Origin of the sequence: Paraburkholderia graminis, assembly GCF_003330785.1 — a bacterium.
In the GTDB taxonomy this organism is placed as follows: domain Bacteria; phylum Pseudomonadota; class Gammaproteobacteria; order Burkholderiales; family Burkholderiaceae; genus Paraburkholderia; species Paraburkholderia graminis.
This window is the reverse complement of sequence record NZ_CP024934.1, coordinates 3,896,644-3,954,106: the sequence shown is the minus strand read 5'-3', so window position 1 is coordinate 3,954,106 and position 57,463 is coordinate 3,896,644. Positions and strand designations below refer to the sequence as shown.

Here is a 57,463-nt window from a genome sequence, read left to right as displayed (position 1 = left end):
ATTCAGCACATTCTCGACTCGCTTTCCATCGTGCCGCATCTGGCGCTGCGCAATCCGCGCTCCGTGCTCGACGTGGGTTCCGGCGGTGGCTTGCCGGGGATCGTGCTGGCGATTGTCCTACCGGATTGCGGCGTCACCGTGAACGACATCGTTCATAAGAAAACGGCTTTTCAGGCGCAGGCGAAGGCCGAGTTGGGGCTCACCAATCTGTCAGTGGTGACGGGGCGCGTCGAGACCTTGCAACCTGGCGCCGAAGTGCCGGCAAAGTTCGACGTAATCGTCTCGCGAGCATTCGCAGAACTCGCCGATTTCGTTACACTGGCCCGTCATCTCGTCGCGGAGCACGGCGCGATCTTGGCGATGAAGGGCGTGCGCCCGGACGGCGAGATCGAGCGCTTGCCGGCAGGCGCCCACGTGGAGCAAACGGTGCGGCTCCAGGTGCCGTTTCTCGACGCCGAGCGCCATCTGGTCACCGTTCTCGTCGACGAAGCCCGTCAGGCCTCGAAGTGACATTCGCCGCTCATCAGTTTGACCACGTAACTACATCTTCAGGCAGCAAAAGGGACATTCCAACGATGGCAAAAATCTTCTGCGTTGCGAACCAGAAAGGCGGCGTCGGCAAGACGACGACGACAGTCAATCTGGCGGCCAGCCTGGCAGCGCAGGGACAGCGAGTCCTTCTTATCGATCTGGACCCGCAGGGCAATGCCACGATGGGTAGCGGCATCGACAAGGCTGCGTGTGCGAACACCGTCTATGAAGTGCTGGTGGATGGCGTCTCGGTGGCTGATGCGCGCATGCGCCCGGAAGCCGTCGATTACGACGTGCTGCCCGCCAATCGTGAACTAGCCGGCGCCGAAGTCGAGTTGGTCAGCGTGCAGAATCGCGAGCGTCAATTGAAGGCCGCGCTTGCCGCAGTCGAAGGCGAGTACGACTTTATCCTGATCGACTGTCCGCCGGCCTTGTCGCTGCTGACGCTCAACGGCTTGTGCGCCGCTCACGGCGTGGTAATTCCGATGCAGTGCGAGTACTTCGCCCTCGAAGGGCTGTCCGATCTGGTCAACACCATCAAACAGGTGCACGCGAATTTGAACCGGGACCTCAAGGTGATCGGTTTGTTGCGCGTCATGTTCGACCCGCGCATCACATTGCAGCAGCAAGTTTCCGATCAATTGAAAGAGCATTTCGGCGACAAGGTGTTCGACGCGGTGATCCCGCGTAACGTGCGTCTCGCCGAAGCGCCGAGTTATGGATTGCCGGGCGTGGTATTCGACAGGGCGTCGCGTGGCGCGCAAGCGTATGTGCAGTTCGGCGCGGAAATGATTGAACGGGTGCGCGCACTGAATGACGCGCCCCAGGCATCCTAAGCGGATCGAGGAAGCACGATGAACGCAGTAGCAAGAAAGAAGGGATTGGGCCGCGGCCTGGAAGCGTTGCTCGGCGGAAGCGCCGACATCACGGAGGCGGTGGCGATAGAAGGTGCGCCGAATGTGCTGCCTCTGTCGAAAATGCAGGCCGGCAAGTATCAGCCGCGCACGCGCATGGACGAGGGCGCGTTGCAGGAGCTGGCGGCCAGCATCCGCGCGCAGGGAGTGATGCAGCCGATCCTTGTGCGGCCCGTGTCGGCGGACAAGTACGAAATCATCGCGGGCGAGCGGCGTTTTCGCGCGGCGCGCCTCGCGGGCCTGGAAGAAGTGCCCGTGCTGGTGAAGGACGTGCCCGATCAGGCCGCGGCAGCGATGGCGCTGATCGAGAACATTCAGCGTGAAGATCTGAATCCGCTGGAAGAGGCGCAAGGCATTCAGCGCTTGCTCGACGAATTCGATTTCACGCACGAACAGGCGGCGGAATCGGTCGGCCGCTCGCGCAGCGCCGTATCCAACTTGCTGCGTCTGCTGAACCTTGCCACGCCCGTTCAGACGATGCTGCTTGCCGGCGACCTCGACATGGGGCACGCGCGCGCGTTGCTTGCGGTCGATGCCGCGACGCAGATCACGCTGGCGAATCAGGTCGTCAACAAGCGCATGTCGGTGCGCGAAACCGAGAAGCTGGTGGCGGCGACGACCAAGGCGGCGCCGGCGGTGAAGGCACGCGCGAACCCGGACGGCGGCCGGGATACGCGACGACTGGAAGAAGAACTGTCCGACTTGCTCGCCGCCACAGTGAAGATCAAGCTCGGTCGACGCGGCCGCGGCCAGGTTCTGGTCGACTTCGGCGATCTCGATGCGCTGGAAGGCATCCTGGTGCGCTTGCGCGGGAATGCTACGGCTTAGAGCAGAATCGTTTGCTATCAATCGTGGGCGGTGCAGAGAAATTAGCTGCACCGTCCAGATTTTCTTGGATTCCTAACTAATCCGGCATCGGCGACCAAAGATGGCGGCGCAAGACAAGAGCAGAACGCTTATCTCCGCCGCCAAGAAAAACGCATCGTGCCGCGCGGTCAAGTAAACCGCCCATCATCGGTTGTTGCATTTTCGAGACGTCCGCTGCAACGTTTTTCGCGCCTATCTACAGTGAGAAAACTTGCCAGTTTGCGCATGCGTTTTGCCTCTGCCCGACAGCCTTACATTTAACGTGCTGCGCGTAGCCATGAAGGCTTTTCCACATCGCGAAGCGTCGTTTCGCACTGTTTATTGAACGGCCTAAAGTCTTGAATTGCCTGCAACTATCGCTTACAATCGCCCGGATTTAATTGCACGGCAACCCCGTAAGCGCAGCGAAAGCTCGCTGATCGGAACGAGACTTTCGGAACACTGCGATGGCGGTCAAAGCGTCGAATCAAGCGCCAAAAAATGGGCGCGGCAACGGGCGCGATGAACACCGCGAAGAGCGCACCGTGTCGAATGCCTCCACCGCTCAGCAAGTCGCGCGCGAAGAATCGTGGGACGCCGAGCAGGATAACAATATCGTTCCGCTCACGCGGGCCGAAGCAGAAAAGCTGTTTGGCCCGAATGTGAGTCGTCCATCGCGCGTTACGCCTTTCAAGGTCGTGGCAGCGCAAATGGTTTTGTCCCTGGTTGCAACGTTGGTGTGGTGGCTGTTCTATAAGCCGCCGGGCGCTGCTGCGCTGTCCGCGTTCCTGGGGGGAGCGATCTGCTGGGTGCCGGGCGCATTGTTCGCGGCGCGACTGAGAACACTGAGCGGCGCCGAAACAGTGATGAGCTGGGTGCTCGGCGAAGCGCTCAAGATGGGGGCGACGATCGCGATGTTTGTAGCCATCGCCTTCTGGTATCACGACGTGCGCTGGGTTCCGCTGCTCGTGACTTATCTCATCGCGCTCAAGACGTACTGGATTGCCTTGGCGTGGCGCTGAGGAAGCAACAGGCAACTGCAAAGATTTGAAGCCGGCGCATGGCGCCGGCGAGAGCGTGCGGATATGACACCATCCGCACCCGGCGCGTTTCCGCAATAGAGCTTTGCGGCGGGAACGGCCCAAGACGATTTTCGACAATTTGGGTGGCTTTAACGATATGGCAGCTAGCGAAGGCACGCGCGCAATGGATCCGTCCGAGTACATCGCGCACCACTTGCAAAACTTTTCCACCGGGCACCAGACGTCGATTTTCGACATCCACGTGTGGAATCTGGACACCCTGTTCTGGTCGATCGTTTGCGGTCTGGCCACCATCATCATTCTGCATCTCGCTGCCCGCAAGGCAACGTCCGGCGTGCCGGGCCGTTTCCAGTGCGCGATCGAAATGCTGGTCGAAATGGTCGAGGACCAATCGAAGTCGATGATCCACGGCACACGCACGTTCATCGCGCCGCTGGCTCTGACCGTTTTCGTGTGGGTCGCGCTGATGAACTCGCTCGACTTCATCCCCGTCGACCTGCCGGGCCACGTGATCGGCTGGCTCGGTCTGTCGGAAGCCATCCCGCATCACCGCATCGTTCCGACAGCCGACCTGAACGGCACGATCGGCATCGCACTCGGCGTGTTCGCGCTGATGATTTACTACAACTTCAAGATCAAGGGCGCAGGCGGCTTCGTGCACGAACTGCTGTCCGCTCCGTTCGGCGCGCATCCGGTGTTGTGGATCCCGAACCTTGCACTGAACATCATCGAGTTCGTCGCGAAGACGGTCTCGCTCGGCATGCGGCTGTTCGGCAACATGTACGCGGGCGAACTGTTGTTCCTGCTGATTGCCCTGCTCGGCAGCATCTGGAGCTTCGGCGCGGACACGACGGTGCTTGGCTTCATCGGCCACGTGATCGCCGGCAGCGTGTGGGCAATCTTCCACATCCTGATCGTTCTGCTGCAGGCGTTCATTTTCATGATGCTGACGCTGGTGTACATCGGCCAGGCGCACGACACGCACTAACCTGCGCGTCGTTAAAAGAATCGTAGTTTTTCAAATCCCAGTTCCAACCAGTTCTAAAAGACTTTTCACAAAGGAGTGATCATGCAAGCTTTCATCGCCAACATCCAGGGTCTGACCGCCATCGGTATCGGCATCATCATCGGCCTGGGTGCAATCGGCGCCTGTATCGGTATCGGCCTGATGGGCGGCAAGTACATCGAAGCATGTGCTCGTCAGCCGGAACTGATGAACCCGCTGCAAACCAAGATGTTCCTGCTGGCTGGTCTGATCGATGCGGCGTTCCTGATTGGCGTTGGTGTGGCAATGCTGTTTGCGTTCGCGAACCCGCTGCTGGCCAAGCTGGCAGGCTGAGGTTCCTCGGAAGTTTGCGCCTGAGCTATAACTGAAGGCGCAGGGCGGAACGGGCACTTGGGCGCTGATCGAGCACAGAATCGATGAGCGCCTTGCCGTTTCACTTTCCGAACTAGCAACGTTTAAGGAAACACCGTGAATCTCAACGCAACCCTGTTTGCGCAAATGGTCGTGTTCCTGATCCTCGCGTGGTTCACGATGAAGTTCGTGTGGCCGCCGTTGATCAACGCCCTCGACGAGCGCTCGAAGAAGATTGCTGACGGTTTGTCTGCCGCTGAGAAGGGCAAGGCGGAACTCGAAGCCGCTCACAAGCGCGTCGACCAGGAACTCGCCCAGGCACGCAACGACGGTCAGCAGCGCATTGCTGACGCAGAAAAGCGCGCTGTGGCAGTCGCTGACGAAATCAAGGCTCAAGCACAAGCTGAAGCCGCTCGCATCATCGCGCAAGCGAAGGCCGACGCGGAGCAGCAAGTCGTGAAGGCGCGCGAAACGCTGCGCGGCGAAGTCGCCGCACTGGCAGTGAAGGGCGCTGAACAGATCCTGAAGCGCGAAGTCGACCAGGCAGCTCACGCTGACCTGCTGAATCAACTGAAAGCCGAGCTCTGATCATGGCCGAACTTGCAACCATCGCCCGTCCGTACGCAGAAGCGCTGTTTGGCGTGGCCGAAGCTGGTGACATCGCCGCCTGGTCCACGCTCGTGCAGGAGCTGGCACAGGTTGCGCGTCTGCCCGAAGTGCTGTCGATTGCCTCGAGCCCGAAAGTAAGCCGCGCCCAGGTCAGCGAACTGCTGCTGGCTGCGGTCAAGTCGCCGCTCAAGGACAACGCGCAAGCGAAGAATCTGGTGCAAATGCTGGTGGACAACCATCGTCTGCAATTGCTGCCGGAAATTGCTGTGCAGTTCGAAGAGTTGAAGAACGCCCGCGAAGGGGCGGCCGATGTGCTGATCGTCAGCGCATTTCCGCTCGAAGGCGCGCAGTTGAACGACCTCGTCGCAAGTCTCGAACGCAAGTTCAAACGCAAGCTGAAGCCGACGGTCGAGATCGACTCGTCGTTGATCGGCGGCGTTCGCGTGACGGTCGGCGATGAAGTGCTCGATACCTCGGTCCGCGCGCGGCTTGCCAGCATGCAAACGGCTCTGACGGCCTGAAGCGCCCACGGCGCTGAAGCGGCTGGCACGCAACAGAATTGACTATCAGGAGCGAATAATGCAACTCAATCCCTCTGAGATCAGCGAGCTGATCAAGAGCCGGATCCAGGGCCTTGAAGCGAGCGCAGACGTTCGCAACCAGGGCACTGTGATCTCCGTGACCGACGGTATCGTGCGTATTCACGGTCTGTCGGAAGTGATGCAGGGCGAAATGCTCGAATTCCCGGGCAACACCTTCGGTCTTGCGCTGAACCTCGAGCGTGACTCGGTCGGCGCCGTGATTCTGGGTGAGTACGAGCACATCTCCGAAGGCGACATCGTCAAGACGACGGGCCGCATTCTGGAAGTGCCGGTTGGTCCGGAACTGCTCGGCCGCGTGGTCGACGCACTGGGCAACCCGATCGACGGCAAAGGCCCGATCAACGCAAAGAAGACCGACGCAATCGAAAAGATCGCTCCGGGCGTGATCTGGCGTAAGTCGGTTTCGGAACCGGTCCAAACCGGTCTGAAGTCGATCGACGCGATGGTGCCGGTTGGCCGTGGCCAGCGCGAGCTGATCATTGGCGACCGCCAGTGCGGCAAGACCGCAGTCGCAGTCGACGCGATCATCAACCAGAAGGGCAAGAACCTCTTCTGTATCTACGTCGCGATCGGCCAGAAGGCTTCGTCGATCATGAACGTGGTGCGCAAGCTCGAAGAAACCGGCGCGCTGGAATACACGATCGTCGTCGCCGCTTCGGCTTCGGAATCGGCTGCCATGCAGTACCTGGCGCCGTACGCCGGCTGCACGATGGGCGAATACTTCCGCGACCGCGGCCAGGACGCGCTGATCGTTTATGACGACTTGACCAAGCAGGCTTGGGCATACCGTCAGATCTCGCTGCTGCTGCGCCGTCCGCCGGGCCGTGAAGCGTATCCGGGCGACGTGTTCTATCTGCATTCGCGTCTGCTGGAGCGTGCTGCTCGCGTGTCGGAAGACTACGTCGAGAAGTTCACCAACGGGGAAGTCAAGGGCAAGAGCGGTTCGCTGACGGCGCTGCCGGTCATTGAAACGCAAGCTGGCGACGTGACCGCATTCGTTCCGACGAACGTGATCTCGATTACCGACGGCCAGATCTTCCTGGAAACCGACCTCTTCAACGCAGGTATCCGCCCGGCAATTAACGCCGGCGTGTCGGTGTCGCGCGTCGGCGGTGCGGCTCAGACCAAGGTCGTGAAGAAGCTGTCGGGCGGTATCCGTACCGACCTCGCGCAGTATCGTGAGCTGGCAGCATTCGCACAGTTCGCATCGGACCTCGACGAAGCAACCCGCAAGCAGCTCGAGCGTGGTCGCCGTGTGACCGAACTGCTGAAGCAGCCGCAATATCAGCCGCTGCAAGTGTGGGAACTGGCTATCTCGCTGTTCGCCGCGAACAATGGCTACCTGGACGATCTGGAAGTGTCGCAAGTGCTGCCGTTCGAAAAGGGCCTGCGCGAATATCTGAAGTCGAGTCACGCTGACCTGGTCAAGCGCATTGAAGACAACAAGGAACTCTCGAAGGACGACGAAGGCCTGCTGCACACGGCCGTCAAAGACTTCAAGAAGTCCGGCGCTTATTGATCCGCGAGTGATCCGCAAGGCATAAAAGGACTTTGAAGCGGCGCGGGCCGCATGTGTACGCTCCCGCGCTGTTTCGATCGCTTTGCATGGGACCTGGGTCAGCGCTCAGGCGCTAACCCCGGCCGACAAGGAGCAAGCAATGGCTGGAATGAAGGAAATTCGCGGCAAGATCAAGAGCGTGCAAAACACGCGCAAGATCACGAAAGCGATGGAGATGGTGGCCGCATCGAAGATGCGTCGCGCTCAGGAGCGCATGCGCGCTGCTCGCCCGTACGCCGACAAGGTCCGCGATATTGCTGCACACATGAGCCGTGCGAACCCGGAGTATCGTCACCCGTTCATGGTGTCGAACGAAGGCGCGAAGACGGCGGGCATCATCCTCGTCACGACCGACAAAGGTCTGTGCGGCGGCATGAACACCAATGTGCTGCGCGCGGCGCTGCAGAAGTTCAAGGAACTCGAAGGTCAGGGCAAGACGATCGAAGCAACTGCGATCGGCACCAAGGGTCTGGGTTTCCTGAACCGTCTGCGCGCGAAGGTGGTATCGAATGTCGTGCATCTCGGCGACACGCCGCATCTGGAAAAGCTGATCGGCGCGGTGAAGGTGCAGCTCGATCTGTACTCGGAAGGCAAGGTCTCGGCGGTGTATCTCGCGTACACGCGCTTCGTCAATACGATGAAGCAGGAGCCGGTGATCGAGCAACTGCTGCCGCTGTCGGCGGATCAGTTCGAGCGCAAGGAAGAGCAGGGCGCGACGCCGACCACGCAGTGGGACTACATCTACGAGCCGGATGCGCAGGCAGTGGTCGATGAACTGCTGGTGCGTTATGTCGAGGCGCTGGTCTATCAGGCCGTCGCGGAAAACATGGCGTCGGAGCAGTCGGCCCGCATGGTCGCCATGAAGGCCGCTTCGGACAACGCGAAGACGGTCATCAACGAACTGCAGCTTGTGTACAACAAGAGCCGTCAGGCCGCGATCACGAAAGAACTGTCGGAAATCGTCGGTGGCGCGGCGGCGGTCTGACCTTCAGGTCAGGCAATCCGCTTCGTGTGCGCCCGTGTGGCGCACCGTCCGGGCAACGGTCTGGGCGATCCCATCGAAACAGCGCCTTTGCGCGAGTGAAGAATTGAGTATCTAAAGGAAAAGCGATGAGTACTACTGCTTTGGTAGAAGGCAAGATCGTACAGTGCATCGGCGCCGTTATCGACGTGGAATTTCCGCGTACGGACATGCCGAAGATTTACGACGCGCTCATTCTCGAAGGTTCGGAACTGACCCTCGAAGTCCAGCAACAGCTGGGCGACGGCGTTGTCCGTACCATCTGTCTGGGTGCATCCGACGGTCTGCGCCGCGGCACGGTCGTGAAGAACACCGGCCATCCGATCAGCGTGCCGGTCGGCAAGCCGACGCTCGGCCGGATCATGGACGTGCTGGGTCGTCCGATCGACGAAGCCGGTCCGATCAACTCGGACGTGGTTCGCGGTATTCACCAGAAGGCTCCGGCGTTCGACGAACTGTCGCCGTCGACCGAACTGCTCGAAACCGGCATCAAGGTTATCGACCTGATCTGCCCGTTCGCGAAGGGCGGTAAGGTTGGCCTGTTCGGTGGCGCCGGCGTGGGCAAGACCGTGAACATGATGGAACTCATCAACAACATCGCTAAGGAACACGGTGGTTACTCCGTGTTCGCCGGTGTTGGCGAGCGTACCCGCGAAGGGAACGACTTCTATCATGAAATGAAGGACTCGAACGTTCTGGACAAGGTCGCGCTGGTGTACGGCCAGATGAACGAGCCGCCGGGCAACCGTCTGCGCGTCGCGCTGACCGGCCTGACGATGGCTGAGCACTTCCGTGACGAAGGTCTCGACGTGCTGTTCTTCGTCGACAACATCTACCGTTTCACGCTGGCCGGTACTGAAGTGTCGGCACTGCTCGGCCGTATGCCGTCGGCAGTGGGCTATCAGCCGACGCTGGCTGAAGAAATGGGCAAGCTGCAAGAGCGTATTACGTCGACCAAGACCGGCTCAATCACGTCGGTTCAGGCCGTGTACGTCCCTGCGGATGACTTGACCGACCCGTCGCCGGCTACGACTTTCGGCCACCTGGACGCAACGGTCGTGCTGTCGCGTGACATCGCTTCGCTGGGTATCTACCCGGCCGTTGACCCGCTCGATTCGACCTCGCGTCAGATCGACCCGAACGTGATCGGCGAAGAGCACTACTCGATCACGCGCGGCGTGCAGCAAACGCTGCAGCGCTACAAGGAATTGCGCGACATTATCGCGATTCTGGGCATGGACGAACTCGCGCCGGAAGACAAGCTCGCCGTGGCGCGCGCTCGTAAGATCCAGCGTTTCCTGTCGCAGCCGTTCCACGTCGCTGAAGTGTTCACGGGCTCGCCGGGCAAGTACGTTCCGCTGAAGGAAACGATCCGCGGCTTCAAGATGATCGTTGAAGGCGAGTGCGACCACCTGCCGGAACAAGCCTTCTACATGGTCGGCACGATCGACGAAGCCTTCGAAAAGGCCAAGAAGATCCAGTAAAGGTCGGGTGTAACGAAGCGGGCGCCGGAGTCCGCGCTTATTGGATGCTCTGGGCATCCCACACGCGAAGCCGGTGCCTCTCACTACGCTCAACCCAGGAGTCGACATTTATGGCAACTATCAAGGTAGACGTCGTCAGCGCGGAAGAGCAGATCTTCTCGGGCCAGGCGAAGTTCGTCGCGCTGCCGGGCGAAGCAGGTGAACTCGGCATTCTGCCGGGCCACACGCCGCTCATCACGCGGATTCGTCCGGGTGCGGTGCGCATCGAAGCTGAAAACGGCGAAGAAGAGTTTGTGTTCGTCGCCGGCGGCATTCTCGAAATCCAGCCGGGCGCTGTGACGGTTCTCGCCGACACAGCAATCCGCGGCAAGGATCTCGACGAAGCCAAGGCCGAAGACGCGCGCAAGCGCGCGGAAGAAGCACTGCAGAACACGGGCTCGAACCTCGAGTATGCAACCGCGCAAGCGGAACTGGCGTACGCGACGGCTCAGCTTGCTGCGATCCAGCGTCTGCGCAAACTGCGCGGTCAAGGCTAAGCAGCACGTTTGAGAAAAAGTAGAGAAAAAGCAGCCCGCGTGGCTGCTTTTTTTTGACCTCGACTTGACGTTTACGGAAAGGTAATCGACATTATGTGTCCGTGACCGCCCGCGCGACTGCCGGCCACGAAGAGCCTTCGACACGAGCGGACCTGCTGCGGGTAAGACTTGATGCCGGACGACCGCGCGCCGGTGGCACAATCGGTTTCAAAATCATTTCAATAGGGCGAATTGCTCACGGAGACAGCACCATGGCAACGCAAGTGTCAGGCGAAGGCGCAATCATCCAGCCGAAAGACGGGCTCTCGTACGTCCGTGGATCGACAGACATTCCGTTGAGCGAAGCGACCATCGGCGAGTTTTTGCGCGAGACCGTCAGGCGCTTTCCGGACCGGCCCGCGGTGGTGTTTCGAGAGCAGCGAATTCGGTGGACATGGAAGGAATTCGCCGACGAAGTGGACATTTTGGCCGCCGGATTGCTCGCGCTGGGCATTGCGAAGGGCGATCGCGTTGGCATCTGGTCGCCGAATCGCGTCGAATGGCTGCTGACGCAGTTCGCGACGGCGCGCATCGGCGCGGTGCTCGTCAACATCAATCCGGCTTACCGGCTTTCCGAGCTCGAATACGCGCTGAACAAGGTCGGCTGCAAGGCGATAGTCGCGGCGGAGCGCTTCAAGACGTCTATGTATCTGGAGATGCTGCAGCAACTCGCGCCCGAGCTTGCGACGCATGCGCCCGGCGATCTGCATGCGGCTCGATTGCCGGAACTGCGCTACGTCATCCGCATGTGCGACACCGAAACGCCGGGCATGCTCAGCTTCTCCGACTTGATCGAGCAGGGGCGTGCGACCCTCGACGTCGCTCGGCTCGATGCAATCGGCGAGACGCTGTCGTGCCACGAGGCGATCAACATCCAGTTCACCAGCGGCACGACCGGCAATCCGAAGGGCGCGACGCTCACGCATAGCAACGTGGTCAACAACGCGCGTTATATCGCGATGGCCATGAACCTGAGCGAGCAGGACGCGCTGTGCATCCCCGTGCCGCTGTATCACTGCTTTGGAATGGTGCTGGCCGTGCTGGCGTGCGTGTCGGTGGGCGCGAACATGGTATTTCCGGGCGAGGCTTTCGACCCGGCGGCGACGCTCGCGGCCGTCACCGAGGAGCAGTGCACGGCTTTGCACGGCGTGCCGACCATGTTCATCGCGGAACTCGATCATCCCGACTTTGCCTCGTATGACCTCTCGCGCCTGCGCACGGGCATCATGGCGGGCTCGCCGTGCCCCATCGAGACGATGAAGAAGGTCGTCTCGCGGATGCATCTGAGCGAGATCACGATTGCTTATGGCATGACGGAGACGAGCCCTGTGTCGTTCCAGAGCTCGACCACCGATCCGCTCGACAAGCGCACGACCACCGTCGGCCGAATCCAGCCTCACCTGGAGGTGAAAATCATCGATCCGCTTGGCAACATCGTACCGGTCGGCGAAACGGGCGAGCTGTGTACGCGCGGCTATTCGGTGATGCAGGGCTATTGGGGCGACGAAGAAAAAACGCGCGAGAGCATCGTGGATGGCTGGATGCACACCGGCGATCTGGCGACGCTCGACGCCGAAGGCTATTGCAACATCGTCGGCCGTCTGAAGGACATGCTGATTCGCGGCGGCGAGAACGTCTATCCACGCGAGATCGAGGAGTTCCTGTTCCGCCATCCGAAGATCCAGAGCGTGCAGGTATTCGGCGTGCCGGACGCTAAGTATGGCGAGGAAGTGTGCGCGTGGGTCGTGCTGCGTTCAGGCGAACAGGCGACGGCAGAGGAAATCCAGCAGTTCTGTCATGGCCAGATCGCGCATTACAAGGTGCCCAAGTACATTCGTTTCGTCGACGAACTGCCGATGACCGTGACCGGCAAGGTGCAGAAGTTCGTCATGCGTGAGCGCATGATCGACGAACTGAAGTTGGAGCAAGGGAAGACCGCCTGAATGGCGCGAACGCAAAGCCATTGCAAAAAAAAAGAAGGCCGCCCTCGGGCGGCCTTCTTTCTCGCGGCAATCAACGCTGCACGCCGCGAATTTCACACATGACCGAATCGTCGAAACAGCGCGAACTAGCAGGTAAAAGCTGCCATCTTGCACTGCGCAAACGTTTGGCGAGACGAAAAAAAAGCGGGCCTGGAGCCCGCTAAAAACCACACGCTACGGGGTTAGCGCGAGGAGACCAAAGTAGGAACCAACTGAGACGACGACCCTGCGTCGACTACGGCCCCAGCAGGGATGCCCCTTCACAGGGCTTCGGCCTAAGCCGACCGGCAAGTGCATCGTATCCGCTCACACCACGCACCCCGCCACATCCGTGTTGAAACCGTTGAGGGCATTGTGGGCGAATTAATCCAGGAGCGCCGTAACAAAGTGTTTCAGGTTGTAACGCCCGCCAGATAAGGCGTTGCGGGATTTATTGCGGAAATCAACTGTTAAAAAAGCAAGTTTTACCGATGACTACGGCGCAATTTAATACGCTTGTTTCATGCTATTCGTGAAGCATGGCGCCGCATAAATCGTTAAGGCGATTCCGCATGAAATGGTTGCAGATTCATCTTTCCGATCATGAACCGCCGCTGTTACAACTCAATGGACGATGCCCAAAATTTTCGCAGCGACGCTTGCAACCATGAATGCGCCGCAGCAAAGGGAGTCGGCGTCAAAAGCGCACGAGGGTCTGTTCACCGGTCCAGCCAGGTTTCAGTCTCGTTCGACTCGCGCCAAGCTCACGCCGCCCGCGTTACATTAAGCAGCCCGGGTTTCGTGCAGGCATAACCACACGGGCAGCCGTTGGAAGTAGAGCCTCGCGCGGCCGCGCGCCGTCCTCGAGCGCATCAAGAGCGCACCGAGAAACGCCACGGCCGCACCATCACCTCACTTCAACCACTTATCCGACACGGCCTGATATTCGCCCGTAGCTCGCGCCAGGTGCAGCCATTGGTCGACGTACTGCTGGAAAGCCACGTCGCCGCGCGGCAACAGCCACGCCTTTTCGCCGTACTGGAACGGCTTGTCCGGATGCACCGAGCACAGGCCGGGATTGAGCTTTTGCTGTAACAGGGTCTCGGACGCGTCCGTCACCATCACATCGGCTTTGCCCGCGAGAATCTGCTTGAAGATCGTCACGTTGTCCGGATAGACGGTCATGTTCGCGTGCGAAAAGAACTGCTTCGCGAAACGTTCGTTGGTGCCGCCCGGATTCACGATCACGCGCGTTGCGGGCTGGTCGATCTGCGCCACGGTCTGATACTTGTTGACGTCGTCGCAACGGACGATCGGCGTTTTGCCGTCGACCATATAAGCCTGCGTGAAGAACGCGCGCTTTTGCCGCTCGAGCGTCGGCGAAACACCGCCCACGCCGATATCGCACTTGGCGACGAAGTCGTTCATCAGGTTCGACCACGAAGTCTTGACGTACTCCGCCTTGACGCCGAGCGACTTGGCAAGCGACTCCGTCATGTCGATGTCGATGCCTTCGAACTGGCCGTCCGTCTTATAGAACGAATACGGCTTGTAGTCGCCGGTCGTACAGGCCCGCAGCGTGCCGCGAGCGAGAATGTCATCAAGCCGCGAAGCTGTCGCGGGTGTGCCGGACGCTTGCGCCTGAACCGCGCCACTGTGGATTAGTACGCCCGCCACGACGCTGAGCAATGCGAGTGCAACCTTCTTCATTGAGTCTCCTTGGTTATGCGTTGTTATAAGGCTGTCGGATGATAGCCCGGCAATTTTGCCTTGAACATCGGCCGTTCGGCCAGGTTGCAGTAGGGCGACCTTCTGCCGAAAATGGCCTGAACTCGCGCACCGCAGTTATTGCCCGCATTGGACGGAATGCGGCGGCGTCGTCCGGTAAAATGCCCCTTTGCCCTCAGTCGCACGCAACGTGGCCCATAACCTCCTAAACGACACTTTCCTGCGCGCGCTGCTGCGCCAGCCCACCGACTACACGCCCGTCTGGTTGATGCGGCAGGCTGGCCGCTACCTGCCGGAATACAATGCCACGCGAGCTCGCGCAGGCAGCTTTCTCGGGCTCGCGAAAAACCCGGCCTTTGCAACGGAAGTCACGCTGCAGCCGCTCGAGCGCTATCCGCTCGACGCCGCGATTCTGTTCTCCGACATCCTGACGGTGCCGGACGCCATGGGCCTCGGCCTCGAGTTCGTCGCCGGCGAGGGGCCGACATTTGCGCGGCCGGTGCGCACCGAAGACGACGTTGCGCGCCTCGCCGTGCCGGACATCGACGCCATGCTGCGCTACGTGACCGACGCCGTGCGCGAGATTCGCCGTGCGCTGACGGACGCGCAAGGCCGTCAACGCGTGCCGCTCATCGGCTTTTCGGGCAGTCCGTGGACATTGGCGTGCTACATGGTCGAAGGCGGCGGCTCGGCCGACTTCCGCACCGTCAAGTCCATGCTCTACGCGCGCCCGGATCTCATGCATCGCATTCTCGAGATCAACGCCAGCTCGGTCGCGGCGTATCTGAACGCGCAGATCGAAGCCGGCGCGCAGGCCGTGATGATCTTCGACACGTGGGGCGGAGCGCTCGCGGACGGCGCCTATCAGCGCTTTTCGCTGCACTACATCCAGCAGGTCGTGAATCAGTTGAAGCGCGAGCATGACGGTGAGAAGGTGCCGGTCATCACGTTCACGAAGGGCGGCGGTCTGTGGCTCGACGAAATCGCCGAGACCGGTGTCGACGCGGTCGGCCTCGACTGGACGGTCAACCTGCGCAACGCGCGTGAGCGCGTCGGCGGCAAGGTGGCGTTGCAGGGCAATATCGACCCGTCAGTCTTGTTCGCGCCGCCTGCCGCCATCCGCATGGAAGCGCGGGCCGTGCTGGACAGCTTCGGCAATCATCCGGGGCATGTGTTCAACCTTGGCCACGGCATCTCGCAGTTCACGCCGCCGGAAAATGTCGCCGAACTCGTCGACGAAGTGCATCGCCACAGCCGCGCGATTCGCAGCGGCGCGCATGCACCCGCCTGACGTTGCAATTCCTACCGTTTTTTGCTGCGATGCAGCACGCTGGGCTCTGCAACTAAGGGAAAGTTCGCGGGTTGCGGGCCGTCAGCAGGCACTCTCGCAGTTGTCAAGACTTGACTTATACACATTGATCACGTTGCGGCGCGGTAGAAGCTTTAGTCGTGTCGGAACCCTTGCGCGTTGCCCGCTTATTTGATCTCAGCCTTGTCTGGCAAGGGTTTCGCGGCTTCCGCGAGAAATGTGCGGAATCCCACAGAAGGCCGCTGCGGCGCGGTTTGCGGGCCGTTGGAGCGAAGTTCTCAACAAAGTTATCCACAGGCGTGCAGGGTCGACAGCAATTGTTCAGCCGAATCCAAAACTTAGCGCCGAAATTGAAGTTTTACTTTAAGTTCGGGCGGGCAACTCATCGTCGGGCGATTCCGGGCGCGGACCGCGGTGCCGGGACGCGGCTCGCCGTCGCCAGAATCCACGCTGGCCGATGACTACTGCCGTGTTCGTTCGCGTCGCGCTGGATCACCCGCTGCCGACCCTCTTCGACTACCGCTGGAACATGTCCACGGCGGCCGTGCCGGGCACGCTGGTGAGCGTGCCGTTCGGCAAGCGCGACGCGGTGGGGCTCGTGTGCGAAGTGACCGCCCACAGCGAGGTGCCCGCCGATCGTTTGCGCGCGGTGAACGGTGCCTGCACCGCATGTCCGCCGCTGTCGGCCGAATGGCTCCGGCTTGCTGCCTTTGCCGCCGACTACTACCAGCGCGGTCTTGGCGAGGTGGCGCTGCCGGCGTTGCCGCAGGCGCTGCGCGACGCGTCGCGTTGGTCGCGGCTGCTCGCGCCGGAAGAGCGCTACAGCCTGACGCCGCAAGGCCACCTGGCCTTGGCCGACGCTTTGCCGGCGCGCGCCACCGCGCTGCGAAGCCTGGCGCAGGCGCTCGCCGCCAACGACTTTCTCTCTGCCGCCGACGCCCGCGCGCTGCACCCAAAAGCCATCGCGACGCTCGCCGCATGGCAGGCCGAAGGCTGGGTTGCACTTGAGCTTGTCGATGCCGCCACAGTCCTGCCGGCCCTGACATCCACAGCCACGCCGCCGCCGACGCTCCCCACGCTCACCGACGAGCAGGCCGCCGCCGTCGAAGCGATTCGCGACGCACGCGGTTTTGCCCCGTTCCTGCTGCACGGCGTGACCGGCAGCGGCAAGACGGAAGTCTATTTGCGCGCGCTCGCGGAAATTCTCGCCGCCAATGCGGACGCGCAAGCGCTCGTGCTCGTGCCGGAAATCAATCTGACGCCGCAATTCGAGGCGGCTTTTCGCGCCCGCTTCGCGGCGCTGGCCGACACGGCGATCGTCACTTTGCACAGCGGCCTTGCCGAAGGCGAGCGAGCGCGTAACTGGTTCGCGGCGCACACCGGCCGCGCGCGCATCGTGCTGGGCACGCGGCTCGCGGTGCTCGCGTCGCTGCCGCGGCTCGCCGTGATCGTCGTCGATGAGGAGCACGATCCCGCTTACAAGCAGCAGGAAGGGCTGCGCTATTCGGCGCGCGACCTCGCCATTTATCGCGCGAAGCAGCTTGGCTTGCCGGTCGTGCTCGGGTCGGCCACGCCGTCGCTGGAAAGCTGGTGGCAGGCCGATCAGGGACGCTACAAGCGGCTCACGTTATCGCGCCGCGCAGTCGCCGATGCGGTGCTGCCTACCGTGCGCCTGATCGATCTCGAAGAGGAACGCCGGCGCGGACGCGCTTCCGTCGAAGGATTATCGGGGCCGCTGATCGCGGCGCTGAAAGCGCGGCTCGAGCGCGGCGAGCAAAGTCTCGTATTCCTGAACCGGCGCGGCTACGCGCCGCAGCTCGCGTGCGACGCCTGCGGCTGGGTCGCCGGTTGTCCGCGCTGCAGCGCCTACGTCGTTTTGCACAAGCCCGAGCGCGCGCTGCGCTGCCATCACTGCGGCTGGGAATCGCGCATTCCGCGCTCGTGCCCGGAATGCGGCAATGTCGACATCGAGCCGATGGGCCGCGGCACCCAACGCGTGGAGGAAACGCTGGCGAGCGCGGTGCCGGGGGCGCGCGTGCTGCGCATCGACGCCGACAGCACGCGCCGCAAAGGCAGCGCGCAAGCGCTTTTTTCAGATGTGCACGCCGGCGAGGTCGACATCCTCGTCGGCACGCAGATGATCGCGAAGGGGCACGACTTTCAGCGCGTGTCGCTGGTCGGCGTGCTGAACGCCGACACCGCGCTCTTTTCGCACGACTTCCGCGCGAGCGAACGCCTGTTTGCGCAACTGATGCAGGTCAGCGGCCGAGCCGGCCGCGCCGGCTTGCCCGGCGAGGTGCTGGTGCAGACGCGTTATCCGCGTCACGCGCTTTATCACGCGCTTGGGCGCCACGATTACGTCGGCTTCGCCAATTCGACGCTGGCCGAGCGGCGCGACGCCCACTTGCCGCCGTTCGTCTATCAGGCGCTGCTGCGCGCCGAGGGCCGCACGCTCGAGGCCGCGCTTGCGTTTCTCCAGCAGGCCGCCGCCGAACTCGCGGGGATTCCGGCGGCCGAGCGCGTGACCGTCTACGACGCGGTGCCGCTCACCATCGTCAAGGTGATGCATGTGCATCGCGCGCAATTGCTTGTCGAGAGCGCGTCGCGCGCCGCACTGCAAGCCACGCTGCGCGCATGGCAACCGTTGCTGCGCGGTTTGAAGGGCGTGCTGCGCTGGAGCCTCGAAGTCGATCCGCTCGACATCTGAGCCCAAGGCGCGACGGACTCAACCGTCAGTATCGACACCGGCTGCGCGCCGTGCGGGCGCGTGCTCGCACCGTATTCGAATAGCTCGCCGCGGGAGTCGGAGCCGCAGCGGCGACACGCGTCGCTGTGCGCGTCCCCAATACCGCCGATGCCCGCGACGAAACCGGCGCGCCACGCGCCGCCAGTTGCCGGTATCGCGCGGAAGATCTGTAGTCGCTGGAACAAAGCATGGTGGCTCTCACGGTGTTCGCTTCTTCACGTTCGCCTTCCGGCGCCGGCCGCTCACCGGCACGTCGCGCTCGCGCCGCGCAGTGAGCGCTCGCTCAATCGTTTAATGCAGCCTGCGCGTCGCCGGCGGACGCGCGTCCTTCAGCAGGCTCGCGCTTGCCTGACGCGCCCGTGGCGCCGCGAATAAACAGCACAGCGCAGGTTGCGCACATCGCCCAGATGCCCAATACGACCAGCCACTTTTCCATTTCGCTGTCCTTAACCCCGTGCCGTTGTTGTTGGCGCGCCATCGCGTCGCGCCGGCTATGACTTCTTTAACGGCGCGCCGTCCGGTTTGATAAGGGCTGATGCAAAAGAAATGACGCCAGGGAAAATACCGATCCTTACCGCGCTCGCCGGCTGCGGCGCCACCGCCCGCAAACCCGCGTCGAATAAGGGTTTCGCTCGGGTGCAACCAATCCGGCGCAGCGGTTGCACCTTTTTATTGAGAGGGGTACGATTCGGCCAACTTTTAGTCTTTCACCAGCATTTCGTCTGGTCTCCGAAGAAGGAAACATGGCTAGCACCACCCTTGGCGTCAAGGTCGACGACCTCCTGCGTTCCCGGCTGAGAGATGCCGCTACGCGCCTCGAACGCACTCCGCACTGGCTGATCAAGCAGGCGATCTTCGCGTACCTCGAAAAGATCGAACAAGGCCAATTGCCGCCGGAACTGTCGGGCGCGGCCGGTTCGGCCGAGATGGGCGACGGCGCGGCGGTCGAGCATGACGAAGACGGCGCCGCGCATCCGTTCCTGGAGTTCGCGCAGAACGTGCAGCCGCAATCGGTGTTGCGCGCGGCGATCACCGCGGCTTACCGTCGGCCGGAGCCGGAATGCGTGCCGTTCCTGCTCGGCCAGGCGCGTCTGCCCGCCAAGCTCGCCGACGACGTGCAGGCGCTCGCCGGCAAGCTCGTCGAAACGCTGCGCGGCAAGAGCAAGGGTGGCGGCGTCGAAGGACTGATCCACGAATTCTCGCTGTCGAGCCAGGAAGGCGTCGCGCTGATGTGCCTCGCCGAAGCACTGCTGCGCATTCCCGACCGCGCCACGCGCGACGCGCTGATTCGCGACAAGATCAGCAAGGGCGACTGGAAATCGCACGTCGGCCAGGCTCCGTCGATGTTCGTCAACGCCGCGACTTGGGGCTTGATGATTACCGGCAAGCTCGTGACGACCAACAGCGAGACGAGCTTGTCGTCGGCGCTCACGCGTCTGATCGGCAAGGGCGGCGAGCCGCTGATCCGCAAGGGCGTCGACATGGCGATGCGCCTGATGGGCGAGCAGTTCGTCACCGGCGAGAACATTTCCGAAGCACTGGCGAACAGCCGCAAGTACGAAGCGCGCGGTTTCCGCTACTCGTACGACATGCTCGGCGAAGCGGCCACGACCGAGGCCGACGCGCAGCGCTACTACGCGTCGTACGAGCAGGCGATTCACGCGATCGGCAAGGCGGCGGGCGGCCGCGGCATCTACGAAGGGCCGGGCATTTCGATCAAGCTGTCGGCGCTGCATCCGCGGTACTCGCGCTCGCAGCAGGAGCGCACGATGAGCGAGCTGCTGCCGCGTGTGCGTTCGCTCGCGATTCTCGCGCGCCGCTACGACATCGGCCTGAACATCGACGCGGAAGAAGCCGACCGTCTGGAGATCTCGCTCGATCTGCTCGAAGCGCTGTGCTTCGATCCCGAACTGGCCGGCTGGAACGGCATCGGCTTCGTGGTGCAGGCTTATCAGAAGCGCTGCCCGTTCGTGATCGAATACATTGTCGACCTCGCGCGCCGCAGCCGTCACCGGATCATGGTGCGCCTCGTGAAGGGCGCGTACTGGGACACGGAAATCAAGCGCGCACAAGTGGACGGCCTCGAAGGCTATCCGGTCTACACGCGCAAAATCTATACGGATGTGTCGTATCTCGCGTGCGCGAAGAAGCTGCTCGGCGCGCCCGACGCGGTCTATCCGCAGTTCGCCACGCACAACGCGCATACGCTGTCGGCGATCTATCACCTCGCGGGCAACAACTACTATCCCGGCCAGTACGAGTTCCAGTGTCTGCACGGCATGGGCGAGCCGCTGTACGAGGAAGTGACGGGTCCGGTTTCCGCAGGCAAGCTGAATCGTCCGTGCCGCGTCTACGCGCCGGTCGGCACGCATGAAACGCTGCTCGCGTATCTCGTGCGCCGTCTGCTCGAGAACGGCGCGAACACGTCGTTCGTGAATCGTATCGCCGATGAAAACGTCGCGATCGAGGACCTGATCGCCGATCCGGTCGAAGAGGCGTCGAAGATCGTCCCGCTCGGCGCGCCGCACGCGAAGATTCCGCTGCCGCGCAACCTGTATGGCACCGAGCGTCTCAATTCGATGGGCCTCGACCTGTCGAATGAGCATCGTCTCGCGTCGCTGTCGTCGGCGCTGCTGGCGAGCGCGAATCATCCGTGGCGCGCCGCGCCGATGCTGGCCGACGATCAGATCGCGTTGGGCAACGCACGCGACGTGCGCAATCCCGCGGATCATCGCGATCTGGTCGGCACGGTGGTCGAAGCGAGCGCCGAACACGTGAGCGCCGCATTGGCGCACGCGGTCGCCGCCGCGCCGATCTGGCAGGCGACGCCCGTCGAAGCGCGCGCCGATTGCCTCGCGCGCGCCGCCGATCTGCTCGAAGCGCAGATGCATACGCTGATGGGTCTCGTCGTGCGCGAGGCGGGCAAGTCGCTCGCGAACGCGGTGTCGGAGATTCGCGAAGCCATCGACTTCCTGCGTTACTACTCGACGCAGATTCGCAGCGAGTTTTCGAACGACACGCATCGTCCGCTCGGGCCGGTTGTCTGTATCAGCCCGTGGAATTTTCCGCTGGCGATTTTCATGGGTCAGGTCGCCGCCGCGCTCGCAGCCGGCAACACGGTGCTCGCGAAGCCCGCGGAGCAAACGCCGCTGATCGCCGCGCAAGCCGTGCGGATTCTGCGCGAAGCAGGCGTACCCGCGGGCGCCGTTCAGCTTCTTCCGGGCGACGGCGAAACGGTCGGCGCCGCACTCGTCGCCGATGCGCGCACGCGTGCCGTGATGTTCACCGGCTCGACGGAAGTCGCGCGTCTCATCAACAAGACGCTGTCGAGCCGCCTCGATCCCGAAGGCAAGCCAATTCCGCTGATCGCCGAAACGGGCGGTCAGAACGCGATGATCGTCGATTCGTCGGCGCTCGCGGAACAGGTGGTCGCGGACGTGATGCAGTCGTCGTTCGATTCGGCCGGCCAACGTTGCTCCGCGCTGCGCGTGCTGTGCTTGCAGGACGACGTCGCGGACCGCACGCTCGAAATGCTGACGGGCGCCATGCGTGAGCTGACGGTCGGCAATCCGGACCGGCTGTCGACCGACGTCGGCCCCGTGATCGACGTGGAAGCGAAGCGCGGCATCGACGCGCACATCGCCGCGATGCGCGAAAAAGGCCGCAAGGTCGAACAACTGCCGCTGCCGGAAAATTGCGCGCAAGGCACGTTCGTCCCGCCGACGCTGATCGAGCTCGACAGCATCGACGAATTGAAGCGCGAAGTGTTCGGCCCGGTGCTGCATGTGGTGCGTTATCGCCGCAGCCAACTCGACGCCCTGCTCGAACAGATCCGCGCAACCGGCTACGGCCTGACGCTCGGCATCCATACGCGAATCGACGAAACCATCGCGCATGTGATCGGCCGCGCGCATGTCGGCAACATCTACGTGAACCGCAACGTGATCGGCGCGGTGGTCGGCGTGCAGCCGTTCGGCGGCGAAGGTTTGTCGGGCACGGGTCCGAAGGCCGGCGGCGCGCTGTATTTGCAGCGTCTGCTCGCGAAGCGCCCCGCTGGTTTGCCGAACTCGCTCGCGCAGGCGCTCGTCGCCGATGTACCGCAACGCGCGGAAAACAGCGACAATCCGTCGGCCGCGCTGACTGCATTGACGGCGCTGCGCGATTGGCTGATCGCCGAACGCGAGCCGCAACTGGCCGCGCGCTGCGACGGTTATCTGTCGCATATGCCGGCCGGTGCAACGGCGGTGCTGACCGGACCGACCGGCGAGCGCAACACGTACACGCTGGGCGCACGCGGCACGGTGCTGTGCATCGCTTCGACGGCAAGCGGCGCGCGCGTGCAGTTCGCGGCCGTGCTGGCTACGGGAAATCGTGCGCTGTTCGAAGGCGCCGCTGGTGAACAATTGGTCGCGCAACTGCCGGCGTCGCTGAAGTCTTATGCGAGCGTGCGCAAGAATGCCGACACGCCGTTCGACGCGGTCCTGTTCGAAGGCGATAGCGACGAACTGCTCACGCTCGTGAAGGAAGTGGCGAAGCGCCCGGGACCGATCGTATCGGTGCAAGGCGTCGCGTCACGCGCGCTCGAAAACGGCGACGAAGACTACGCGCTCGAACGTCTGTTGACGGAGCGCTCGGTCAGCGTGAATACGGCAGCCGCCGGCGGTAATGCGAATTTGATGACGATCGGTTGAGCGAACCTCATCGATCGCGCAGGAAAACGCCGGGCCGCCCCAAGTTTTCTTGCACCCCCTCGGGGGGCCTGGTGCGAAGCGCCAGGATTTGGGGGCGGTCATCAAAACGGAAGCGGTAACGGCGATCCCGGAAACCGCTCCATCCACACCTGGTACCAAGGAGAAGATATGCAACACAAGATGACACTGCTGGCAGGCGCAGCGCTGGTTGCGGCGATGTCGGTGGCGGGGACGGCCAACGCTCAATCGACGGAAGACGTGAAGGTCGGTTTCGCCGGCCCGATGACGGGCGCGCAGGCGCACTACGGCAAGGACTTCCAGAACGGCATCACGCTGGCGGTCGAAGACATGAACGCGACGAAGCCGGTGATCGGCGGCAAGCAGGTTCGCTTCGTGCTCGACGCCGCCGACGACCAGGCTGACCCGCGCACCGGCACGACCGTCGCGCAGAAGCTCGTGGACGACGGCATCAAGGGCATGCTCGGCCACTTCAACTCGGGCACGACGATCCCGGCATCGCGCATCTACGCGAACGCGGGCATTCCCGAAATCGCGATGGCGACGGCACCTGAGTACACGCAGCAAGGCTTCAAGACCACCTTCCGCATGATGACGTCCGACACGCAGCAAGGTTCGGTTGCCGGCGCGTTCGCGGTCAAGACGCTGGGCGTGAAGAAGATCGTGATCATCGACGACCGCACGGCTTACGGCCAGGGTCTCGCCGATCAGTTCGAGAAGGCGGCGAAGGCTGCGGGCGGCACGATCGTCGATCGCGAATTCACGAACGACAAGGCCGTGGACTTCAAGTCGATCCTGACCAAGGTGAAGTCGGTCAGCCCGGATCTGATCTATTACGGCGGCGCCGATTCGCAAGCAGCGCCGATGGTCAAGCAGATGAAGGCGCTCGGCATCAAGGCGCCGCTGATGGGCGGCGAAATGGTCCACACGCCGACGTTCATCAAGATCGCGGGCGACGCGGCGAACGGCACGGTGGCATCGCTCGCCGGCCTGCCGCTGGAAGAAATGCCGGGCGGCAAGGACTACGTCGCGAAGTACAAGAAGCGTTTCAACGAAGACGTGCAAACGTACTCGCCGTACGCATACGACGGCGCAATGGCGATGTTCGCCGCGATGAAGAAGGCGAATTCGACCGATCCGGCGAAGTACCTGCCGGTGCTGGCCCAGACGTCGATGCCGGCTGTGACGTCGTCGAACCTTTCGTACGATGCGAAGGGTGACCTGAAGAACGGCGGCATCACGCTGTACAAGGTTGTCGACGGCAAGTGGACGACGCTGCAAAGCGTGGGCGGCAAGTAAGCTACTTTTTGCAGCTTGCTGTGACGTTGTGAGAACCCCGCTTCGGCGGGGTTTTTTTATGGGTTACAGGCGGGGCCTTTCTCTATTCCCCGCGCAATTTCCTCCCCTGCTCCCGAATCTGCTCGAGCGTCGCGCCTGGCGTACTCGCTTCCTGCGGCATGCGAACCTCGATTACCGCCGCGCGCTTCGCTTCCAATGAACGCTGCAACGCCGGCAGAAAATCTTCGGTACGTTCCACCGTTTCGCCGTGTGCGCCGAACGATCGCGCGAATGCCGCGAAGTCGGGATTCGTGAGCCCGGTGCCATGCACGCGGTTCGGATAATGCCGTTCCTGATGCATGCGGATCGTGCCGAAGTGCCCGTTGTTCACGACAATGAAAAGCACATGCAAGTCGTATTGCATCGCCGTCGCGAGTTCCTGCGCAGCCATCATGAAGCAGCCGTCGCCGGCCAGCGCGACCACCGCGCGTTGCGGATAGAGCGACTTCGCCGCGATCGCCGCAGGCACGCCGTAGCCCATCGCGCCGCTCGTCGGTGCAAGTTGCGAGCGGTAGTGCCGATACGAAAAGTGCCGATGCAGCCACGTCGCGTAATTGCCTGCGCCGTTGGTCAGGATCGCGTCGTCAGGAAGATGCGCGCGCAACTGTTGAATGACTTCGCCCATCTGCACATCGCCGGGAATCGGGCGAGGCTTGCGCCACTCCAGATACGCGCGATGCGCTTCGTCCGCCGCGCCGCTCCATGCGAGTGTTTCGGCCGACGGCTTCAAGGCCGCCAGCGCCGCCGTCAGTTCCGGCATGCCGGAGACGATCGGCAGATCGGCCGCATAAACGCGTCCCAACTCTTCCGCGCCCTGATGAACGTGAACCAGCGTCTGCTTGGTCTTCGGAATGTCGAGCAGCGTGTAGCCATTCGTCGTCGCCTCGCCGAGTCGCGGCCCGAGCACGAGCAGCAGATCGGCATCGCGGATACGCTGCGCGAGTGCCGGATTGATGCCGAGCCCGACATCGCCGGCATAGTTCGGATGCTCGTTATCGAGCGTGTCCTGGAAGCGGAACGCGAGGCCAACCGGCAATTGCCAGTTCTCGACGAAGCGTTGCAGGTCCGCGCATGCATGAGACGTCCAGCCGCTGCCGCCCGCAATGGCCATTGGCCGTTGCGCGCGCTCGAGCAGTTCGCGAAGCCTGTCGATCTGTGCCGCCGACGGCGACGCCGCCACTCGCTGATAAGCCGGCGCGCCGGGCACGGCGTCGCATGCATCGCTCAGCACGTCTTCGGGCAAGGACAGCACGACAGGTCCAGGACGCCCGGATGTCGCCGTGTGAAACGCGTGACTCAGATACTCGGGAATGCGCTTCGGATCGTCGATCTGCGCAACCCATTTCGCCATCTGACCGAACATGCGCCGATAGTCGATCTCCTGAAACGCTTCGCGGTCGAGATGCTCGCGCGCGCATTGGCCGATCAGCAGAATCATCGGCGTCGAGTCCTGAAACGCGGTGTGTACGCCGATGGACGCATGCGTCGCGCCGGGTCCCCGCGTGACGAGCGCGACGCCTGGCCGGCCGGTCAGCTTGCCGACCGCTTCGGCCATGTTCGCGGCCGCCGCTTCATGGCGGCAGACAATCGTCTGAATGCGCGTGGTCTCGTCGTGCAGTGAGTCGAGCACCGCGAGAAAGCTCTCGCCGGGCACACAGAAAACGCGCTCGACACCGTGCGTGAGCAACGCATCGACGACGAGGCGCGCGCCGGTCGTTCGAGCGGCGGCAGAATCGGAAACGGGAGCATTCGGCAGCGACATTGCGATGGGGCCTCCAGGCAGTGAGTGCGGTGAGTGCAGTGAGTGCAAGTGAGCCCCGACAGCTTACGCCGACAGCGTGTGCAGTGTCACGGCGCAGCGCAATGCATGGTCACGCCGCGGACATGGCCCCGCGAATGCGCAAACAAAAACGCGGGCCGAAGAGCCCGCGTTTCGATACGCCGCGATCATCGAATCGCCCATCAACACTCGACGATATTCACCGCCAAACCGCCGCGCGAGGTTTCCTTGTACTTCGTCTTCATATCCGCGCCGGTCTCGCGCATGGTCTTGATGACCGAATCGAGCGACACGTAGTGACTGCCGTCGCCGCGCAACGCCATGCGCGCCGCGTTGACCGCTTTCACCGATGCCATTGCATTGCGCTCGATGCACGGAATCTGCACCATGCCGCCGACCGGATCGCACGTGAGCCCGAGATTGTGTTCCATGCCGATCTCGGCCGCGTTCTCGACCTGCCTCGGCGTGCCGCCCATTACCGCAGCGAGCGCGCCCGCGGCCATCGAGCACGCGACGCCCACTTCGCCCTGACACCCCACTTCGGCACCGGAAATGGACGCGTTCAGCTTGTACAGAATGCCGATAGCCGCCGCGGTCATCAGGAAGTCGATCACGCCCTGCTCATTCGAGCCGGGCATGAAGCGTGTGTAGTAATGCAGCACGGCCGGGATGATGCCCGCCGCGCCGTTGGTCGGCGCGGTGACGACGCGCCCTCCCGCGGCGTTTTCCTCGTTGACGGCGATCGCATACAGGTTGATCCAGTCGACCATCGAAAGCGGATCGCGCAACGCCAGCTCAGGGTTGCCCGACAGCGCACGATAGAGCTGCGGCGCGCGGCGCTTCACCTGGAACGGGCCCGGCAGATTGCCGTCCGCGTCGGGATTGTTGATGCCGCAACCACGCGACACGCACGACTGCATCACGTTCCAGATTTTCAGCAGGCCCGCGCGCGTTTCTTCTTCGGTATGCCAGACGCGCTCGTTGTCCCACATCAATTGCGCAATGCTTTTACCGGTCGATTCGCACAGCGCGAGCAACTCGTTGCCGCTGCGAAACGAGTGCGGCAATTGATCGACGGCAGCCAGCACTTTCGTGTTCGGCGCGCCGGCCGTCACAACGAATCCACCGCCTACCGACAGATACGTCGATTCGCGCAACGTCTCGCCGTTTGCGTCGAACGCGCGCAGCTTGAGTCCGTTCGGATGTTCGGCCAGCGCCTGGCGGTAAAACGAAATGTGGTCCTTCTGCACGAACGGGATTTCATGCGTGCCGAGCAATGCCAGCTTGCGCGTGCTGCGCACGGCTTCCAGTCGCTCTGCAATCGTGTCGGGATTCACTGTGTCGGGCGCGTCGCCCATCAGACCGAGCATCACGCCGCGATCCGTGCCGTGACCTTTGCCCGTCGCGCCGAGCGAGCCGTACAGATCGACCTTCACCGAGGCCGTGTTCGCAAGGAGCCCGTCGCGTTCGAGCCCTTGCGCGAACATCAGCGCCGCGCGCATCGGCCCGACCGTATGCGAGCTCGACGGACCGATGCCGATTTTGAAGAGATCGAACACACTGACTGCCATTGACTGCTCCCTGCTGATGAAATGTTGGTTTAGCGCGCCGGCATCGGCAAACACACGGCAAGCCATGCGGGCGGCGTTGCTGCAAGTTGCAGCGCGATCGGCGTATAGCGTCCGTCGAGACGCGCCGCCAGATGAAAGAGCTCCGTCGCGTTCTTCGGGTCCCATTGACCCGAGTAGCCGGGCAAGCCGGCTTCGCGACGTTTGGCGTCGAAGGCGACGCTCGAATGCACGAATTCCTCGTGCGTCTTGCTGCCGGCCGCATACGGCGCGAGCCAGTTGAGGGCAGCTTGCAGCGACGCGCCGTTCGCGCCCTTCTCCGGCAGCCAGTTGCGGTTGTGGCGGCGCGCCGCAACGGCGGCCGTGACCAGCGGCTGCAGATCGTAAGTGACGTAGTGCAGCGCATCACGTTCGGCGAAATCGACGGTCGAACCATTCGGCTCGATGTTGTCGCCGACATGCTCGACAAAGAGACGCTGCGCCGCGTTGATCATCTTGCGGTTGTCGAGCGTGAAGGCGGCCATTGCAATCAGTTTGATCCGGTGGCTTTGCCAGTTGTTCCGGTAATTGCCTTTCAATGGACGCGGCTGCTCGTCGATCTGCGCGATATAGCCGTTCGCGAGCTTCGTCAGAAACGCCATCGACGCATTGCGCGTTTTCACGGGCAGCGCGCTCGCGGTCATGTCGTACGCGAGAATCAGCCCTTCGAAATGCGTTTCGTCGATGGGATTGAAGCTCGGCTGATAAGTCGTGACCCACGCGTACAGCAAGCGATCGACGAGCTTGAGATAGCGGTCGTCGCTCGTTGCGCGCCACGCGAGCGCGGCGTCGCGCAGCAAGTCCAGATCTTTTTCCGCCTCGACGCTCTGATCGTAAATGCCCTCGTGCGGCAGCGTGCCTTCGGTGTGCAGCTTGGCCTGCGCGTGCGGCCGGTCGTTCAGATGCGCCTGCACATTGCTCACCAACGCCTTCACGCCGGGATCGGCGTTCGTGCGCTCGCTGGTTTGCCACGCGGGCGCCGCGCAAAAATTCATTGCGGCGTACGCGTGCCGCAGCGGCAGCAACGCGGCGGCGCCGGCGAACAGCATGGCGCCCGCTTGCCGCCGCATATGAATGCGCGTCGCTTTGGCCAGGCTTTGCATCAATCGCACCTTTCGCACCATGCGAAACTCCTCGTTGGGCTGATTTGGTGTGTGATGTTAGCCGTTTGCGGCCTGGAGCGACAGAAGCGCGCGCCGCCCGTCTATCAGCACGGGTAACGCGCGCCGAAGGCAACGCTTACTCGTAATCGGCGACCGGCACGCAGGAGCAGAACAGGTTGCGATCGCCATACACGTTGTCCGCGCGGCCGACCGGCGGCCAGTACTTCTTCGCGATTAACGTGGGCAGCGGATACGCGGCCGTTTCGCGCGCATACGTGTGCTTCCAGTCGTCGGCGATCACCACTGCGGCCGTGTGCGGCGCGTGCTTCAGCGGATTATCTTCGCGGTCCGAATGGCCTTCTTCCACCGCGCGAATTTCCTCGCGGATCGCAATCATCGCTTCGATGAAACGGTCGAGTTCTTCCTTCGATTCCGATTCGGTCGGCTCGACCATCAGCGTGCCCGGCACCGGGAAGCTCATGGTCGGCGCATGGAAGCCGTAGTCCGCGAGGCGCTTCGCGACGTCGTCGACGGTGATGCCGCTCGTTTCCTTGATCGGACGCAAATCCAGAATGCATTCGTGCGCGACGAGTCCGCCGGGGCCCGAATACAGCACCGGATAATGCGGCGCGAGTTTCTTCGCGACGTAGTTCGCATTGAGGATCGCGGTTTCGGTCGCGGCGGTCAGGTTTTTCGCGCCCATCATCGCGATGTACATCCACGAGATCGGCAGGATCGACGCCGAGCCGTACGGTGCGCCCGACACAGCGCCGATGCCGTTCGGCGCGCGCTCATAGCCCGACGAAATCTGGTTCGGCAGGAACTGCGCGAGATGCGCGCCGACCGCGACCGGACCGACGCCGGGGCCGCCGCCGCCGTGCGGAATGCAGAACGTCTTGTGCAGATTCAGGTGCGAGACGTCGCCGCCGAATTGACCCGGCGCCGTCAGGCCGACCATCGCGTTCATGTTCGCGCCGTCCACATAGACCTGGCCGCCGCGCGCATGCACGATCTCGCAGATTTCGCGCACGTTCGCCTCGAATACGCCGTGCGTCGACGGATACGTAATCATGATCGCCGCGAGTTTGTCGGCGTGCTGATCGGCTTTCTTCTTCAGATCTTCGATGTCGACGTTGCCCTGCGCGTCGCACGCAACCACCACGACCTGCATGCCCGCCATTTGCGCCGAAGCCGGGTTCGTGCCGTGCGCCGAAGCCGGAATCAGGCAGACATTGCGATGCGCTTCGCCGCGCGACGCGTGGTACGCGTGAATAATCAGCAGGCCCGCGTACTCGCCTTGCGAGCCCGCGTTGGGTTGCAGCGACACGGCTGCATAGCCGGTTGCCGCGACCAGCATCGCTTCGAGCTGATCGATCATTTCGCGGTAGCCGACGGTTTGCTCAGCGGGCGCGAACGGATGAATCTGGCCGAACTCGGGCCACGTGACCGGCAGCATTTCCGAGGTCGCGTTTAGCTTCATCGTGCACGAGCCGAGCGGAATCATCGAGCGGTCGAGCGCGAGGTCCTTGTCCGACAGGCTGCGCAAATAACGCAGCATTTCCGTTTCCGAATGATGACGGTTGAACACGTGGTGCGTGAGGTACGCGCTCGTCCGTTCGAGCGATGCCGGCACCGATGCGGTGTTCGACGCGGTCAGCGCAGAGTCGAGCGCGTCGACTTGCGGGACATCGCGCGCGCCGGCGGCTTGCGCAAACACCGCGAGCAGATCGGCGAGATCGGCGCGCGTGGTCGTTTCGTCGATGGACACGCCGACTTGCGTACCGCTCACGCGGCGCAGGTTGATGCGCTTCGCGTTGGCCGCGTCGTGCAGCGCCTGCGTGCGCGCGCCCGCGTCGAACGTGAGCGTGTCGAAAAACGTTTCGTTGACGAGCGTGTAGCCGAGCTGCTTCGCGCCTTCCGCGAGCAATGCGGCGATGCGGTTCACGCGCAACGCGATGGTCTTCAGGCCGCGCGGGCCGTGATAAACCGCGTACATGCTCGCCATGATCGCGAGCAGCGCTTGCGCGGTACACACGTTCGACGTCGCCTTCTCGCGGCGAATATGTTGTTCGCGCGTTTGCAGCGCGAGACGCAGCGCGGGATTGCCTTGCGCGTCGACGGTCACGCCGACGAGACGGCCCGGCATCTGACGCTTGAATTCGTCGCGCACGGCGAGATACGCCGCGTGCGGACCGCCGAAGCCAACCGGCACGCCAAAGCGCTGCGTGTTGCCGACAGCCACGTCCGCGCCCCACTCGCCCGGCGGCGTCAGCACGGTCAGCGCGAGCAGATCGGCGGCGACCACCACGTGGCCGCCCGCTGCGTGGATCGCTTCGGTGAGCGCGCGGTAGTCGCGCACGTCGCCGTTCACGCCCGGATATTGCAGCAGCACGCCGAATGCGTTCGCGTTCGCGGCTTCATCTGCGGGGCCGACTTTCACTTCGATGCCGACCGGGGTTGCGCGCGTCTTTATCACTTCGACAGTTTGCGGCAACACGTCGTCGGCGACATAGAACACGTTCGACTTCGGCTTGCCGACGCGTTGCAGCAGCGTCATCGCTTCGGCTGCGGCGGTGGCTTCGTCGAGCAGCGACGCGTTCGAAATCGCGAGCCCCGTCAGATCGATCACCATCTGCTGGAAGTTGAGCAGCGCTTCGAGTCGGCCTTGCGAGATTTCCGGCTGATACGGCGTGTACGCCGTGTACCAGGCCGGATTTTCGAGCACGTTGCGCAGGATCACCGTCGGCGTGTGCGCGTTGTAATAACCCTGCCCGATGTACGAGCGGAACACCTGGTTTTTGTCCGCGAGTTCGCGCAATGCGGCGAGCGCTTCCGCTTCGCTTTTCGGTTGCGTGAACGGACCGAGCGGCAGCGGCTCGGTGCGGCGGATCGTCTTCGGAATGACGGCGTCGATCAGCGCGGCGCGCGACGCGAAGCCCAACGCTTCGAGCATGGCCTGCTGGTCGGCCGCATCCGGGCCGATGTGCCGTTCGGCGAAGGCGTCATGCACTTCGAGCGCGGCAAGCGAGAGAGGAGTGCGGTTCATCAGACGATCCGGGTGTTCGAGCTTCATGGTGTTCCTGGCGGTGCGACTGTCCTTGCGCGAAGGGCGCGCCGCACCTGACGGTTAGACGAGAGGTGAATCAGGCGCCGATCGACTTCGTGTACGCGTCGGCGTCGATCAGACGGTCGAGCGTGGCGTCCGCGGCCGGCTTGATCTTGAAGAGCCAGCTTTCGTACGGCGTGCTGTTGACCGAATCCGGCGAGTCGGACACGGCGCTGTTCGCTTCGATCACTTCGCCCGAGACCGGCGCGTAAATGTCCGACGCGGCTTTCACCGATTCGATCACCGCGACCGTGTCGCCGGCGGTCACGGTCTTGCCCAGTTCCTGGACTTCGAAGAAGACGATGTCGCCGAGCGCTTCCTGCGCATGGTCGGTAATGCCGACCGTCAGCGTGCCGTCCGCTTCGGTGCGGACCCATTCGTGCGATTCGGTGTATTTCAGATCGGCCGGGATGCTCATCGGATGCTCCTATGCGGTGTGATTCGGTAGTGACTGGATAAGGGACGCGCGCGCCGGTGGCTTGCGGAGGCTCAGGCCGCCGCGAGCACTTTGCCGTTGCGCACGAACGGCAGTTTTACCACGCTTGCAGGAACGGATTTGTCGCGAATCTGCACATGAACCGTGTCGCCCGGCTGCACGCCTTGCGGCACGCGCGCGAAGGCGATCGATTCCTGCATCGTCGGGGAAAATGTGCCGCTGGTGATTTCGCCCTCGCCGTGCGGCGTGACGACCTTCTGATGCGCGCGCAGCACGCCTGCGGCCTTGCCGTTTTCCTTGCGCAAGATCAGGCCGACGAATGCGGCCTTCGAGCCGTCCAGTTCGAGCCTGCTTTTGCCGACGAATTCGCGCGGCGAAGCGAGGTCGACCGTCCACGCGAGACCGGCGTCGAGCGGCGAGGTGTTGTCGTCCATGTCCTGGCCGTACAGATTCATGCCGGCTTCGAGGCGCAGCGTGTCGCGCGCGCCGAGACCGGCGGGGCGCACGCCTTGCGCTTGCAGCGCGTTCCACAGCGCAACCACGTGGTCCGCAGGAACGATGATCTCGAAGCCGTCTTCGCCGGTGTAGCCGGTGCGGGCGACGGTCAGCTCGCCGAACGGCGCGGTTTCGATGCGCGCGGCGTTGAAGGGCTTCAGCGCCTCAGTGGCGGCGCGGAGGGAGGGCGCCGTCTGCCAGACCTTCTCACGTGCGTTCGGACCTTGCACGGCGACGATCGCGAGATCGCGGCGCGGCGTGATCGTCAGGCCGAAGCCGCCTTCGTTCAGTTGATTGAACCACGCGATGTCTTTGTCGGCGGTGCCCGCGTTGACGACCACGCGGAAATGATCTTCGCCGAAGTAATAGACGATCAGATCATCGATCACGCCGCCGTCGGGGTTCAGCATGCACGAGTAGAGCGCGCGGCCCGGTGTTTGCAGCTTGCCGACGTTGTTGGCCAGCGCGTATTCGAAGAACGCACGCACGCGCTCGCCGGTGAAATCGACGACGCACATGTGCGAGACGTCGAACATGCCCGCGTCGGTGCGCACCGCGCGGTGTTCGTCGATCTGCGAGCCGTAGTTGACGGGCATGTCCCAGCCGCCGAAATCGACCATGCGGGCATTCAGCGCGCGATGGGTGGCGTTGAGCGGAGTGTGTTTGAGTTCGGTCATGGGGCCTCGGGCGTCTCGCGAAACAAAAAAGGCCATGCGGCGCCGCGCCTCGCGCCTTTAGCGGCGAGCGTGGTGCTGCATGGCCCCTCTGTCCTCGATACCTGAGAGATTGCGCTGCCGTGGCGATATGGATTCGCCACGGTGAACGCGCGCCCCTTCGGTGGGCAGCTTGCCGGGTCTGCGCGGCGTGTGCGACGCAGACGGCTACTGCCGCTCTCCAGAGTGCGAAAAACCGCGCCTCGATGTTTGCCAGCGTATTGCCTGGCTGTTACGTGGGCGCGAGTTTTTCGACGCGGTCGGTCCTTTTGCCTGAGAGTTTCCGGGTGTGCCCCTTCGGCGGCGCGGCCTGCGAATTCAGCGGCCAGCGCGCTCTCCCGACGCGTGCGGCGAATGTACGCGAGGCCCGGAGGCTTGTCAAATAAAGGGCGTGTCCGCAGAAGGGCTGGTGCGCCGCCTTTGGGAGCGGCCTGGAGCCGGCATCTAGCGCCGGCTCGCCGTCATTCGCCGATCGCGCGCGCAGCGCCGTCGAGTTCCTCGTTGAGCACGCGCTGTTCGTCGGCGGACAGACCGCCGCCGTGCTGCGCGGCCATGTCGTGCGCTTCACGCCGGATCACCTCGAGCCGATGATGCAGCTCGCCCCCTTGCGGCGGCGGGTAATAGCCCTGATTCACGCGATTGTCGATACGGCGGCTCAGGTTGTCGATGCGGCCGTCGACCTGACGCAGCCGCTTGTCGGCAATCTGCTGCGGGTTCGGGCGCGGCGCCGGTTCGGGCTGCGGCGCGACCACACAGGCGGCGAGGGAACTGAGCAATGCGCATGCGGCGAGCGCGCGGATGATACGTGGCATGGACTCTCCGTGAAGTCGTTGTCGTTTTGCGATGCTACCCACGTAGCAACGGATCACGGCTCGCTCACGCTGACCCCAAAGGCCGGCCGATTTGTAACGTTATATTGCTTGCGGTTTTGTCAGTCGGCTGCCGGTCGCTTGCCTGTCGCCTGTCGAGGTTTGCCGGCGCGAGGTGCGAGATGCTTCGCTTCGCGCCGGCCTGGGCGTTTAACGAATGCGTTCGAACGGCAAGCGGATGCCTTCGTCGGAACTGCGCGCCGCGAGTTCGATGATCGTCATCACATCGACGGCGTCTTGCGGGCTCACGGGGAACTTCACGCCGTGTTGAATCGCGTCGGCGAGCGCGATATAGAAGCCCGCGTAATCGCCATTGCGCGTCGGCACTTCCCGCTCTGCTTCGCGATCGCCGTCGAGCACCCGCAGCGTGCCTGCCGCGTTGCCGGCGGCGAAGCCCTCGTCGCCCGGACGCAGGCCCGCTTTCAACTGGTCCTCTTGCGTGTCGAGCCCGTATTTCACGTAGCTGCCGCGCGTGCCGTGAATGACGAAGCGCGGCGCGACGATCGCCGTCAGCGCGCTTGCATGCAGCACGACTTCGAACGCGCCGTAGCCCAACTGGATATGCACGTAGTCGGGTGCGCTCGCCTGATCGCGATGCGTGCGCACCGTTGCCGCCACGGTCTGCGGCGCGCCGAACAGCGCGAGCGCCTGGTCGATCAGATGCGGCCCGAGGTCGAACAGCAGACCGCCGCCGCGCGACGCTTCCTCGCGCCAACGCTGGCGCACTTCGGGCCGGAAGCGGTCGAAATGCGATTCATAGTGCGTGACGCGCCCCAACTCGGCGCTCGCGAGCAGATCGCGCACGGTCAGAAAATCGCCGTCCCAGCGGCGGTTGTGAAACGGCACGAACAGCTTGCCCCGCGCGAGCGCGATGTTGGCGAGCGTGTGCGCGTCTGCGGCGGTGAGCGTCACCGGTTTGTCGACGACGACGTGCTTGCCCGCTTCCAGCGTGCGGCGCGCGAGGTCGAAGTGCGTGTCGTTCGGCGTGGCGATCACGACGCAGTCGATGTCGTCGAGCGCAAGCAGCGCGTCGAGGTCGGCGACGACTTTCGCGTGCGGATAGTCGGCGAGCGCGGCGTCGGGCTTGCCAGTGGCGATAGCCGCGACGCTCGCGCGGCCGCAGTGCGCGATCACCGGCGCATGAAAGGTCGCGCCGGCGAACCCGTAACCCATCAATCCCATTTTCAGCGATGCGGACATGCGTGTCTTCCTGCAAAAACGGCGCGCCGCTTTGCCACCGCGGCGGCGGCGCGCAACGCCGTCATTGTGGCATGGGCGCGCGGCGACGGAGCGTCGGCGAATCGCGTGAGATTTTCGCGCTGGCTGGTGGCGGCCGTGTGCCCGATGCGATTCGTCGGCCGAATTTATCCGCCGATTTCATCCGTGTTAGCATCGCTCCTCTCGCGCGAACCTGGGCGCGTCGACCGGCTTCAGATCACGCGCGGCGCGTATGTCGCAGCGCGCGCCGGGCGGCCACTCCGCTCGCTTCGCGACTTGCTGCAAGACTGTGCCGCGGCGCCGTGAGCGCCGCTTTAACGGCGCGTTTCCCCGAGGGCCGCGCCTTTCATAGCCGCGTCCTCGCAGCCGCATTTCAACCGCAACACCCCATCTACAGACGATGTCCGCAGGCCTCAATCCCGCTCAAAGTGAAGCGGTCCGTTATCTCGACGGGCCGTGTCTCGTGCTCGCCGGCGCAGGCAGCGGCAAGACGCGCGTGATCACGCAGAAAATCGCGCACCTGATCGAGGCGAAGGGCTTCGAGCCGCGCCACATCGCGGCCGTCACCTTTACCAACAAGGCCGCCGCGGAAATGCGCGAGCGCGTGGGCAAGCTGCTCCAGGGCAAGACGCTCACGACGCCCGGCAAGGAAGGCCGCAAGGTGCCCGTCAATCAGTTGACTGTGTGCACGTTCCACTCGCTCGGGGTGCAGATTCTGCGGCAGGAAGCCGAGCACGTCGGCCTGAAGCCGCAGTTCTCGATCATGGATTCCGACGACTGCTTTGGCATGATCCAGGAACAGGTCGGCTCGACGGACAAGGGCTTTATCCGCAAGATCCAGTCGATCATTTCGTTGTGGAAGAACGGCCTGATCATGCCCGACGAGGCGATGGCGATTGCCGCGAACGAAGACGAGCATCAGGCCGCGATCGTCTATCGCAACTATGTGGCGACGCTGCACGCGTATCAGGCAGTGGATTTCGACGATCTGATCCGCTTGCCCGCCGAACTCTTCGCGAAGAACGAGCAGGTGCGCGACCGTTGGCAAAACAAGCTGCGTTATTTGCTGATCGACGAGTATCAGGACACCAATGCATGCCAGTATGAATTGCTGAAGCAGCTCGCCGGCCCGCGCGCCGCGTTCACGGCCGTGGGCGACGACGACCAGGCGATCTACGGCTGGCGCGGCGCGACGCTCGAAAATCTCGCGCAGCTCGGCAAGGATTTTCCGAAGCTGCATGTGATCAAGCTCGAGCAGAATTATCGTTCGACGGTGCGCATTCTCACGGCCGCGAACAATGTGATCGCCAACAATCCGAAGCTCTTCGAAAAGAAGCTGTGGTCCGAGCACGGCATGGGCGATTCGATCACGGTGACTGGTTGCAACGACGAGGAGCACGAAGCCGAATCCGTCGTATTTCGTCTGTCGGCGCACAAGTTCGAGCGGCGCGCGAACTTCCGCGATTACGCGATTCTCTATCGAGGCAATTTCCAGGCGCGCATCTTCGAACAGGTGCTGCGCCGCGAGCGGATTCCGTATGTGCTGTCGGGCGGTCAGTCGTTTTTCGATAAGGCCGAGATCAAGGACATCTGCGCATATCTGCGCCTGATCGCCAACGCGAACGACGACCCCGCGTTCATCCGCGCGATCACCACGCCGCGGCGTGGCGTCGGCAATACGACGCTCGAAGCGCTCGGGTCGTTCGCGGGCCAGGCGAAGGTGTCGCTGTTCGAGGCCGTGTACATGGGCGGCATCGAGGCGCGCCTGTCGCCGCGTCAGATCGAACCGATGCGCGCGTTCTGCGACTTCATGCAGCGCCTCACCGACCGCGCCGAAAAAGATGCGGCCGGCACGCTGCTCGACGAGTTGATGGACGCGATCCACTACGAAGCGTATCTCTACGATGCATTCGACGAACGCCAGGCACAGGCGAAGTGGCAGAACGTGCTCGAGTTCATCGAATGGTTAAAGCGCAAGGGCACGAAGGCTGAGCCGGGCGATTCGGGATCGGCTGGGTCGGCGAATGGCGAAGCTACCGGTTACGACACGGCCGACGGTCTCACCGATACCGGCAAGAATCTGCTCGGTCTGATCCAGACGGTCGCTTTGATGTCGATGCTCGAAGGCCGCGAAGAAGATCCGGACGCGGTCAGGCTTTCGACCGTGCACGCGTCGAAGGGTCTCGAGTATCCGCATGTGTTTCTGGTGGGCGTCGAGGAAGGCATCATGCCGCATCGCGGCGGCGCGGACGACGAGCCGATCGACGACGGGCGCATCGAGGAAGAGCGCCGTCTGATGTATGTGGCGATCACGCGCGCGCAGCGTAGCCTGCATCTGAACTGGTGCAAGAAGCGCAAGCGCGCAAGAGAGACGGTGGTGTGCGAGCCGTCGCGGTTTATCCCCGAGATGCTGCTCGACGATGCGCCGCCGCCGACGCCCGAAGAAGCGCCGATGTCGCCGAAAGACCGGCTCGCGAGCTTGAAGGCGCTGTTGCAGAAGCCATGACGCGCGGCGTGGCTTGCTATCGTGAGTCCGCAAGACCACGCTGAGCAAAGGTGCTTCGGCTGGTTTCGCGGATGCGCGCGCTACAGTGGCGCGGCTAGTTGGTCGCGTTAGACGCATTACTCGCGCGCCTTCGAGCATGCCAACCGGAGATCGCCCGCATGACCTTGCCGCCGCACGCGCCTTACATTCGCGCGCTCGAAGCCTACATCGACGCAAAAGACAATACGCGCCCGCAGCGCATGGCCGACGCATTCGCGTCCGATGCCGAGCTCACCATTTCACTCGCCACGTCGACGATCGCGTTTCCCGCCCGCACGCTCGGGCTCGACGCGATCACGAAAACGCTCGTCACCGATTTCGGCGCGACTTACACGCGATGCCGCACGTATTACGTGTGCGACTCGCTGACGGTGCGCGACGGCGCGATCGACCCGCTGCCCTGGCTCGTGCTGATGCGCGAACCGGCGGCCGGCGCATTGCGCGTGGGGCACGGCGTGTATCGATGGACTTTCGACGACACGCCCGCCGTGAGCCGCTTTCATATCCACATCGCGCGCATGGACGTCGTGCCCGATGCCGACGGCGCGTTACTCGAAGCGTTGCAGGAAGGCTTGAGTTATCCGTGGCTCGCGCCCGCCGAGTTGCACGCGCGTTTTGCGGGGCATGCGCGCAGTGCGCCGAGGCTCGCATTCGTCGAGGCGTTCAGCCGTCCCGCCCCGGGCGCGGACGCTTGACCGCTTGGTTTTGAACAACGCCGCCGCATGAAAAAACCCCTGCCCGCGTAGGTGCACGCGGTGCAGGGATTTTCGTGGCGCGGCAAAAGCCGCGAAGCTGTTCGGTGCGTTACTTCACGGAGCTGACCATGTAATCGACGGCGGCCTTCACGTCCGCATCCGACGCATTCGATCCACCTTTCGGCGGCATCGCGCCCTTGCCGTGCAGCGCGTAGTTGTACACGGTGTCCATCGGCTCCTTCAGGCGCGGCGCCCACGCTTCCTTGTCGCCGAACTTCGGTGCGTTGAGCACGCCGGCCGCGTGACATGCCTGGCAAACCTGCTGATACAAGGCCTTGCCCGCTTGCGATGCATCAGCGCTTTGCGTCGCGCCGGCTGCGGGCGCCGCGGCGGTTTGCGGAACGCTCGCCATGGCGGCCATCGCTGCGGCGGCCTGAGCCGCGCCTGCGTCGGACGCGCCGCCTGCCGCCGCACCGGAAGCCGCGGTCGCAGCCGTCGCAGCGGACGCCGCCGCGGCGCCTGATGCCGGTTGCGCCGGTTCAGGGAAGCTCGCGCCCGAGTTGTTCGCCATGTACGCAACCGCGCGGGCGATCTCGAAGTCGCTGTAATCGTCGGGACTCGTGCCGCCGCGCGGGGGCATTCCGCCTTTGCCGGCGAGCGCCGTATGCAGCAACGTGTCGAAGCCTTGCGAGATCCGCGGCGCCCAGTCGGCCGTGTTGGTGAACTTCGGCGCGCCCGCTGCGCCCGACGCGTGACACGCCGAGCAGACCGCCTTGTAGACTTCCTCGCCCGTCTTGTAGACGCGCGGCGCGTTGGCGTCGCGAACGTCGACCTGGGCGAGTGGTTTGATGCGGGCGGTGACTTCGGCTTCGGAGAGACTGTCGGTGCCGGCGCCGGTGCGCGTCGAATTGTCGACGTAGTAAGCCAGCAGAACGATGATGATGATCGGCACAGCAAACCCGGCGATGACCGCGGCGATGAGCTGTCCTGGGGTTTTAATCGGGGCTCCGTGTGGTGCTTCGCTCATGCTTGTCTCGTCTCCGTGGGTATGTGAGCGGTACAGCGCGACGGCAACTTCTTGTTCTTGATCAGCCACGGACGATTATAGACGGAAGCTTTCGACGGCGGCGAGAGGCGCGGCGCGCTGTTCAGCAGGCGTTTACCCGCATCGTGCGAAGTGGCGTGGTAGGCATGCGGAGGCGCGTGAATGTGGCGGGATGGGAGCAGGGAAAGGCCGCGGAGGCCGTCCGGTGGACGGTATGGCCGAAACCGGGTATCCTTTCGGTCTCGCTTTGGCGCCGCAGCCGTTCTTCTGGTTGCCGCGCTGTCAAGTCGAAGCGCCCGTAGCTCAATGGATAGAGTACTGCCCTCCGAAGGCAGGGGTTGCTGGTTCGATCCCAGCCGGGCGCACCAACCCTGCCAAGGGTTTCAGCGGTTTTCCTGCTTCAGCATTTCCCTCCAGTACAGTGAAAATACAGTTGGTACAGTCAGCCGGCGGCCGTTTGCAGGTCGACGACCTGTGTGTGCGGCTGAACCCAGCGTGCCAGGTGATCGGCCGACAGGTGCGCGTAGCGTTGCACCATCTCCAGCGTTTCCCATCCTCCCAGCTCTTTCAGGACCTGTAACGGCGTGCCGCGCTGCACATGCCAGCTTGCCCACGTATGGCGCAGATCATGCCAGCGGAAATCGCGAATGCCGGCGCGCTTTAGCGCTTTGGTCCATGCAGCCGTCACTGTCTGATGCACCGGCTTGCCGTGGTACACGAACACGCTTTCGACGTATTCAGGGTTGCGCTTCTTGCCGCGCTGTCGCCGTAGCACCGCAACCGCCGTATCGGACAGCGGCACCGTGATCGCCTTGCGGGCTTTCGCCTGGTCAGGATGAATCCAGGCAACTGCCCGTACCAGATCGACCTGTGACCACTGCAGGCCCGTCACGTTGGCACGGCGTAGCCCGGTCTCGAGACTAAACTGCGCCATGTCGGCCAGATGCGTCGGCAGCTCCGCCAGCAAACGTTCGGCTTCCGCCAGCGTGAGCCAGCGTATCCGGCGCGACACGACTTTGGTCTTTTTCGTCTTTGGCGCCCGGTCAATCCACTCCCATTCGACCGCTGCATTCAGGACGGCCTTAAGCACGCCGACGACGCGATTCACCGTTCCGGCGCTGACGTTGCGGCCGAGCTTCCGGGGACCTTTGCGGGTCTGGACGACCCGGGGCTCCATCCGCTTCATGTGCGCGATTGCGTCAATTCGGTTGCGGTCAATATCGGTCAGCAGCACGCCAGAGAGGTGCTGATCGAGCCACCGCAGATGCGTCTTGCTGGTTTCCAAACTGGCAATGCCTTCGCGTTCGCTGACGTAGCGGACCACTGCATCATTCCAGGTGTAGCGCGGCTTGTGACCGAGCCTGGCCTGATTCCACAGATCCACCCTCAGGCGGTCGTAGAACTCCTGCGCCTGCTCTTTGTTGCTGGTGCCAGTGCTGCCCTGTATGACCGGGCCGCCACCGGGCGGGGAAAGTCGGTAATACCAGTTCGGACTTCTACTTCGTTTATAGAGCGACATTTTTCAACTTCCAGGTGATCGCCCTGCACAACTCGCGGAATCCATTCTCCCGCGAGGTAACGATGCAGCGCAATCGTCGAGAACATCCAGCGCTTGCCCACCTTGCGGCCCGGCAGTTCGCCGGCCTTCGCCTTGAGCCTTACCGTTTCGGGATGCGCGCCGAGCATTGCGGCGGCCTGCGCGAGATCGACGGTACTCATCGGCGGGCCTCCAGACGGGCACGCGGCGGGGGCACACGCAGCGGAACTCGTGGACACGTGGATGCCATGGTTGACGCCTCTAACCTTTTGATTTCAAACGAACTGCCTGCCATCAATTGCCATGAGTCAGCCGATTCGGGCGTGTCTGACTCATGGCCTAAAAAATAGGCAGCGCCCCCGACTCGTGGCAAAACAGCAGCAACTCGTGGCGCGTGTGCATGGCTGATTCCTCGCCCTTCACAGTCTTCTTTCTTCTTTCCTTTCAATAAACTAGAGAGAGAAGAAACAGGCGCGGCGCAGCCAAACGCAAAAAAAAGACTCGTGGCAAAAACGCGGTGACTCATGGCAAAACCGGGGCGACCTGTGGCGGAAGTCCTCTCAACAATCAATGACTTACGAGCGCGTACCCCCGAAAACCACGAGTTATCTGCGCTGCCTGCCCCTACCCATCGGCCACTTTCGGCCGCGCAGCCCCTGGGCTTCCCGGTTCGCGCGATTGCCCATCCGGTCCGGCTCGCGGAAACGACGGCCGGGCAGCGGCCAGACTGAACGGGGCGAGGGTGCCGGCTGCACGGCGGCGATGAGCATCGGGCGGCCCTCATGCGCGGCCTCGCTGTTCAAGGGCGTCAGTCGCCAGGTCTTCGCGCACGGATACGTGCAGACCGAAATCCGCCAGGCGATTGAGCGAAACCGGTGTGAGGTAGGGCACGCGACGGGTGTAGATGCGCCGCTCGACCTCCTTCTCGCCGACCACTACCCCGGCATGATGGAGCTGGCGCTTGAACACGCGATCGGATTTCACGGGCAGACCGTTCCACTTGTCGCGCAGCGCGCTGGTGTGTGCGATGTGATCCATCACGTGCCCGGTGCGCAGCAAAATGCAGAATTCGCCGTCCACGGTATCGAACGTGTACGGGTGCTTGTAATTGCCGCCGTCGATCTCCGACAGCACGGTTTCGAGAATCCAGACCCACGGCTCGCGATCGGCACTGGTTTCGGCAATGTGGCTGTTCATTTCGGCAGTGAGGTCGCGCGGAAACTCGCCTTCGCTGGGGTCCATGCCGGCGAACTCGCACAGGTATTGCCACGCGAGACCCACGGCCGCATAGTTGCCGGCCATGCGCAGCGCGCCGTCGTCGGCACCGCTCGCGCGACAGGTTGCGAGGCAACGTTCCCGGATGGCGCGATACTGGTCGAGCACGTCGCGCTTGTTCAGCCCAGTCAGGAAATCGAGCCATTGGCGCAGCGGGAAGCGCGGCAGATCGTCGGGCAGCATCGGGCCACGTTTGCCGGTGAGCGACGTGCGTACCAGCTTCCCCAGCAGGCTCTTTACCGGCACGTCTTCGCCGGCCAGCATCACCGGCGCGCACAACAGGTACTCGGTCATGTCTGTGCCGCGACGCGTAACCGTGTACTGGTAATTTTCCTGCAGCAGGCCGACGGCCTTGTCGATCACATCCTGCCGACGTGCGGACAGCTCTTCCCAGCCGACCGGGTGGCTGGTGTGACTGATACTCGTCAGGAGCCGGAATTCGGTCTGCAGGCTTTGCCCGGAAAACATGGTGAAGGCGATAGTGCGTTCGAGCCGTTTGATGAGGGTCGACTTACCGGCGCCCTTGTCAGCCTGCACCGCCATGTGCGGCCAGAAACCGAGCAGCGCTTTCAGGTGCCCGCCGAGTGCCCATACGAGCGGGATGGTTGCGGCGTTCTGCCTGAACGTCTCCTGATACGCGACCAGCACGCGCCGCGCGTCGCTGACCGGACCTGCCGGAAATGACAGGTTGTGATACGGACACTGCTTGTCGGCTTCAGTGAAATAGCAATCCGGGCCTTCGTTGACGATCAGTTGGCCGTCGCGCCAGGCGAGACCCACGAAGTTCGCCGCGTGCCGCGCGCCGAGGTCCGCGCCGCGCTCCAGGATGTTCACCATGCGCTTGAACGGTGCCGGCGCCCAGATCGGCCCGAACTTGGCCCACTGGTCGGTGTTATGGAGTTGGTCATCCATCATCACGCGACGGATGAGCGTCGGACCGTGGCGCGGCGCCTGCACGGAGACGGCGAAGTACACGGTCGGTGCCTGATCGGCGTCGCCCGTCATGGTCGAGGTCGCACTCGCGACCGACACGCGGCTCATGGAGGCGATACGGAAGCCGCACAGATCGGTCGTCACGGGTGTCTCGACGCCGCTTTCTTCGTTGCGTTCCATCTTCGCGATATAGCTGGTGAAGTCGGGCCGGGTGCGGAAGCGCCAGTATTGCGCGAAGTCGTGCGACGGCAGGTAGATGCGCGGCCGGCCATTGCGACTATCGTCGCCGGCCATGCCGGCGATGAGCCACGGCTCGTACTGTTCAAGCGCGCGTTGCAGCTCGCGAGGGCCGCGCAGTTGCAGGAAGTCGTTGACGTCGTTGATCGGCTTGCGAACCCGTTCGCCATCGGCGAGGTCGGCCAGCCATCCAGACTGATCGACCATCACGGCACTGATATTCAGGCTCGTGAGGCGTTCGTACAGTGCCCAGGCTGCCTCCGGGCCGGGGCGGTGGCCGGCGCGCGGGTGGCCGTCCGCGAACGGCTCGTCGTTGTCGAGGCAGATCACTACCTGTTTGCCGCGCAGAAATGAAAAATCGATGCCGTCAACGTTCGCGAGGCCGCGCAGCGCGAACGCGGCCGTGGCGGGAATGCTGCACGTGTCGATCGACAGAGCATTGATCGCGCTTTCGACGACGATCACCCGCTTCGCCTTGTCGAGGCGCCGCGCGTCGGCTGTCCAGCCATAGCCCGACTTGTCGCCCTGGGTCTGCGTCTTGACGCCGCCATTGATGGTTGGATCGAGATAGCGCATGTCGACGGCGACGACGTGACCCGGATTCAGCGTGCGGACGATGAATGCGGCAGCCGGGCCGCCGTGGCCGACTTCGCCGCGCGGCACCTTCGAGCTGGTCCAGTCGTTGAAGCCGAGCGTTCTGGCTGCGATCGCGGCGTCAATCGCATCGTCCGATATGCCGCGCCCGGTCAGGTAGTCACGCACGCGCGCGCGGTCCGCGAGGCATCGATCGGCAATGAACTCCACGGTCGATTTCTCGCGGCGATCCGCCGGCGCGGCCGGCCGGTCGAACGGGATTCCGTAGGCTTCATGCAAAAACCGTATCGCGTCGGATACCGTGCCGCCGCGCGCATAGATCACCAGATCGATGCAGGAGCCGCCCCTGTCAGCGCTGTGGTCGCGCCAGCCGGTGCCGTGTTTCGGGTGATTCTGGTAGATCGACAGCGACGGGCTCCTGTCCTCGTGCTGCGGCGAGTGGTAGAGCGCCTTGTCGCCGCCGCGCCCGCGTTTGAGCCCCAGGCGATCGGCGAGGTCGTGCAGGTCGACGCGTTGTTTGAGTTCTTCAATCGAGGCCATGGTTATGCGTGCTGCTGTGATTGGGGATGAAACGTTTCGACCGGGTTGCCGTCCGTGGCGGGACTGAATACGACGGCTTTCAGCGCGTCGGACGAGTGCGGGAACGCGAGGGCGAGACGATCGCTCAACGCAGCCACAAAGAGGCCGATGGTGCATTGACGCTCCAGGCTGCCGGGCCGGCTATCGAAACGCAGCACGCCTGCAGCCCGGACGATCGCAGCCGTGAGTGCAGCATCGTGGGGCGTGGTGGTTTGCGGAGTGGCGTTCTTGAAACTCATGCGGCCTCCCGTGCTGGGACAGACCACGCGAGTGCGGTAATGAGGATGATCAGCGACGCGACGCCGATGGCGACCGCGGTGAGCGGGCCGAATCGATCGGATGCACGGCGCAGCGTTAGAGCGGCAGTCCAGGTCATGCCAGCGAGTGAGAAAGACAGCATCAGCAATATGCCGAGGCCGAAGATGTGGGTTTTCATGATGGTTTCCTTGATGCGAGGCGCCGGTGATCGGCGCGAGAGTCGGGTCAGTCGTCGCGATCGTTCGCGGCGCGGCGTTTGGCGTCGTAGCTGAGACGGTCGTATTCGCGTACGTGCATGGCGCGCGCTGCACTCTCCACCGCGCGGCGCACAGCCCGGTGGCGCATCGACGAATCGAAGTCGCCGACCATCTGCAGGCGTTGCCAGGCAGCACGCAGTTCTGCTTCTGTGATAGGCGCGTGCATGGCGATCAGTGCAGTGTCGTTAGGGTCGGCGCGAGCGTGGGCATACCCGCCTCACAGTCCCAGTGGCAACCGAGGACATAGCCTAGGCGGTGCGCCATGCCGACGAACACGAACGGATCGATGTCGGCATCCCAAAGCACGCGCAGATAGGCACGGCGCTCGCGCATCGACAGCGAGGCGGGATCAAACGGCAGAACCAGCGGAGTGGAAGCGAGGGTTGCCATACAGTTCTCCTTTCTTTGGGCAAAAAAAGTCCCTCGCGCCGGACAGGCACGATGCGAGGGAAACGGGGATAGGGAAGGAACGCTAGACGGGCAGTTCTAGCTGCTCGGCCAGCCGCTCACGTACGTGGGGCGATAACGGCAGATTGAGCGACAGGTTTGGCATTGCCGACGGCGACAGCGTGCGCGCGAACTCCATATTCACGACATACGTGTGACCGCACTCAGGGTTGTTGCACATGAATGTCACCTCGCGGAACGTGAGCGACATATCCCGGCTACTACGCGCCGTGGCGCGTGTCCGGCAGTGGGGGCAGCGATTCAGAATCCGCATGAATGGCTCCGGTCAGTGTTTGCCGCATTCGCCGTAACCCTGGCGTGCACATTCACAATGGACGCCGACTTCGCCGAGCGTCGCGACAGCGTCCAGATACTTTCGCGTGACGAGCACGAAGCCGACGGCCGCGACGAGTGTGTCGATTTTGTCGATCACGACACCCTGTCCGCCGCTCAGGAAGCGGCTGACCTGCGAGTCGTCCCAACCGATTGTCTGTTGTACATCGTGGCGCATGGGGCCGTTCAGTGCCTGGCGCAGGGCGGGTTCGATGCGAGCCGGGGTTCTCATGGCTCAACGACCCGCAACAGTATTTGCGTGCAGTTGAGCGATGGAGCCGATAACCTTGGCCCTGTACTGCTCAACACCTTCAAGATAGATCAGACGCGCGACGCTGGAAGTCGAACGGTTCTGGCTTCCGGCGAGCTGTTCGAGCATCTGACGCTCGGTGGGCATCAGACGCATATAGACCGGCTTGCTGGACAACACGCCGCGCGGTGAGCGTGTCGTAGGCGCTTTCTTCAGAGGCATGGCGGTATACTCCCTGTCATTAACCTTGCACTAATCATCATATTAGTGGTCAATCGACCACTCGTCAACAATTAAGGTGGTCAATTGTCTGATTTTCCGCATAGACTAAAGGAGGAGCGCGGGCGTCTCAAGTTGAATCAGAGGGACTTTGCGGCGCTCGGCGGAGTAACGAAGGACGCGCAACTCAACTACGAAAACGGGTCGCGGCGGCCGGACTCTTCATACCTAGAAGCGATCGCAGCTCGAGGCGTGGATATCCTCTATGTGCTAACCGGCCAGCGTGACAGTTCTACGTTGACGCCAGATGAAGCCGACTTGGTGCATCGATACCGTGTGGCGCCTGAGGTAGTTCGGGCGGCTGCATTGGCGGCGTTAGCGGCGGGCGCTTCGGTGACGAAGTACCAGCAAAATTTCCAAGGTGCAAACATCGGTCAGCAGGTGAGCGGGGATGTGACCGGACCGTTCACCGTCAACATGGGCAACGCGCGAAAGAGGCGTCGGGGCGAGCAGGAAGACTAAGCAGTTGAAGAAAGTAGGGCGGCTGGGCCAGCCGCGTTGGAGAATAAAAAAGCAATGGAACAGAGATTCAACGGGGACATCGGGCAAGTGGCGGGCCGCGATGTCAAAACGAATAGCGCGCAATCCAACGTAAGCGTGCATATCCACAACGAACCGAAGCCGAGCTACATCAGCGATCGTCAGCGCAGTGCAATCGCACGCAAGGCGTACGAGATCCAAGCCAAGACGCAGACCGACAAGCTGATGGTGTATCGCCGCCTGATGACCGTGTTCAAGTTTCCAAACATGGACGAGATGCCGCGCGACGTATACCCGCGCGCAATGTCCTATCTCGAAGTGTGGTTGAAAAATGGCACAACGGAGCCGGCATCGGTCAAGGCCTCATCGCGAACGCCGCGGCACGGTACAGATACGTCACATCGCGATGCCGCCGAAGGCGCAAGCCATGCCGTCGCACCCACAAAACCGGTTGTCGCAAACCCCCAGGTCTTCGCCCATGTGGCGGCGCCTGAGGCGCCCGCAAAACGGGCGCCGTGGCGAGTGGTAGCTGTAGCGTGCGGCGTGATCGCTGCGCTCTCAGCAGTGACATATTTCGTTGTGGACCTGTCGGCGGCATCCGCGCAGTTGCCTGCTGCACCGCTCGCGGCGCAATGCGAGTACGGCGGTCATCCCTACTCGATCGGTAGCGTCGTGCTTCAGGCAGGGCTGCGACAGCAATGCGTTGTCCGCGGCGATAAGACAGCCAGCTGGGAACCGGTCAGCGCTCGATACCGGCGCTAAGCCGCGCAAACCGCACGAGCTGGCAGGCACCCACTGCGCTGCCAGAGCTGGCGCGATAGAAACTTGTGCACGGGGAAATTAATGAAGCCATCTGTATGGACCGCCGGGTCAACGATCATTGCCGCACTATGTAGCGCGTTGAGCGCTCACGCGGTCGAGCTGCCGCCGGAGCTGCAAAAGAGTCTCAAGGCATATCAGATCAATTCGGCAGCGATTGAACAGGGCACACTAAAGATAACGACAACCCGGTCCACCGTTACACGTGAGATGTACTCGAACATAGTGCTAATAGGCGCGTGCTCGCGGCTATGGTCCGACGCCCGTAGGGGCTGGGGGCCGACGACCATCAACAGTATCGAGGTGCGCAACGCAATCGGCGCGCAAGGCTATTCATTCCGTGGGGGTCGAAAGGAATGTGCGGAGCTTGGCAACCTCAGCGGTGGCGAGGTTGCGGTGCGAAAGTACGTCGACGCTCACACATGGGTGTGCGTAGCGGGCAACGAGTGTCGGCCGCGCCGGCCAGGCGAAGTGTTCGCCGGCGACAATTGAAGCACGGGGGCCAACGCTTGAAACCTTGGTCCTTCTTTCTTTATTACCCGCTCTTGCGAAAGTGTGAGCGGTGCCGTTCGCTTGTCGGATCGTCGCGCGTTTCCAGCTCGAGGTCGCACGTATAACCGGCGTTGCCGTCGATCTCGTGCCGCACTTTTTTCACAAGCCATGACTCGGCATCGATCTCGGGCTTAAAGCCGTTCAGATAGACGGGCACTTCGGGGTACAGGTCGGGCCGGCCGAGCGCGAGGTTATAGGTCATCGTCGCCTGGCTGCGTTTCGTGCGGTTCAGCTCGGCCGTTGCAGCCGCGCGCGCCTCGGCTTCGGTCGGGTAGGTCTCCGGCAGCACCTTCATGTTGTGCTCATCTTCGCCGCCGACGACAACAGACTTGCGCTTGGCGCGGCCGGTTGCGTGATAGTACGCCCGCACGCCCGCGTAGTTCTCGCGCTCCGATATGTGATAGCGATGCCGGTCGCCATCCTTGCGCGTCAGCTCAACCGGGCCGATCGCCTTGCCGCTAACGCTCGTGCCGTGTCCGATCGGCACGAACAGCAGGTGCGTATCCTTCACGTTCATCACGGCGTCGTAACGCTTCGCGAGGCGCGTGAGAAACGACATATCCGACTCGTGCGTTTGATCGATGTGTGCGATCACGATTTTCGCAAGCGCATCGGCGATCGCCGGTTTAAGGCCGTGCGTACCGGCGATTTTGCGCACGATCGCGCCGATCGTTTCGCCGTGCCAGCTCTTTTCCTTTCGCTCGCCAAGGCCCTTTGTCATTGAGGCCGATCGCGCCTGAATGGTGAGCATATCCGGGGCGCCGGCGTGCTCTATTTCGTTGATCGTGAAAGAGCCCTTTTCGACGAGGCCCGTGTCGGACCATCCGAACGCCACGCGCACGACTTCGCCGCGCTTCGGGAGTGCGAGCTTTCCATCGGCATCGTCGAGCGTGAGCATCAGCGTATCGGCTTCGTCCGAACGTGACTCGTCGAGCGACAGGTGATTCAGGCGTGGCGAAATCTTGCTCGTGAGGTCTTTGCCGTTGAGCGTGATTTGATAGATCGGCGTCGGTTGCTTCATTGCGCTTTGTCCTTCGCCGGCTCGGTTTTCGTTTTCACGAGGCCATCGTCGACGCGCGTGAGGTTGAGCGTGAATTCGACGCGCCTCGGCGTGCCGTCTTTCTGGTGAAGCGATTGCCCTTCGTCGAGGCCTTCGATCACGAATGCGCCGTACACCGCGCCCGTGCCGTCGACGAGCACATAGGCGTCGCCTTCGTCGGCCATCGTGCGCAGCTCGGTAAGCGACGAGAGCTTGCCGATACCTTGATCGGGCGCAAACCAGCCCGTGAGCGTGATCGTGTCGTCACCTTGGCCGGTGTATTGCCGCGCGTTACGGCCGCCGACGCGCGACGTGCTCGCGTGCTTCCAGCTCGTGCGCCGTTGCAGCTCCTGATACGCCAGTGTCGACAGACTGAAAACGAACTGGCCGAGCGACATCATCATCGTTTCTTTCTCCGTTAATCGGACAGGCGCGAGCTAACGCGCGAGGCCTTCTTGCGTTCGATATCGGCGAGCACCTTGCGAATCCGCGTCTCGATTTCGTCAGCGCCGCCGCCGGAAATCTGAAAGATGTAGGTGTCGCCGCCGGCCGCCGATGCGCCGCCGGCCGATTTTCCGGCCGTTGGCGGGGCTTGCAGGGCGGGCCGGGTATCAATTGCTACGCCGGGGCCGCCGGCGGGCGTGCCGGCCGCGTGTGCGCCTTGCGCGGCAGCGAACGAGGTCGCCGCGAGCGTTGCGAGGCCGACCGCGGCTTTCGCGATGCGGCCTTGCTCGCCTTCCATGCCGATCGCCGCGCCTTGCGTGATGAAGCCGCCTAGCTCGCCGAACACGCGCGACGGGCTATGAATGCCGAGCTTTTCCTTGAACCATCCGACCGTGCTACTGGCGACGTTGGTGATCGCCGCTTGTACCGCGCCGAGGCCGCTAGTGATGCCGTTCACGAGGCCGGCGATCAGGTTCGAGCCGAATTCGGAAAACTTCGCCGGCATGTCGATACCGAACCATGACAGCACGCCCGCGAACGCCTGATAGAACAGCCCAAGCGGGGACCAGTTGACGATGAGCGCGCCGATACCCGAAATGCCGCCGGCGAACGCCTGTTGAACCTGTGCCCACAGGCCGCCGAAAAATGCCTTGATCGGCTCCCAATAGACATAGATCGCGAGGGCGGCCGCCGCGATAGCGGTGATCGCAAGGCCGATCGGATTCAGCAACATCGCGCGGCCGGCGAACATCGCGGCCGACGCGAACACGCGCCATGCCGTCGCGCCGAGGCCGAGCACGCCGGCAAGCATCACCATCAAAGCGCCGCCGGCCGTCAGCAGCAGCGCGACGCCGGCCGCTACTTTCATCACGCCGTTAGCGAGCGTCGGGTTATCGCGCGCCCATTGGCCCATGCGTTGCGACATATCGCCGAGCCATTCGACAACGCCTTTTACTTCGGGCGCGATCGCTTCGCCGAACGCGACAAGGCCATTCGTAAAGGTGCCGCCGGCCGCTTCCCATAGGTTTTTAAGCGTGCCTAGTTGCTTGTTGACGCGCTCTTGCATCGAGGCCTGTGCGGCCATCTTGCCCTGTACTTCGTCATAGCCGGCTTTCCCTTTTTCGATCATCAGGGAAATAACCTGCAACGTTTCTGCGTCGTCGCCGAAAATCTCCTTCATCACGCCGAGGCGTTTTTGCGTGGTGAGTCCCTTGAGCTTTTCGAACTGCGCGAACATCTTGTCGAGGCCGCCGAATTCGCCCTTGCCGTTCGTGAAGTCGAGGCGTTGAGCGGGCGCGAGTTGCTTGTTAGCCTTGCCGACTTTCTTCGCATCCATGCCGAGCTGAAACACCTTGCGGTATGCGTTGCCGGCCGCGCTTCCTTCCATGCCCGATTGATCGGCCATCACGAGCAGCGGCGCAAGTGCCTTCGCACCTTCGAGGCCTTTTTGCTTGATCGTGTCCATCGCGGGGCCGAGCTTCGCGAACCCTTGCAGCATGTTGTTATCGTCGACGCCGAGCATAAACGCCTTCTGGATCACGTCCGTCAGCGAAAGCATGTCTTTCTCGGTCGTGCGCGTGGCGTCCTGTAGCTTGGCGGTGAATTCGGCCGCCTCGGCCGGCGTTTTCTTGAGCTGCACGCCGAGGTATGCCGTTGCTTCGCCCATGCCGCCGAGGATCGCTTGCGCGCTGATACCTTGCCGCGTGAGCATGGTCATCATGTCCTGAAAATCGGCGGTCGTGCCGGGCAGGCGGTCGCCGAGCTTCATCGCGAGCGTATTGATCTTTTCGAATTCTGGCGGGACTGTGCCGCCGGCGCGCATGAGTGCGCTCGCGAGCTGCGTCGCCGAATCCTCGGCCTGTGCGTAGGCCGCGACGGGAACAAGCGTTGCCGCGCCGACGACAGCGCCGCCGGCCATCATCTTCGCGCCGGTGCCCGCCATCGAGCCGGCCAGCTCCTTCGTCCTGTTCATCTTCTCGCGCGCCTCGGCGAGCCGCTTCGTGCGCGCGGTGAGGTCGGCGAGCTTGTTTTGCTGCGTTGTCATGACGCCGATAGTCGCGGCCATGCTCGAACGCAAGTCGCGCTCGTGCTGCGACAGGTTGCGCGTATCGATACCGGCGCCCGCGAGCCGATCACGCAGCGCCCGCACCTTGTCGCCCTGTTTCTCGTGCTCGGCGGTGAGCTGCGCGGCCGTGCGCTTCGCGCGCTCGAATTCCGCGACCATCTGTTTCGTCGGCGAGTCCGTCGAGCCGATGGTGCGGGCCAGCTCGGCCACGCGCGATTGCGCGCTCTGCATGTCGCGCTTGGTGCCGTTGAGGCCGACGCGCATTTCGCGAAACGCGGCCACGTCCTTTTGCGTGCGCTGTAGCTTGCCGAGTTCTTCGCGCGACTCTTTGAGCGACTTTGCAAGGCCCTTGTTACCGTTGAGAATGTTTCGCAGGGGCTTCGTTGCGCCGTCGACCATATCGAACAGCACGCGCAATTTCAGGTCGTTACTGTTTGCCATCGTTATTCGTTTCCATACGGCGAACGCACGCGCGCTCGCTCGCGCCAGTCGGCCAGCTCGGCCAATGTCAGATCGTCCATATCGCGCCGTGTCCAGTGAAACACGGTCGCGATATCGGCCATCGCTTCTTCAACGCGGTCGGGTATGCCGTTCTCTAGCTCGCCCGCTTCGGCAGCAAAAAAGATGCGAACGCCACCCCCAATTGCACGAGGTCGGCGGGGTCGAGCTGCTGCACGTCAAACTCAGTGAGCGTCGGCGACGAGATACGCGGCAACACCTTGCCGAGTGCGTCGACGTCCAGATTCACGAGCGCATTGAGCGACGTGCCGCGCAGCTCGCCGGCGGCCGGCTTGCGCAACGTGATTTCGTTGATTACCTGTTCGCCGCGCGTGATCGGCGCATCGAGGGTGATCGTGTTCGGCTTGGCTTGTTCGGTCATTTCTTTCTCTGTTCAGATTGGGTATTTGATGCCCGCCCGGTGCGCGACCAGGCGGGGAAGGGGACACGCCCGCCTTACAGGCCGATTGCCTTGCGCAGATCGGCCAACAGGTCTTCGCCGTTGACGTTTTCGACCATGTTGATGAGGTCGATCTCGATCACGGTTTCGCCGTTGACGGTGAGCTTGTAATAGCTGCACGTCGTCGAAACCTTGAACGCGGTATCGTCGCCGGGCTTCGAGCCGCCCATATCGATTTCTTTGTGACGGCCGCGCACAACGATCTCGATAGCGTCGTGCTTCGTCGAATCCTCGGAGCGGTATGCGCCAGCGAAACGCAGTTGCACGCCGTCATGCTTCGTGATGCCGTATTGCGCGCATACCGATCGCATGAAGCCGCCGGCCGTCCATTCGAGCACGATGCCCTCTTGCCCTTGATCGATATCGATCGGGCCATTCATGCCGCCGCCGCGATAGGCTTCCATCTTTCGCGTCAGCTTCGGAGGCGTGACTTCGGCAATCTGTCCCGCGAAGTTTTCGCCGTTCTGGAACAGATTGAAGTTCTTTAGTTTCTTCGGCAATGCCATGTTTAATTGCTCCTAGTTAGGCCGTGACGCGTGCGGCGAAGTCCATCAGATAGCGGTCGGTGATGCGTTGGCGCAGCATCAGGTTTTCAAGCGGGGGAACCGGCGTGTAGTCGTAATCGATCGCGAGCTTGCCGGCCTTCAGCGTGTCTTTGTCGTTCACGCTATCGTCGTACCAGGCCGAGCCACCGATCAGGTAGCCATTCGAAACCAGCTCGCGGAATTTCGCGTTGATGCTTTCGATAATGTCGCGCACGATCGACGGGTGCAAATCCACGTCGACATACAGCATGTGCGCCTCGGCCATCGTGTCAGCGAGCACTTGCGCGGTGCGCGTGTAGTTCTCGAATGCGAACAGCGGATCATCGGAACAGGTACGCGAACCCCAAAAGCGATACCCGTTCGAGTTAATCAGCGTCGTCACGTCCTGTTCGTTCAGGTAGCCGGCATCGGTCGCGGGGTCTTGCAAATCCCAAAACACATCGCGGCTAATGCCCGTGACGCCGTTGATGCCGACATTCGAGAGCGTCTTTTGCCAGCCCCTTTCTTCGTCGAGCTTGGCGCGCAGTCCGAGCGCGATCGCCGTCGCGTCGATGGTGGTCGATGCGTTCGCGGTGGTATCCCATCCGAGGAAATCCGGCCACAACACCATCAGCTCGCGTTGGCTGAATTGCTTGCGGTACGTGGTCGCCGCTTCCTTCGATTCCGCGCCATTCGCCGAGATGTAGCCAAAGCCGCGCAGCTTTTGCGCGAGCGCGCCGAGGGCCGTCGCGACGGGTTGCGCATCGAGGCCCGGTGCGCCGAGAATCCGCGGCTTGATGCCGAGCTTCGATTGCGCGGCGAGCAGCGCTTGCATGCCGGTGTAGCCGCCGCCGACCGCAGTCGTGCCGATCACGTTGCTCGTCGTTGCGGCGTCATCCACGCCGTCAGCAACGCGCACGACGACAGTAACGGGCTTCGCCTGTGCGGACATTGCTTCGAGCGTGCGGGCGAGCGTGCCCTTGTCGCCGGCCTTGCCGATCGCCGCCTGAATGTTCGTGAGCAGCACTGGCGTATCGAGCGGGAACATCGAGGCGTCAGCATCGAGGCCGGTCGCGACGAGGCCCACAACGGCCGTTGATACGGTGCGAATCGGGCGCGTGCCTTCGTTGATTTCGAGAACGCGCACGCCGTGGTGATAGTCAGTTGCCATATGAATTCCTGTTTAAGAGGGCAGTGAAAGGGCGGGTTGCAGCTCGCGACGCTTTCGGCGTTACGCGGGGTCGGCCGGGGTGTCCGGCGCGGATTCGATGGGCGGGACCACGGGCAGCTTGATCGGGGGCGCATAGGCCGCCGGCTCGTCGGGCCATACAACAGCGTTCGGGAAGGTTTCGCGATCGAGTGCGCGCGTGCATTGCTCGGCGTATGCCGTCCATGCCTGATAGTTGAAATAGTCCTCGGCTGGCAGCGTGCGGGCCGCGTATGCCTCGGCCTTGCCATCGGTGAAGGTCACGGCTTTCGCCATGCGCGCTTCGTATTCGGCCATCGCCGGCGTGCTCGCGACTTCATACGGCACGGGTTCATCGGGCCAGCTCACGGCGTCGGGGAACCCTTCGCGCTGGATTGCGCGCACAAGGTCGAGCTGATACGCGGACCATGCGCGGAAGTAATACGCTTCTTCGCGCGAGAGCAGGCCGGCCGCATAGGCGTCGGCCTTGCCCGCGTTCATCGTCCGGGCGTGCGCCATGCGCACGTCAAACTCGGCCATCGCAGCGGCGCGCACACGTTGCGCGACGAATGCCGGGTCGATCACCCATGCGCCATCGTGAAACATGTACTCATCCGAGGGGCGCGGGGTTTCCGTCAAGCCGTGCTCCGCCGGCGTGGTGCCGGCAATGAGGATTTCAGCCGGTGCGCCGTTGTCCTGGCGGTACAGCATCAGCCCGCGATAGTCGGGCAGCAGCTTCCATGCGCCATCGATGTAGAACGGCCACGTCAGGCGCGGGCGCGACGGTAGTTCGTCGATCGTGCTGAATGCGGGGATGAGCCAGCGGTCGGCGTTGAGCGGATCAGGGTCGGCGAGCCGGCTGGAAATGTATTGGCCGGTCTCGGCGTCGTATTGATGAATCAGCATGGTTCAGATCCTTTTAGTAAGCGCGAATCATTGCGAGCAATGCGACGTTGCGCGGCCGTGCTTCGCTGCCGCCGTCAGCGTTGACGGTGATCGTGTGCGAGTGATTGCCGGCGCCGCCTATGCCGACGTTGTGCGCGTGCGTGCCCGCTCCATCGGTATCGAAGCCGTGTCCGTGCGCACCGGCAAAGCTCGTGTAGGGTTGGCGCCAGCCGTCGATTGAGAAGTTGCTCGGATTGCCGACGCCGCGATCAGAGTCGTTCGCCCATTGCGGCACGTTTTGATCGAGAATGTGCGCGTGGTCGCCAATGGCATAGGTGTTGCCGTGGTGTCCGTGCCAGCCTTGCGAATCGGTCCACGCGCTATGAACGTGATCGCCGACAGCGGCAGCGCTCGCCGCGTGCGCGTGCGTAATGTTTTGCGACGCCTGAAAGGTGCCGATAGCGCGGTTTGCGTCAGCGCCGCGCGCGTCATCCCAACAGCGAATGAATTCGCCGCGCAGCTCGGGCAAGCGAAAGGTCGTTGCGCCGTCGCCGCTCGAAAAGCAGCCCCAGTTATTCGACGTCCAGGCGGATTCGGCGACAAGTGCGCCGCTCGCTTGCGCATACGCCCACAGCGCCGGGTAATCGGCTCTCTTGATGACTGCGCCGTTGAGCTTAAGAAAGCCGGCGCGAACGCTTGTGCGAGGCTCGAAAACCATCGTGCCGACAGCCGCCGCAGCGATCGCCGCGACTACCCATTCAGTCGTCGGGACGCGCTTCGATACATCGCCGGCCGGGGGCGTGAGCGCGGTAATCAAACCGCCTACGTCGAGCGTTCCGCGAAACCCGGTGTTTCCGGTGCGCGTGTCGAACCAATGCGAAAACTCTGCTTTCGGCACGAGCGCATTATCGATATTCGGGCCGAAGCCGATGCCATACCACGAGCGCAGCGCAACGTTATTTCCATAGAAGCTCGCCGAATCTGCGTTTCCGGGGCCAAGCGTCGCGACGTTACCGGGCGCGGCTGCGATGCGGAAAGAATCGACGGTTTGCACGCGACCAATGAAATCAGCGCCCGAAAGACTCGCCTTCGCATCCAGCTTTGGCTTGAGCGTCGCCGGCGTCACGGCGCGACCGGCATCGGTGCCGGCGTCGACTTCGGCTTGCGTCGCCAGCTCGATCACGCCTTGCACTTCGGTCGTCGCCGGCGGATTCAGAAACGTCGCGTCGCCGAACGTCAGCGCCGCCGCGTCGATCGACGTAAGTTGAATGTCGGCCGACAGCAGCAGCATTGCGGCCGGCGACTTCTCCATGATCGGCGTGGCCTGGCTATAGACGCCGAGCAGCACATCGTTTTCGAGGTACAGGCCGAACCCGTACAGCGTGAATTGATCGTCGGTGTCGTCTTTCAGCGTCACATGCACGGTGTCGGGCGCGACGTTCTTGCCGGCGAATGTCGTGATGCGCTTGCGTTCGTTGGGCATGACGAGCATGCCCTTGTCGGCGACGAAAGGGGCAGACGCAAGGCCGATCTTTACGACTTGATGCGCGTTCGTGCCGGTGTTGCCGGGCGCGACGAGCGCAGCTCGC

The 57,463-nt window shown here is 63.0% G+C and carries 50 protein-coding genes, 1 tRNA gene, 1 pseudogene and 2 riboswitches (2 of these 54 running past the window's edge); of the genes and pseudogenes, 22 read left to right on the top strand and 30 right to left on the bottom strand.

Annotated features, from left to right (window positions below):
- The 13 genes from rsmG to CUJ91_RS17795 form a co-directional block, all read left to right on the top strand.
- Positions 1–510 carry the 3' portion of a 16S rRNA (guanine(527)-N(7))-methyltransferase RsmG gene (gene rsmG / locus CUJ91_RS17855; protein ID WP_006050839.1) on the top strand. It extends 189 nt beyond the left edge of the window, so 510 of the gene's 699 nt are visible here — the last part of the coding sequence; its start codon lies beyond the left edge, outside the window; its stop codon occupies positions 508–510.
- A gap of 65 nt (positions 511–575) precedes the next feature.
- Positions 576–1,367: a ParA family protein gene (locus tag CUJ91_RS17850; protein ID WP_006050840.1), complete on the top strand. Its 792-nt coding sequence runs from the start codon at positions 576–578 to the stop codon at positions 1,365–1,367.
- Between the two features lie 18 nt (positions 1,368–1,385).
- A complete protein-coding gene (locus CUJ91_RS17845; RefSeq protein WP_006050841.1) occupies positions 1,386–2,273 on the top strand; it encodes a ParB/RepB/Spo0J family partition protein in 888 nt (295 codons plus the stop codon).
- Positions 2,274–2,758: 485 nt separating this feature from the next.
- Positions 2,759–3,313 carry an ATP synthase subunit I gene (locus CUJ91_RS17840; RefSeq protein ID WP_029971216.1) on the top strand — a complete coding sequence of 185 codons (555 nt, stop codon included), beginning with the start codon at positions 2,759–2,761 and terminating at the stop codon, positions 3,311–3,313.
- Positions 3,314–3,470: 157 nt separating this feature from the next.
- On the top strand, positions 3,471–4,322 hold the full coding sequence (atpB, locus tag CUJ91_RS17835) for a F0F1 ATP synthase subunit A (protein ID WP_029971217.1): 852 nt from the start codon (positions 3,471–3,473) through the stop codon (positions 4,320–4,322).
- Between the two features lie 81 nt (positions 4,323–4,403).
- The gene (gene atpE, locus CUJ91_RS17830) at positions 4,404–4,673 is read left to right on the top strand and encodes a F0F1 ATP synthase subunit C (RefSeq protein WP_006050844.1); all 270 of its coding nucleotides are present in this window, start codon (positions 4,404–4,406) and stop codon (positions 4,671–4,673) included.
- A gap of 135 nt (positions 4,674–4,808) precedes the next feature.
- Positions 4,809–5,279, top strand: a complete 471-nt coding sequence (locus tag CUJ91_RS17825; protein WP_006050845.1) for a F0F1 ATP synthase subunit B — start codon at positions 4,809–4,811, stop codon at positions 5,277–5,279.
- Positions 5,280–5,281: 2 nt separating this feature from the next.
- Positions 5,282–5,821 (top strand): F0F1 ATP synthase subunit delta, encoded by a 540-nt coding sequence (locus tag CUJ91_RS17820; protein WP_006050846.1) that lies wholly within the window; start codon positions 5,282–5,284, stop codon positions 5,819–5,821.
- Between the two features lie 58 nt (positions 5,822–5,879).
- The gene (gene atpA, locus CUJ91_RS17815; protein ID WP_006050847.1) at positions 5,880–7,421 is read left to right on the top strand and encodes a F0F1 ATP synthase subunit alpha; all 1,542 of its coding nucleotides are present in this window, start codon (positions 5,880–5,882) and stop codon (positions 7,419–7,421) included.
- Positions 7,422–7,560: 139 nt separating this feature from the next.
- On the top strand, positions 7,561–8,445 hold the full coding sequence (gene atpG, locus CUJ91_RS17810; protein ID WP_006050848.1) for a F0F1 ATP synthase subunit gamma: 885 nt from the start codon (positions 7,561–7,563) through the stop codon (positions 8,443–8,445).
- A 125-nt stretch (positions 8,446–8,570) separates the two neighbouring features.
- On the top strand, positions 8,571–9,965 hold the full coding sequence (atpD, locus tag CUJ91_RS17805) for a F0F1 ATP synthase subunit beta (protein WP_006050849.1): 1,395 nt from the start codon (positions 8,571–8,573) through the stop codon (positions 9,963–9,965).
- 110 nt (positions 9,966–10,075) lie between these two features.
- Entirely contained in the window at positions 10,076–10,501 is a 426-nt protein-coding gene (locus CUJ91_RS17800; protein WP_006050850.1) for a F0F1 ATP synthase subunit epsilon, read from the top strand.
- A 251-nt stretch (positions 10,502–10,752) separates the two neighbouring features.
- Complete coding sequence (locus CUJ91_RS17795; RefSeq protein WP_107710027.1) at positions 10,753–12,483, top strand: AMP-binding protein; 1,731 nt, start codon at positions 10,753–10,755, stop codon at positions 12,481–12,483.
- Between the two features lie 930 nt (positions 12,484–13,413).
- On the opposite strand, the gene CUJ91_RS17790 is transcribed toward CUJ91_RS17795, so the two are convergent.
- Entirely contained in the window at positions 13,414–14,211 is a 798-nt protein-coding gene (locus tag CUJ91_RS17790) for a transporter substrate-binding domain-containing protein (RefSeq protein WP_006050852.1), read from the bottom strand.
- A gap of 208 nt (positions 14,212–14,419) precedes the next feature.
- Here CUJ91_RS17790 and hemE point away from each other — a divergent pair, with 208 nt between their 5' ends.
- The gene (hemE, locus tag CUJ91_RS17785) at positions 14,420–15,520 is read left to right on the top strand and encodes a uroporphyrinogen decarboxylase (protein ID WP_114156627.1); all 1,101 of its coding nucleotides are present in this window, start codon (positions 14,420–14,422) and stop codon (positions 15,518–15,520) included.
- Positions 15,521–15,995: 475 nt separating this feature from the next.
- Positions 15,996–18,245, top strand: a complete 2,250-nt coding sequence (locus CUJ91_RS17780) for a primosomal protein N' (protein ID WP_114156626.1) — start codon at positions 15,996–15,998, stop codon at positions 18,243–18,245.
- A gap of 322 nt (positions 18,246–18,567) precedes the next feature.
- Here the strand turns inward: CUJ91_RS17780 and CUJ91_RS34420 are convergent, their stop codons facing one another.
- Positions 18,568–18,720, bottom strand: a complete 153-nt coding sequence (locus tag CUJ91_RS34420; protein WP_006050855.1) for a hypothetical protein — start codon at positions 18,718–18,720, stop codon at positions 18,568–18,570.
- 307 nt (positions 18,721–19,027) lie between these two features.
- On the opposite strand from CUJ91_RS34420, the gene putA reads away from it, so the two are divergent.
- Positions 19,028–22,975 carry a trifunctional transcriptional regulator/proline dehydrogenase/L-glutamate gamma-semialdehyde dehydrogenase gene (gene putA / locus CUJ91_RS17775; protein ID WP_114156625.1) on the top strand — a complete coding sequence of 1,316 codons (3,948 nt, stop codon included), beginning with the start codon at positions 19,028–19,030 and terminating at the stop codon, positions 22,973–22,975.
- 168 nt (positions 22,976–23,143) lie between these two features.
- Positions 23,144–24,292, top strand: coding sequence for a branched-chain amino acid ABC transporter substrate-binding protein (locus CUJ91_RS17770; protein WP_029971222.1), 1,149 nt, complete (start codon positions 23,144–23,146; stop codon positions 24,290–24,292).
- Positions 24,293–24,374: 82 nt separating this feature from the next.
- Here the strand turns inward: CUJ91_RS17770 and CUJ91_RS17765 are convergent, their stop codons facing one another.
- The 8 genes from CUJ91_RS17765 to CUJ91_RS17730 form a co-directional block, all read right to left on the bottom strand.
- The gene (locus CUJ91_RS17765; protein WP_114156624.1) at positions 24,375–26,093 is read right to left on the bottom strand and encodes a thiamine pyrophosphate-binding protein; all 1,719 of its coding nucleotides are present in this window, start codon (positions 26,091–26,093) and stop codon (positions 24,375–24,377) included.
- A gap of 200 nt (positions 26,094–26,293) precedes the next feature.
- Complete coding sequence (locus CUJ91_RS17760; RefSeq protein ID WP_114156623.1) at positions 26,294–27,682, bottom strand: L-serine ammonia-lyase; 1,389 nt, start codon at positions 27,680–27,682, stop codon at positions 26,294–26,296.
- A 29-nt stretch (positions 27,683–27,711) separates the two neighbouring features.
- Entirely contained in the window at positions 27,712–28,842 is a 1,131-nt protein-coding gene (locus CUJ91_RS17755; protein WP_114156622.1) for an alginate lyase family protein, read from the bottom strand.
- 115 nt (positions 28,843–28,957) lie between these two features.
- A complete protein-coding gene (gcvP, locus tag CUJ91_RS17750) occupies positions 28,958–31,894 on the bottom strand; it encodes an aminomethyl-transferring glycine dehydrogenase (RefSeq protein WP_114156621.1) in 2,937 nt (978 codons plus the stop codon).
- A gap of 70 nt (positions 31,895–31,964) precedes the next feature.
- Positions 31,965–32,345 (bottom strand): glycine cleavage system protein GcvH, encoded by a 381-nt coding sequence (gene gcvH, locus CUJ91_RS17745; protein WP_006050862.1) that lies wholly within the window; start codon positions 32,343–32,345, stop codon positions 31,965–31,967.
- A gap of 71 nt (positions 32,346–32,416) precedes the next feature.
- Positions 32,417–33,535: a glycine cleavage system aminomethyltransferase GcvT gene (gene gcvT / locus CUJ91_RS17740; RefSeq protein ID WP_114156620.1), complete on the bottom strand. Its 1,119-nt coding sequence runs from the start codon at positions 33,533–33,535 to the stop codon at positions 32,417–32,419.
- A gap of 78 nt (positions 33,536–33,613) precedes the next feature.
- A riboswitch (glycine riboswitch) is annotated at positions 33,614–33,766 on the bottom strand.
- 56 nt (positions 33,767–33,822) lie between these two features.
- Positions 33,823–33,922: riboswitch (glycine riboswitch) on the bottom strand.
- Positions 33,923–34,032: 110 nt separating this feature from the next.
- The gene (locus tag CUJ91_RS17735) at positions 34,033–34,383 is read right to left on the bottom strand and encodes a hypothetical protein (RefSeq protein WP_114156619.1); all 351 of its coding nucleotides are present in this window, start codon (positions 34,381–34,383) and stop codon (positions 34,033–34,035) included.
- Between the two features lie 207 nt (positions 34,384–34,590).
- Complete coding sequence (locus CUJ91_RS17730) at positions 34,591–35,640, bottom strand: oxidoreductase (protein WP_114156618.1); 1,050 nt, start codon at positions 35,638–35,640, stop codon at positions 34,591–34,593.
- A gap of 418 nt (positions 35,641–36,058) precedes the next feature.
- Between CUJ91_RS17730 and CUJ91_RS17720 the strand changes: the two genes are divergently transcribed.
- Both CUJ91_RS17720 and CUJ91_RS17715 read left to right on the top strand, forming a co-directional pair.
- On the top strand, positions 36,059–38,164 hold the full coding sequence (locus tag CUJ91_RS17720; RefSeq protein ID WP_114156616.1) for a UvrD-helicase domain-containing protein: 2,106 nt from the start codon (positions 36,059–36,061) through the stop codon (positions 38,162–38,164).
- A gap of 158 nt (positions 38,165–38,322) precedes the next feature.
- A complete protein-coding gene (locus tag CUJ91_RS17715; protein ID WP_114156615.1) occupies positions 38,323–38,898 on the top strand; it encodes a hypothetical protein in 576 nt (191 codons plus the stop codon).
- Between the two features lie 109 nt (positions 38,899–39,007).
- Here the strand turns inward: CUJ91_RS17715 and CUJ91_RS17710 are convergent, their stop codons facing one another.
- Entirely contained in the window at positions 39,008–39,925 is a 918-nt protein-coding gene (locus CUJ91_RS17710) for a c-type cytochrome (RefSeq protein WP_053858889.1), read from the bottom strand.
- Between the two features lie 310 nt (positions 39,926–40,235).
- On the opposite strand from CUJ91_RS17710, the gene CUJ91_RS17705 reads away from it, so the two are divergent.
- Positions 40,236–40,311, top strand: a tRNA-Arg gene (locus CUJ91_RS17705).
- Between the two features lie 74 nt (positions 40,312–40,385).
- Here CUJ91_RS17705 and CUJ91_RS17700 read toward each other — a convergent pair.
- From CUJ91_RS17700 to CUJ91_RS17655, 10 genes and pseudogenes are all read right to left on the bottom strand, one after another.
- Entirely contained in the window at positions 40,386–41,462 is a 1,077-nt protein-coding gene (locus CUJ91_RS17700) for a tyrosine-type recombinase/integrase (RefSeq protein WP_114156614.1), read from the bottom strand.
- 110 nt (positions 41,463–41,572) lie between these two features.
- Positions 41,573–41,629 (bottom strand): annotated as a pseudogene (locus CUJ91_RS35120) (helix-turn-helix domain-containing protein); the annotation flags it as partial.
- A 631-nt stretch (positions 41,630–42,260) separates the two neighbouring features.
- The gene (locus CUJ91_RS17690) at positions 42,261–45,059 is read right to left on the bottom strand and encodes a toprim domain-containing protein (protein WP_114156613.1); all 2,799 of its coding nucleotides are present in this window, start codon (positions 45,057–45,059) and stop codon (positions 42,261–42,263) included.
- Positions 45,060–45,061: 2 nt separating this feature from the next.
- Positions 45,062–45,337 carry a hypothetical protein gene (locus CUJ91_RS34415; protein ID WP_114156612.1) on the bottom strand — a complete coding sequence of 92 codons (276 nt, stop codon included), beginning with the start codon at positions 45,335–45,337 and terminating at the stop codon, positions 45,062–45,064.
- Positions 45,334–45,534, bottom strand: coding sequence for a hypothetical protein (locus tag CUJ91_RS17680; protein WP_114156611.1), 201 nt, complete (start codon positions 45,532–45,534; stop codon positions 45,334–45,336). Before CUJ91_RS17680 ends, CUJ91_RS34415 begins: the two co-directional genes overlap by 4 nt.
- Before the next feature lie 47 nt (positions 45,535–45,581).
- Positions 45,582–45,779: a hypothetical protein gene (locus CUJ91_RS17675; protein ID WP_114156610.1), complete on the bottom strand. Its 198-nt coding sequence runs from the start codon at positions 45,777–45,779 to the stop codon at positions 45,582–45,584.
- A gap of 5 nt (positions 45,780–45,784) precedes the next feature.
- Complete coding sequence (locus tag CUJ91_RS17670; RefSeq protein WP_114156609.1) at positions 45,785–46,003, bottom strand: hypothetical protein; 219 nt, start codon at positions 46,001–46,003, stop codon at positions 45,785–45,787.
- Between the two features lie 82 nt (positions 46,004–46,085).
- The gene (locus CUJ91_RS17665) at positions 46,086–46,334 is read right to left on the bottom strand and encodes an Ogr/Delta-like zinc finger protein (protein ID WP_083085983.1); all 249 of its coding nucleotides are present in this window, start codon (positions 46,332–46,334) and stop codon (positions 46,086–46,088) included.
- A 12-nt stretch (positions 46,335–46,346) separates the two neighbouring features.
- Positions 46,347–46,625, bottom strand: coding sequence for a DNA-binding protein (locus tag CUJ91_RS17660; protein ID WP_114156608.1), 279 nt, complete (start codon positions 46,623–46,625; stop codon positions 46,347–46,349).
- Positions 46,626–46,628: 3 nt separating this feature from the next.
- Complete coding sequence (locus tag CUJ91_RS17655; protein ID WP_114156607.1) at positions 46,629–46,865, bottom strand: hypothetical protein; 237 nt, start codon at positions 46,863–46,865, stop codon at positions 46,629–46,631.
- A gap of 84 nt (positions 46,866–46,949) precedes the next feature.
- Here CUJ91_RS17655 and CUJ91_RS17650 point away from each other — a divergent pair, with 84 nt between their 5' ends.
- Together CUJ91_RS17650 and CUJ91_RS17645 are read left to right on the top strand one after the other, a co-directional pair.
- A complete protein-coding gene (locus CUJ91_RS17650) occupies positions 46,950–47,384 on the top strand; it encodes a helix-turn-helix domain-containing protein (protein WP_114156606.1) in 435 nt (144 codons plus the stop codon).
- Positions 47,385–47,420: 36 nt separating this feature from the next.
- Positions 47,421–48,164 carry an alpha/beta hydrolase gene (locus tag CUJ91_RS17645; protein ID WP_153067635.1) on the top strand — a complete coding sequence of 248 codons (744 nt, stop codon included), beginning with the start codon at positions 47,421–47,423 and terminating at the stop codon, positions 48,162–48,164.
- Between the two features lie 592 nt (positions 48,165–48,756).
- Here the strand turns inward: CUJ91_RS17645 and CUJ91_RS17635 are convergent.
- The 9 genes from CUJ91_RS17635 to CUJ91_RS17595 all read right to left on the bottom strand — a co-directional run.
- Complete coding sequence (locus CUJ91_RS17635; RefSeq protein ID WP_114156604.1) at positions 48,757–49,794, bottom strand: phage late control D family protein; 1,038 nt, start codon at positions 49,792–49,794, stop codon at positions 48,757–48,759.
- Positions 49,791–50,216 (bottom strand): phage tail protein, encoded by a 426-nt coding sequence (locus tag CUJ91_RS17630; RefSeq protein WP_114156603.1) that lies wholly within the window; start codon positions 50,214–50,216, stop codon positions 49,791–49,793. Before CUJ91_RS17630 ends, CUJ91_RS17635 begins: the two co-directional genes overlap by 4 nt.
- A gap of 14 nt (positions 50,217–50,230) precedes the next feature.
- Positions 50,231–52,762 (bottom strand): phage tail tape measure protein, encoded by a 2,532-nt coding sequence (locus tag CUJ91_RS17625; protein ID WP_208716141.1) that lies wholly within the window; start codon positions 52,760–52,762, stop codon positions 50,231–50,233.
- Between the two features lie 2 nt (positions 52,763–52,764).
- Positions 52,765–52,884, bottom strand: coding sequence for a GpE family phage tail protein (locus tag CUJ91_RS17620; RefSeq protein WP_114156601.1), 120 nt, complete (start codon positions 52,882–52,884; stop codon positions 52,765–52,767).
- A gap of 32 nt (positions 52,885–52,916) precedes the next feature.
- Positions 52,917–53,201 carry a phage tail assembly protein gene (locus CUJ91_RS17615; protein WP_114156600.1) on the bottom strand — a complete coding sequence of 95 codons (285 nt, stop codon included), beginning with the start codon at positions 53,199–53,201 and terminating at the stop codon, positions 52,917–52,919.
- A 74-nt stretch (positions 53,202–53,275) separates the two neighbouring features.
- Positions 53,276–53,785 (bottom strand): phage major tail tube protein, encoded by a 510-nt coding sequence (locus tag CUJ91_RS17610; protein WP_114156599.1) that lies wholly within the window; start codon positions 53,783–53,785, stop codon positions 53,276–53,278.
- A gap of 16 nt (positions 53,786–53,801) precedes the next feature.
- Positions 53,802–54,974, bottom strand: coding sequence for a phage tail sheath protein (locus CUJ91_RS17605; RefSeq protein ID WP_114156598.1), 1,173 nt, complete (start codon positions 54,972–54,974; stop codon positions 53,802–53,804).
- A gap of 60 nt (positions 54,975–55,034) precedes the next feature.
- Positions 55,035–55,895 carry a tail fiber assembly protein gene (locus tag CUJ91_RS17600; protein WP_114156597.1) on the bottom strand — a complete coding sequence of 287 codons (861 nt, stop codon included), beginning with the start codon at positions 55,893–55,895 and terminating at the stop codon, positions 55,035–55,037.
- 13 nt (positions 55,896–55,908) lie between these two features.
- On the bottom strand, positions 55,909–57,463 hold the 3' portion of the coding sequence (locus CUJ91_RS17595) for a tail fiber protein (protein ID WP_114156596.1). It continues 35 nt past the right edge of the window; 1,555 of the gene's 1,590 nt are visible here — the last part of the coding sequence; its start codon lies off the right edge, out of view; its stop codon occupies positions 55,909–55,911.

Bases quoted from the DNA above. Each gene is read 5' to 3' on its own strand.
- CUJ91_RS17850 (WP_006050840.1), top strand. From the start codon at position 576: ATGGCAAAAATCTTCTGCGTTGCGAACCAGAAAGGCGGCGTCGGCAAG.
- CUJ91_RS17845 (WP_006050841.1), top strand. From the start codon at position 1,386: ATGAACGCAGTAGCAAGAAAGAAGGGATTGGGCCGCGGCCTGGAAGCG.
- CUJ91_RS17840 (WP_029971216.1), top strand. From the start codon at position 2,759: ATGGCGGTCAAAGCGTCGAATCAAGCGCCAAAAAATGGGCGCGGCAAC.
- atpB (WP_029971217.1), top strand. From the start codon at position 3,471: ATGGCAGCTAGCGAAGGCACGCGCGCAATGGATCCGTCCGAGTACATC.
- atpE (WP_006050844.1), top strand. From the start codon at position 4,404: ATGCAAGCTTTCATCGCCAACATCCAGGGTCTGACCGCCATCGGTATC.
- CUJ91_RS17820 (WP_006050846.1), top strand. From the start codon at position 5,282: ATGGCCGAACTTGCAACCATCGCCCGTCCGTACGCAGAAGCGCTGTTT.
- atpA (WP_006050847.1), top strand. From the start codon at position 5,880: ATGCAACTCAATCCCTCTGAGATCAGCGAGCTGATCAAGAGCCGGATC.
- atpG (WP_006050848.1), top strand. From the start codon at position 7,561: ATGGCTGGAATGAAGGAAATTCGCGGCAAGATCAAGAGCGTGCAAAAC.
- atpD (WP_006050849.1), top strand. From the start codon at position 8,571: ATGAGTACTACTGCTTTGGTAGAAGGCAAGATCGTACAGTGCATCGGC.
- CUJ91_RS17800 (WP_006050850.1), top strand. From the start codon at position 10,076: ATGGCAACTATCAAGGTAGACGTCGTCAGCGCGGAAGAGCAGATCTTC.
- CUJ91_RS17795 (WP_107710027.1), top strand. From the start codon at position 10,753: ATGGCAACGCAAGTGTCAGGCGAAGGCGCAATCATCCAGCCGAAAGAC.
- CUJ91_RS17790 (WP_006050852.1), bottom strand. From the start codon at position 14,211: ATGAAGAAGGTTGCACTCGCATTGCTCAGCGTCGTGGCGGGCGTACTA.
- CUJ91_RS17780 (WP_114156626.1), top strand. From the start codon at position 15,996: ATGACTACTGCCGTGTTCGTTCGCGTCGCGCTGGATCACCCGCTGCCG.
- CUJ91_RS34420 (WP_006050855.1), bottom strand. From the start codon at position 18,720: ATGGAAAAGTGGCTGGTCGTATTGGGCATCTGGGCGATGTGCGCAACC.
- putA (WP_114156625.1), top strand. From the start codon at position 19,028: ATGGCTAGCACCACCCTTGGCGTCAAGGTCGACGACCTCCTGCGTTCC.
- CUJ91_RS17770 (WP_029971222.1), top strand. From the start codon at position 23,144: ATGCAACACAAGATGACACTGCTGGCAGGCGCAGCGCTGGTTGCGGCG.
- CUJ91_RS17765 (WP_114156624.1), bottom strand. From the start codon at position 26,093: ATGTCGCTGCCGAATGCTCCCGTTTCCGATTCTGCCGCCGCTCGAACG.
- CUJ91_RS17760 (WP_114156623.1), bottom strand. From the start codon at position 27,682: ATGGCAGTCAGTGTGTTCGATCTCTTCAAAATCGGCATCGGTCCGTCG.
- CUJ91_RS17755 (WP_114156622.1), bottom strand. From the start codon at position 28,842: ATGGTGCGAAAGGTGCGATTGATGCAAAGCCTGGCCAAAGCGACGCGC.
- gcvP (WP_114156621.1), bottom strand. From the start codon at position 31,894: ATGAAGCTCGAACACCCGGATCGTCTGATGAACCGCACTCCTCTCTCG.
- gcvH (WP_006050862.1), bottom strand. From the start codon at position 32,345: ATGAGCATCCCGGCCGATCTGAAATACACCGAATCGCACGAATGGGTC.
- gcvT (WP_114156620.1), bottom strand. From the start codon at position 33,535: ATGACCGAACTCAAACACACTCCGCTCAACGCCACCCATCGCGCGCTG.
- CUJ91_RS17735 (WP_114156619.1), bottom strand. From the start codon at position 34,383: ATGCCACGTATCATCCGCGCGCTCGCCGCATGCGCATTGCTCAGTTCC.
- CUJ91_RS17730 (WP_114156618.1), bottom strand. From the start codon at position 35,640: ATGTCCGCATCGCTGAAAATGGGATTGATGGGTTACGGGTTCGCCGGC.
- CUJ91_RS17720 (WP_114156616.1), top strand. From the start codon at position 36,059: ATGTCCGCAGGCCTCAATCCCGCTCAAAGTGAAGCGGTCCGTTATCTC.
- CUJ91_RS17715 (WP_114156615.1), top strand. From the start codon at position 38,323: ATGACCTTGCCGCCGCACGCGCCTTACATTCGCGCGCTCGAAGCCTAC.
- CUJ91_RS17710 (WP_053858889.1), bottom strand. From the start codon at position 39,925: ATGAGCGAAGCACCACACGGAGCCCCGATTAAAACCCCAGGACAGCTC.
- CUJ91_RS17700 (WP_114156614.1), bottom strand. From the start codon at position 41,462: ATGTCGCTCTATAAACGAAGTAGAAGTCCGAACTGGTATTACCGACTT.
- CUJ91_RS17690 (WP_114156613.1), bottom strand. From the start codon at position 45,059: ATGGCCTCGATTGAAGAACTCAAACAACGCGTCGACCTGCACGACCTC.
- CUJ91_RS34415 (WP_114156612.1), bottom strand. From the start codon at position 45,337: ATGAGTTTCAAGAACGCCACTCCGCAAACCACCACGCCCCACGATGCT.
- CUJ91_RS17680 (WP_114156611.1), bottom strand. From the start codon at position 45,534: ATGAAAACCCACATCTTCGGCCTCGGCATATTGCTGATGCTGTCTTTC.
- CUJ91_RS17675 (WP_114156610.1), bottom strand. From the start codon at position 45,779: ATGCACGCGCCTATCACAGAAGCAGAACTGCGTGCTGCCTGGCAACGC.
- CUJ91_RS17670 (WP_114156609.1), bottom strand. From the start codon at position 46,003: ATGGCAACCCTCGCTTCCACTCCGCTGGTTCTGCCGTTTGATCCCGCC.
- CUJ91_RS17665 (WP_083085983.1), bottom strand. From the start codon at position 46,334: ATGCGGATTCTGAATCGCTGCCCCCACTGCCGGACACGCGCCACGGCG.
- CUJ91_RS17660 (WP_114156608.1), bottom strand. From the start codon at position 46,625: ATGAGAACCCCGGCTCGCATCGAACCCGCCCTGCGCCAGGCACTGAAC.
- CUJ91_RS17655 (WP_114156607.1), bottom strand. From the start codon at position 46,865: ATGCCTCTGAAGAAAGCGCCTACGACACGCTCACCGCGCGGCGTGTTG.
- CUJ91_RS17635 (WP_114156604.1), bottom strand. From the start codon at position 49,794: ATGAAGCAACCGACGCCGATCTATCAAATCACGCTCAACGGCAAAGAC.
- CUJ91_RS17630 (WP_114156603.1), bottom strand. From the start codon at position 50,216: ATGATGATGTCGCTCGGCCAGTTCGTTTTCAGTCTGTCGACACTGGCG.
- CUJ91_RS17625 (WP_208716141.1), bottom strand. From the start codon at position 52,762: ATGGCAAACAGTAACGACCTGAAATTGCGCGTGCTGTTCGATATGGTC.
- CUJ91_RS17620 (WP_114156601.1), bottom strand. From the start codon at position 52,884: ATGGCCGATATCGCGACCGTGTTTCACTGGACACGGCGCGATATGGAC.
- CUJ91_RS17615 (WP_114156600.1), bottom strand. From the start codon at position 53,201: ATGACCGAACAAGCCAAGCCGAACACGATCACCCTCGATGCGCCGATC.
- CUJ91_RS17610 (WP_114156599.1), bottom strand. From the start codon at position 53,785: ATGGCATTGCCGAAGAAACTAAAGAACTTCAATCTGTTCCAGAACGGC.
- CUJ91_RS17605 (WP_114156598.1), bottom strand. From the start codon at position 54,974: ATGGCAACTGACTATCACCACGGCGTGCGCGTTCTCGAAATCAACGAA.
- CUJ91_RS17600 (WP_114156597.1), bottom strand. From the start codon at position 55,895: ATGCTGATTCATCAATACGACGCCGAGACCGGCCAATACATTTCCAGC.